Here is a 57,671-nt window from a genome sequence, read left to right as displayed (position 1 = left end):
ATTTTCCGCGCACCACCACGCAGGCGGGGTTGGGCTGGTTAAGCGCTTTTAATTAAACACAACGTATATCGATGAACGCTGCGGGCTACGGCTCGTGGTGCGGACTCTTGCGGTCGGAACCAGACCATAACAACAGCGAGAACGCTGGCTGTCAATGAATGCGCCTCAGGCGTACAAAAAAATAAAACCCTGTGAGGTCAAATAGATGTCTACCGCCCTGTTATTAACTGTTGCCGTAGCCAGCGTACTGATCCTGCTGCTGCTGGTGATTAAAGCCAAAGTTCATCCGTTTGTTGCTTTGCTGGTGGTTAGCCTGCTGGTCGCGATGGCAACCGGTATTCCGGCTGATAATATTATGCAGGTGATCGTTGCCGGTATGGGGGGGTTACTGGGATCAATCACCATTATTATCGTCTTGGGCGCGATGCTGGGAGCGATAATAGAGTCTTCCGGCGGGGCTGAAGCTTTGGCACTGCGCCTGAATTATCGCCTGGGTGAAAGACGTAGCGTTGCTGCGCTGACGATAGCGGCGTTTATCTTGGGCATTCCCGTCTTTTTCGAAGTCGGATTTATCATTGTTATCCCGCTGATTTATGGTTTTGCCAAAGTGGCACGCGTTTCACCGTTAAAATATGGACTGCCGATGGCCGGTGTGATGTTAACCGTGCATGTCGCTTTGCCCACTCATCCGGGTGCCGCAGCGGCGGCGGGGTTACTGCACAGCGATGTGGGCTGGCTGATGCTGGCAGGAATAGCGATTTCTGTTCCGGTTGGGGTGGTAGGTTATTTTATCGCTCAGATGATGAATCGCCGCCAGTATCAGCTGTCGCTCGCCGTACTGGAGCAGTTACAACTGGCAAAAACGGAAAACGTCCGCCATCAGCAGCAACCACCCGGGGCAGGGCTGATTTCATCACTGATCGTAGTGCCGATAGCTCTTATCGTGGTCGGCACACTGGCTCACAGTGCTTTGCCGCAGTCAAATGTGTTTCGCCAGGTGTTGACCTTAGTCGGTACGCCTGCAATTGCCTTGCTGATCGCCCTGGCGCTGGCTGCCTGGCTGTTAGGTATGCGCAGGGGTTGGAGTAAAAATAAGCTCAGTGAATTGCTGGACAGGGCCATACCGGGATCGGCTGGGGTGATCCTGGTTGCTGGTGCCGGGGGCGCGTTTGGAAAGGTACTGGTTGAATCCGGCGTTGGTAAAGCACTGGCTTTGTCACTGGAAAATATTCATCTGCCGCCGATCCCCGCCGCCTTTATCCTGTCTCTGGCACTGCGTGCTTCGCAGGGTTCCGCTACCGTGGCGATATTAACAACCAGCGGCCTGCTTACTGAAGCGGTCAACGGCCTGGGTGACTGGCAGCGGGTACTGATTACGCTATCCGCCTGTTTTGGCGGCCTGGGGCTGTCACATGTCAACGATGCGGGGTTTTGGGTGGTTACACGCTATCTTGGCTTGTCGGTTGCTGACGGACTCAGGACATGGACCGTGCTAACCACGGTGATGGCGCTAACCGGATTTGCACTAGTATGGCTTTTGTCTTTAGCGGGTTAGAGCAAGTACCAAAAACGAAGAATAACTTTTTTAGCAAAACTCTACTCTTCTTCTACACTTATGCGACAACATCGTCGTGTCTTTTACGTTAATTTGAGGGTATGAAATGAAGATTTTTCTCTGGATTGTTGCAATCGTTTTTATTGTAGGTCTGCTGACTATCACCGGCGTGTTTAAACTTATTTTCTAAAGCTGATGCGGGAAGCCTGTCACTGCATTTGTGGTTCTGTCCCGCATTACCTCTCTGCAAAGTCAACGGTTGCCCTTCAGGCAGTTCCCGATGCTAATGCGCTAAACGGCGCTGCCCGAAGAACTTATGCCATACTTGTTATATTACGGGTGTTGTAGTTTGGCGCTGTAACAGCGCTCGGTGACATTGTGAATATCTGTTTTCCCACAGGCTGACCTTATAGCAGGTGAGGGAACAGAAAGATCATTCACATTCATACATTTATGGCAGGCAGCGCAGATGGCACCGTGATGTTCTCCATATCTGTCACCGCGCATCGTGAAAATAAACCTGTGACAACCACATCTGCTACACCTTAGCATTTTCATCACCCTTGCTTATCCTGCGAACGATTTCTTCAGGAATATCCTAACAAATTATAAATGGAGATCTATAAATAAAATTAACTAAAAAAGCGAATGGCTTTATTCATACAACACGATGTTAATTAAAGTCTTTTGATTAATAATTGCCGATATAACGCGCTTTTTCGTGCGAGGTTGCATAAAAATCGTGAGTTTTAATGATCCAGATCAATTAATACAAGCTTGGTTTGATAGCTCAAAAAGAGCATAAATACGCTGTCCGCTGGAAACTTATTTCGATGGTTTAAAACCCGGTGGGACGAATTGTTCAGCTTTGATTTGTTTTACAAAATCATAACGATTTTTGACAGGAATGGCTAAGGAGCCTGACTAACCGATTGTTCAAGGCCTGTTAATCCACACTTTTATCATTCAGAAATAATATGACCCGAAACATATTGGCTATTTGAGTGTGCTGTTACACACATTCTCCAGAGAGCTGTTAAACCACAATGAAACTCAAACCCGTTCTGTACTTACTGATGCTGCTTGGCTGTCTGGGGCTGAAGAGTGCTCATGCGGCCACTCTCGCGCACGGTATTTCCGCTAGCTGGCATAGCTTCAGCCAGACGTGGAACGAACCGCAAACGTTCGACCCGTATATTCCTTCCATCATCTGGCATAATCGCTGGACTTACGACGCAGACAAAATCGACAAATATAATGAACGCCCTTGGGGAGCCGGTGGCGGCGTGTCGCATTTTGACAAAAAAGGCAACTGGAACGGTATCTATCTGATGGCATTTAAGGACTCCTTTAACAAATGGGAGCTAATCAGCGGTTACGGCTGGGAAAAAACCTGGCGTCCGTTAAGGGATCCCGATTTCCATCTTGGGCTGGGCTACACTGCGGGAGTGACCATGCGCGATAACTGGAGTTATATTCCCATTCCTGTACTGTTACCTTTAGCTTCAATAGGTTATGAATATGTAAGTTTTCAAATGACTTACATTCCAGGGACTTATAACAACGGTAACGTCTATTTCGCCTGGCTGCGCTGGCAGTTATGATGGCGGAGGCTGGCGAGAAGATAAGGTATGGTAAAAAAAAAACGATATTTATCACTTTTTCTACGTTGGTGACTGGACAAAAGCCTTCGCAATTGCTGTACTAACTGCTGACACAGTTTAGTGTCCATTTTTCATGTAAAGGTAATATTGATGTCTAAGATTAAAGGTAGCGTTAAGTGGTTTAATGAGTCCAAAGGATTCGGTTTCATTACTCCTGAAGATGGTAGCAAAGATGTTTTCGTACACTTCTCTGCCATCCAGAGCAACGGTTTCAAAACTCTGGCTGAAGGTCAGCGCGTAGAGTTCGAAATCACCAACGGTGCCAAAGGCCCATCTGCTGCTAACGTTGCCGCTATTTAAGTTATCAGACAGAATTTTTAAAACCCGCTGATGGCGGGTTTTTTTTGTCTGAGATCCGGCGACCAGAGCTGCTAACGGCTAAAAAACTGCACCAGCCAGATACCCGCCGTTACACCTGCAACCATTGAAGCAAGATATTCGTTTCGGGTGCGCGTAAGCCAGATCATCTTATTTATCCTGTTTGACCAAAAGATTGCCAGTTTACTGAGACAATATTTAGGAAACATTAAAATCAACTGAGAGCAGGCAGGGATGTGATGGCGCAAAGGTGACCCACGCAGACTGAAAGTTTGCCTTGCTCATCCTCGCTGCCAGGCTGTTAAGCCGCTAATCTGCGGGTCATGAGGTTGTCCGTGTGCGCCTTAACCCGCGTAGCGCTGAGTCAGCAGAACGCGGTGCCAGGAGGAATTCATGGTGAAAGTGGCTTTAGGCCAGTTCGCGGTTAAGCGCGAGTGGCAGGAAAATGCCGATATCTGCATCGGCTTGATGGATCAGGCGTATCAGCAAGGTGCTCGCTTACTGGTCTTGCCGGAGGCGGTGTCAGCTCGCGATACTGCCGACCCGGAATGGGGCATAAAGGCCGCGCAGCCTCTCGATGGGCCATTTCTGCTGTTGCTGTTGGCTACAAGCCTGCATAACACCCTGACGACCGTGTTCACCGTCCATGTGCCGGAGGGGGATGGCCGTGTTTTCAACGCGCTGATTGTTATTCGACAGGGCAGGATTATCGCTCGCTACGATAAGTTGCATCTTTATGATGCCTTTACCCTGCAGGAATCACGCAATGTTACTGCGGGCGATCGCATACCGCCGCTGGTGGATGTCGATGGGATCAACGTCGGACTGATGACCTGCTATGACATCCGTTTCCCGGAACTGGCACGGCGGCTGGCGTTGGACGGCGCCGACCTGCTGGTGCTGCCTTCTGCCTGGGTAAGAGGCCCGCTTAAAGAGATGCACTGGCAGGTTTCGGTCATCGCACGCGCGCTGGAAAATACTTGTTATGTCGCAGCAGTAGGGGAATGCGGTCCGCGTAACATAGGTAACAGCATGGTGGTTGATCCGCTCGGAGTCACTATTGCTCAGGCTGCGGAGGGGCCAGCGCTGGTGGTGGCTGAAATTGATGCGCAGCGAATTGCCGAAGTTCGCCGTGCTCTACCGGTTCTGGTTAACCGGCGTTTTGCGCCACCGCAGCTGTTATAAACATGTTATGTTACGGCAGCGGCTTGAATTGCCATCTGTAGCGGGTGTTAATACCCTGTGTTTTAAGGCCGCATTGACGGTCAGGTTGATAACAAAAGGTAGAAAATGGAAGGTATCAGTTTCGCTAAATTATTGATCGTGGGTGCGCTAATCGTCCTGTTATTTGGCACCAGGAAATTGCGTACTCTCGGTGCAGATCTGGGATCGGCGATTAAAGGCTTCAAAAAAGCGATGCAAGACGAAGACGGCTGCGCACGCAACACCGGCTCAGAAGAAAAAAATGCCGGGCAGGCAGCTCATAAAGAGTGATGTGCCAGATAAGAAAACGGATGACTGAAGCGTCATCCGTTTTCTTTACGCCAGCAGAGTTATTTTACTTCCAGCCCTTTTGCCTGCATATCGGCATGATATGACGAGCGCACAAACGGCCCGCAGGCCGCATGGGTGAAGCCCATTTCCACGGCCGCTGCTTTCATTTCGTCAAATTCGGCCGGACTGACGTAGCGCTGAACCGGCAAATGATGGCGGCTGGGCTGCAGATACTGGCCGAGAGTCAGCATGGTGACGCCGTGGCGGCGCAAATCGCGCATCACTTCAACGATCTCAGCATTGGTTTCACCCAGCCCAACCATCAGACCTGATTTGGTGGGGATTTCCGGGTGAGCTTCTTTAAAACGCTCCAGCAGTTTCAACGACCAGTCGTAATTCGCGCCTGGGCGCACCTGACGGTAGACGCGTGGAACGTTTTCCAGATTGTGATTAAACACATCCGGCGGCGTGGCATTGAGTATTTCCAGTGCGCGATCCATACGTCCACGGAAGTCCGGCACCAGCGTTTCGATTTTAATCGCCGGGCTTTTTTCCCGAATAGCGCTGATACAGTCAGCAAAGTGCTGAGCGCCGCCATCGCGCAGGTCATCACGGTCTACCGAGGTAATAACCACATAGCGCAGCGCCATATCGGCGATGGTCTGTGCCAGTTTACCCGGCTCGTTGGCGTCCGGAGCCGTCGGGCGACCGTGTGCCACGTCACAAAACGGGCAACGCCGGGTGCAAATGGCACCCAGGATCATAAAAGTGGCCGTACCGTGGTTAAAACACTCGGCAAGGTTAGGGCAGGAAGCCTCTTCGCAAACGGAGTGCAGACCATTTTTACGCATCGCAGCTTTAATGCCCTGGATGCGGCTGGAGTCGGCGGGCAGCTTGATTTTCATCCACTCCGGCTTACGTAAAACTTCCGTACGCTCGGTCACCACGGTTTTCACCGGGATCAACGCCATTTTGTCTGCATCGCGGTATTTAACACCGCGTTCCATCACGATCGGTTTACTCATATTCTTGCTGGTTCCAGGTTGGAATGCGACAGCCGCTGGTTTCAGAATGACGCAGCCGCAAAACACTCAATGAGTTGGTGATTTTCAACTTTATTTGATGAAGCGCGTAAATTATATCACCTCATCGCCGCAGATTCAGCCTGGCCGAACGAGAAAGCGTTGCAGAATTGTAAATCAGCTTCAGCGCTGCCGCAGATTACGGCAGTTGGGTGCTTGCGCTCCAGTCAATGTCGGTAATTGCCAGCTGTCGGGCAAAACGGTTGATCAAAACCGGCTGTACTTCAGTCAGTGTTACGCCGGGCTGCTGCTGCGCCAGCTGGGTCATCTCCAGGCCGGCATAGCCGCAGGGGTTTATACGCAGGAACGGAGTTAAATCCATATCGACGTTGAGCGCCAGACCATGAAACGAACAGCCCTGACGGATGCGCAGGCCCAGCGAGCAGATTTTTTTTTCATCCACATAGACGCCTGGCGCATCGGCGCGCGCGGTTGCGCTAACGGAAAAAGCAGCCAGCGTGTCGATGACCGTCTGTTCAATTGCTGAAACCAGCTGACGTACGCCCACTTTGCGCCGCTTCAGATTGACCATCACATACATCACCTGCTGCCCCGGGCCATGGTAGGTGACCTGGCCGCCCCTGTCGCTCTGCATCACCGGAATATCGCCGGGCATGAGCAGGTGTTCGCTTTTTCCCGCCTGTCCCTGGGTAAACACCGGAAGATGTTCCACCAGCCAGACTTCATCTGGCGTGTGATCGTTACGCTGGTCGGTAAACCGGTGCATGGCGAGGGAAACGGGCGCCCAGGGCTGCAGACCCAGCTGGCGGATAATCAGAGTATCTGGCGACAAAACGGTCAGTCCGGTTGGATAAAGAGGCCGGTAGTATATCGCTGGTGCATGGCAAGAGCCAGCTTGCCCCCGCTCATTGCTTACAGCACCATTCTAACAATTTCGATGTTACCCAGTTCTTCATAAAGGGTTTCCACCTGTTCGATATGCGTTGCGGTGATGGTGATGGATACGGAATGATAGTTGCCTTTGCTGCTGGGTTTAACCTCTGGAGAGTAATCACCCGGTGCGTGACGTTGCACGACTTCAACCACCTGACCGACCAGCTCAGGCTGTGCCAGTCCCATCACTTTATAGGTAAAAGACGTAGGGAATTCGAGCAGTTCTTTAAGATTGGTTTTCATTTAGACTCCGGTGACACCACTAATGGCTCCCGCCGCAGCGGGAGTTTACAGATATAAGACTGGGTAGATAACTGACAATATGCGGGTACTGGCAATGAATTTCAAGCGATGTACGTTGACAATGCGCCAGGAGCCGATCGCCGATCGGCCCTTTAAAGCGCAGCGGATTAACCAAACCAGTGATGGAACATCAGCTTGATGTAATCAACGATGCGACCGAAGAAACCGCCTTCCGGCATATCATTCAGGATCACCAGCGGATGCTGTTCGATGGTTTTGCCATCCAGCTGGAAGTTAATGGTGCCAACGACCTGATTTTTCTGTAGTGGTGCATGCAGTTCGGTGTTGCTCAGCGTATAGCTGGCTTTCAGATCCTTCATCCGGCCGCGAGGGATGGTCAGGTAAACGTCTTTTTCAACACCAAGCTGAACGCGGTCGCTGTTGCCAAACCATACCGGCTCTGAAGCAAACTCTTTACCTGCCTTAAGCGGCGCTACGGTTTCAAAGAAACGGAAGCCCCAGGTCAGCAGCTTTTTGCTTTCGGTTTCGCGCCCTTTATAAGTATGGCCACCCATCACTGTCGAGATCAGGCGCATCTGCTGGCCTTCAGTGGCAGAGGCGACAAGGTTATAGCCCGCAGACTCTGTATGGCCAGTTTTGATGCCGTCAACGTTAAGGCTGGTGTCCCAAAGCAGACCGTTGCGGTTCATCTGACGAATATTGTTAAAGGTGAACTCTTTCTCGTGATAGACCGCATATTCATCGGGCACGTCACGGATCAGTGCACGGCCGATCAGCGCCATATCGCGTGCAGAGCTGTACTGACCTTCGGCATCCAGACCGTGCACCGTCTGGAAATGCGTGTTTTGCAGGCCCAGAGCCTTAACGTAGTTGTTCATCAGCCCAACAAACGTTTCCTGGCTGCCGGCAACATAATCGGCCATTGCCACACAGGCATCATTGCCTGATTGCAATACTATTCCGCGCGTCAACTGAGAAACCGGCACGCGGTCGCCCGGTTTAAGAAACATCAGGGAAGAACCCTTGAATACCGGGTTACCGGTAGCCCAGGCATCTTTACCCACGGTAACCATATCATCCTGGTGGATTTTACCCGCCTTTATCGCCTGGCCGATGACATAGCTGGTCATCATTTTCGTCAGGCTTGCCGGGTCGCGGCGCGCATCGGCATTCTTTTCTGCCAGCACTTTCCCCGAATTGTAATCGATCAGCACATAGGCTTCCGCGTCAATATCTGGCACGCCCGGGATCATGGTTTTGATGTTGACATCGTCGGCATAGGCGACAACGTTGAGGCTGAGAGCAATCAGCATGCCTGCAGTCAGGCGTTTAAGCAGTCGGGACGAGTTCAGAGTGTTCATGTTAAGGACGATAACATCCATTGGCCAGGTTAATAAAAGTGACTCACTATAGCAAAATCATTCATTTCCAGCCTGCTTAAATCTGGCAGACTGGAAGAATTACATTGCGGCAGGTGCGACGGTGATAAACGATTGTTGCTGCGCTTCCTTCGCCAGCCGCTGCTGCAATGCTGCGGCCTGCTGACGAGAGCTAAAACGGCCCAGCTGTACGCGGTAAATGTTGCCACGGCTGTCGACCGCCCCGGTAACGCCAAAGCGCTTGCCCAGGCTGGTCGCCATTTGACGGGCGTTGTCTGGGTTGTTGAGTGCACCGACCTGTACCACATAGTGACCGCTGGCCGCTACTGCCGCTGTGGTAGCGGCAGCAGGCGCTTTGGCCGCAGCGGAACTGGCGGGCGCAGGTGCAGTGACTTCCGGCTCGCTGCCTTCAAGTACGCCGCTTTGTAACGGCTGCGCGGCACCGAGGAAGCCGCTGCTACGTACTGGTGCACCCATAGCGTGATCATTATTGCTCAGCGTTGCGTTGTCCACCGGACGCGCCTCCTGCTGCGGGCTGGAGCTTTGCGCCGGTTGTAACGAGGGCGCAGAAACCGCCGCCCCGCCGTCGTTGGCAGTCATACCACCGCCAATATCCGGGCGCGATGGCAGCGCGTAGCTCTGTTTCGCCACGGTAGTACCGATGGTGCCGGGGCCTGACAGTGAGCCGTCCGGCGCGACGCTGATATAGTCGATACGTACCCGGGTATGATTAGAGATATTGAGCCGGTCAGCCGCTGCCCGTGACAGATCGATAATGCGCCCCGGCGTATATGGCCCACGATCGTTGACGCGCACGACAATCATGCGGCCGTTGGCCAGATTGGTGACGCGCACGTAGCTGGGTAACGGCAGTGTCGGGTGCGCTGCGGTCATCGCATTGGCATCAAGCAGCTCACCCGTTGCGGTCTGGTTGCTCCCCCTCTCCTCACCGTACGAGGTGGCGATGCCTGTCTGGCTAAAGTTTGACGGGTCTTTAACAATTTTGTAGCTATTGCCGTTGACCTTATAGTCCTGAGCGGTCGCCGGATTAAACGGTTCATATTGCGGTTCAGCACCGCCGATCTCTACCACCGGGCCGTTGTAAGCAGGTTGCTGCTGTGCGACCGCCGCCCGCTGATCGTTGTCAGTTGTACAGGCAGTCAGCAATGCTGATGCCAGCGCGATACAAAGCCAATTCTTACGCATGTTTATGCCTCTTAAACGCTTTTTGACAACAATTTTCGATGGGTATGAATCGACATAATGATACCAAATCCGGCCATCAAAACGATAAGCGCGGACCCGCCGTAACTGACCAGCGGTAGCGGTACCCCAACCACCGGCAAGATGCCGCTAACCATGCCAATGTTCACAAAAACATAGACAAAGAAGATCAGCATCATCCCCCCCGCCATCACGCGACCGAAGGTGGTCTGCGCGCGTGCGGCCATGACCAGGCCGCGCAAAATCAGCATGACGTAGAGTATCAGCAGAACCACTACGCCGACCAATCCTAATTCTTCAGCCAGCACGGCAAAGATAAAGTCGGTATGGCGCTCGGGCAGAAACTCCAGTTGAGACTGAGTCCCGTGCAGCCAGCCTTTGCCAGGCAGCCCGCCGGAACCAATAGCAATCTTGGACTGGATAATATGATAACCGGCGCCAAGCGGGTCGCTTTCCGGGTTCAGCAGCATCATCACGCGGTCACGCTGATAGTCGTGCATCAGGAAGAACCATAAAACGGGGATAAATGCCGCCAGCAGCAGCACTGCCACCGCGATCAGTTTCCAGCTCATTCCCGACAGGAACAGGACAAACAGGCCGGAAGCGGCAATAAGAATGGATGTCCCCAGGTCAGGCTGTGCCGCAACCAGCAGTGTCGGCAGAAAGATCAGGATCAGCGCGATAGCGGTATTTTTCAGCGTTGGCGGGCAAATATCGCGGTTAATAAAGCGCGCCACCATCAGCGGCACGGCAATTTTGGCTATCTCCGATGGCTGAAACCGCACCACGCCAAGATCCAGCCAGCGCTGCGCGCCCTTACTGATTTGGCCAAAGGCGTCAACCGCAATCAGCAGCACAACACACAGGATGTACAAATAGGGCGCCCAGCCTTCATAAACGCGGGGCGGGATCTGCGCCATTACCAGCATCACGACAACACCCATGCAAATCTGAGCGAGTTTACGCTCCATCATGCCCGGATCCTGCCCGCTGGCACTCCACATCACTAGCGCACTGTAGACCAGCAGCGCGGCGATAATAAGGCAAAATAGCGGATCAATATGGATACGCGCCCAAAGTGTCTTTTTCTGATGGCTACTGCTCATAACCGGTTATTCACCCTCGTAGCCTGGTGGCGTTGGCGCCGCGACAGGCAGGTTGGTATTGTTGTCGCCAAGAATAATATGGTCGAGGATCTGGCGCATAATGGTGCCGACTGCCGGACCCGCTCCGCCGTTTTCCAGGATCATGGTTACCGCTACGCGCGGCTGGTCGTAGGGGGCAAAAGCGGTCATCAGTTTATGGTCACGCAGTCGCTCTGTGAGTTTGTGGGCGTTATAGGTCTCATTTGCTTTCAAACCAAACACTTGCGCCGTACCCGACTTGGCGGCTATTTTATACGGTGCATCAGCAAAGCTCTTGCGCGCGGTGCCGTTAGGGCGATTCGCCACGCCATACATTCCGTCTTTGGCCATTTCCCAGTAACCGCTATGTACGTCTGCAACCGGGGCGCTTGGCGGCTGACGCCACGGCACTTTACTCGCTCCCTGCACGGTGTCCATCATCAGGTGAGGGGTTTTAATCACGCCGTCGTTAATCAGGGTGATCAGCGCCTTATTCATCTGCACCGGGGTGGCAGTCCAGTACCCTTGCCCAATGCCAACCGGGATCGTATCTCCCTGATACCAGGGCTTCTTAAAGCGTTTCATTTTCCATTCACGCGTTGGCATATTACCGGGCGTTTCTTCCGTCAGATCGATGCCGGAAAGCTGCCCGTAACCAAACTTGCTCATCCATTCACTCAAGCGATCGATTCCCATATCGTAGGCGACCTGATAGAAGAACGTATCGGCAGATTCTTCCAGTGACTTTGTCACGTTAAGGCGACCGTGCCCCCAGTGTTTCCAGTCACGAAAGCGTTTTTCCGAACCGGGAAGTTGCCACCATCCCGGATCGAATAAGCTGGTGTTGCGCGTAATGACCCCGGCGGTGAGGGCAGAAACGGCAATATAGGGTTTCACCGTTGAGGCCGGAGGGTAAGCCCCCTGGGTCGTACGGTTAATCAGCGGGCGGTTTTCATCATTGATCAACAGGCTGTATTGCTTGCTTGAGATACCGCCGACGAAGGGATTAGGGTCGTAACTGGGCATAGAAACCATCGCCAGCACTTCGCCATTACGCGGGTCGGTTACCACCACGGCAGCACGGCTGCCCGCCAGCAGGGTTTCAATATACTGCTGCAGCTTGAGGTCGATCGTCAGATGGATGTCTCGACCGGCCTGCGGTTCTTGCTCATGTAGCTGGCGGATAACCCGCCCACGGTTGTTAACTTCCACCTCTTCGTAGCCGGTTTTGCCATGCAGCACATCTTCGTAATAACGCTCGATGCCTAGTTTGCCGATGTCATGGCTTGCCGCGTAATTAGGCCATTCTCCCACTTTATCGAGTCGCTCGACGTCGCGGTCGTTAATTTTCGACACGTAACCCAATACATGGGTCAGGGCGGAACCGTAAGGGTAAAAACGACGTTGGTAGCCCTTCACTTCCACGCCGGGGAAGCGATATTGGTTGACCGCAAAGCGGGCTACCTGAACTTCAGTCAGGCTGGTTTTCAGCGCAATTGAGGTGAAGCGGCGCGACCGTTTGCGCTCTTTTTGAAAAGTGTCCAGGTCTTCATCGGTCAGATCGACAACAGGCTTAAGCTGTTGCAGGGTTTCTTGCAGATTGTCGACTTTTTCCGGTACCAGTTCGAGCTGATAGATGGTGCGATTAAGCGCCAGCGGAATACCGTTGCGGTCAAAGATGATCCCCCGGCTGGGGGCCACCGGAACCAGCTTAATGCGGTTGGCATTAGATCGCGTACTGTAGTCGTCAAAGCGGATAATTTGCAGGTGGTAGAGATTGGCCACCAGAATACCGGAGAGCAGTAAAATGCCAACAAAGGCGATCAGCGCCCGGCGAACAAACAGCGTCTGCTCGGCAGTGTAGTCACGAAAGGAGTTACGTTGTAATTTCATCCGCTGCTTATGTCTGTCCGGTTGACCTTATCCGTTACTCTCGATGATAAGGGTGATTCGCAGTAATGCTCCATGCACGATATAAACTCTCTGCAACCAGCACGCGAACCAGCGGATGGGGCAGAGTTAGCGCTGAGAGTGACCAGCTTTGTTCCGCCGCTGCCTTGCAGGCGGGTGACAGTCCTTCCGGGCCGCCGATAAACAGGCTGACATCACGGCCATCCTGCTTCCAGCGTTCAAGCTGGTTGGCAAGCTGCGGCGTTTCCCACGGCTGGCCGGGTATATCCAGCGTGACGATGCGGTTACCTTTGCCGGCTGCTGCCAGCATCATTTCGCCTTCTTTCTCCAGGATGCGTTTAATATCTGCATTCTTACCGCGCTTCCCGGCGGGAATTTCAACCAGCTCGAAGGGCATATCCTTAGGAAAGCGACGCAGATATGCCATAAAGCCTGTTTGCACCCAGTCGGGCATTTTGCTGCCGACGGCAACCAGTTGCAGCTTCACGGCTTAACTCCAGAGCTTTTCCAGTTCGTACAGCTGACGGCTCTCTTCCTGCATCACATGAACGATCACTTCGCCCAAATCAACGACGACCCAGTCAGCTGCAGCACGGCCATCAACGCCAAACGGGCGCAAACCGGCAAGGCGAGCTTCCTGGACCACATGTTCAGCAATCGACACAACGTGACGCGTGGAAGTACCGGTGCAGATAACCATACAGTCGGTGATGCTGGATTTGCCGCGTACATCGAGAGTAACGATGTTCTGGCCTTTGAGATCGTCTATTTTATCAACAACGAAGTCTTGGAGTGCTTGACCTTGCAAAAGGTTCCCCCTTGGGATTTAAGTCTGCGGGGCTATCTCATATTCGCGGCGCGAGCTGAAATGATAACCGTAACATGGTGTATTAAAAGGGCAGATATCGCCCCAGAAAAATTAGCGACGCAGTATATCATGCCGTTGAGGGTTGCGATATAAACGCTCGCGATCGATATATGCGCTGACTGCAGGTGGCAGCAGGTCGGCATCCGATTCTCCCCGATGACGCCGCGCGCGGATTTCCGTGGCGGAAATAGCCACCAGCGGGGTTTGCGCCAGGAACACGTTGCCGGCCGGATTCTGCTGCAGATCCTCGGGAGAATACGTCCGATGGCTGTTCAGCCAGTGTTGCAACTCAGTGGTTTCCATCGCGCTGCGATATCCTGGCCGCTGGCAGACCAGCAGATGGCACAGCGACAGCAAATCCTGCCAACGGTACCACTGATGTAAGGTTAACAGGGAGTCCTGACCAATAATAAAGGCCAGCGGCTGATGCGCTCCGCGTTCGGCACGCACCGCAGCCAGCGTGTCGATAGTGTAAGAGGGCGTTTCACGCTTCATTTCACGCAGGTCAAGGTCAAACAGTGGATTACCGGCAATCGCCAGCCGAACCATCTCTGCCCTTTGTGCCGGCGTCGCTTCCGGCTGTGGACGGTGTGGCGGTACGTTGTTGGGTAGCAGAGTGACCTTTTGCAGGCCAGCTACGGCGGCCATCGCTTCTACCGGACGCAGATGACCGTAATGAATCGGATCAAACGTGCCGCCAAAAAGCGCGTGGAGTGCATTGCTGTCACGCATTACAGAAACTCGCCGGGAAAGTGGGGAGACATAATATCAGCGCCAGTGTTTCCAGCTCCGCCCAGACGGTCTGGCCATAATCCTGCTTCAACGTCAACTCTGTATGGGTCAGCAGTGTTATCGCCTGAGCCAGCTGTGCGGCGGTGAGGCGTTGCAGAGCCTCACTAAATAGCGCACGGCGGTTTTGCCACACGCGATGCTGATCGAACAGGGTGCGCGCTGGGGTATGCGCCATCTGTCGCTGTAACGTCAGCAGCAGCAGCAGGTCGCGTTGCAGGGTGCGCAGCAGGATCACCGGCTCGATGTCTTCAGCACGCATTTGGCGCAGAATATGCAGCGCACGTTTGCTTTTGCCCGCCAGCAAAGCATCCACCCAGTGGAACGGGGTGAAATGTGCTGCATCGTTTACCGCCTGCTCGACGCGTGGCAGCGTCAGCTTGCCGTCTGGCCACATTAGCGAAAGCCGTTCCAGCGCCTGAGAAAGCGCCAGCAGATTACCCTCGTAGCAGTAGCACAGCAGCTGATTTGCTGCATCATCCAGCGTCAGGTTCAGCTTCTTCGCCCGGATAGTGACCCAGCGTGGCAGCTGCCCGTGTTCCGATGTCTGACAGGGAACCACGACCGCATTGGCGCTAAGGGCTTTGTACCAGGCGCTGTTTTCCTGTGCTTTGGTCAGTCGGGCTGCGCGCAAAATCAGCAGGATATCGCTGTGCAGCAGGGTAGAAAGGGTGAGCAGCTGTTCACTCATCGCTGCATTCGGGCCATTTTCAGGCAGAGTGAGCAGCAACGTTTGGCGGCTGGCGAACAGGCTTAATGCCTGACAGGTAGAGAAAATCTCCTGCCAGTCGGTCCCGGTTTCCAGCGCCACGCTAACGTGCTCGGTAAACCCCTGCTGTTGGGCTGCTGCGCGAATAGCATCCTGTGCTTCCTGCAACAGCAAAGGTTCACTGCCGCTTAATAAATAGCAGGCGCGCAGCCCCTCACGAAGCTGCGCGCCAAGCTGTTCAGGGTAGATCCTGATCATCGGGTGTAAGAGTTGTCAGAGACGGTGTTCGCATCGACGGGTAAGCGATCGACGGCCGATGGCGTATGGTCAAGCGTATTGACTGCCGGGTTGGTTTCTGCCTCGTGAACGGTCAACAGCTGACGTAACAGCTTCTGTACCGCCTGCGTACGCATCTCATTCACGATAATATCCTGCTCGGAGTCTTTTGCCAGTGCGGCCTGCGGATTGTCGAAGAATGAACGATACGCGGTGGCGCTGATGGGATAGATCCCCTTGTTGGGCACCAGCACCTGAGCGCGCACCGTCATCATCATCGAGTATTCCGCCGTCTTGCCGTCCTGGAAAATCGAGGCGGTATCTCGACTGAGGGTTTCCCCCTGCAGGCGCAGCGAAGACATATCCGTACGTAATCCCGGCTTGTCGAGAATAGTCACGTTGTTTAGCCTCAGTTGCTCACGCACCTCGCGCGTCAGCGGGCCATAAGGGTCTGATGTATCTACAATTAGCGTTTTCATCTCCGACGGCACCGAGGTGGTGCCGCGCAGATGGTAACCGCATCCGGCGGTCAACAAGACCGCCATGCTAAGTAACAGAGAGACTATCGGATGTCGCACAATTCCTCCTGACATCAACCAACAACCAGGTTAAGCAGCTTGCCCGGCACATAAATCACTTTACGAATGGTGACGCCATCGAGATATTTGGCCACCAGATGTTCCTGCGCAGCGCGAGCCTGCACCTGTTCCTGTGTTGCGTCAGCGGCAACGGTTATTTTCCCGCGCACTTTACCGTTTACCTGCACCACGACCAGCAGAGAATCTTCCACCATTGCCGCTTCGTCAGCCTGTGGCCAGGGAGCGTTATCGATTTCTCCCGCGCCGCCCAGCGCCTGCCACAGCACAAAGCTGACGTGTGGGGTAAACGGATTAAGCATACGAACCACTGCAAGCAGGGCTTCCTGCATTAATGCCCGGTCCTGTGTGCTTTCCTGTGGCGCACGCGCCAGCTTGTTCATCAGCTCCATTATCGCCGCAATGGCGGTATTAAAGGTCTGACGGCGGCCGATATCATCGGATACTTTGCTGATGGTTTTATGCAGATCGCGACGCAGCGCTTTCTGGTCATCGTTAAGCGCATCAACGTCCAGGGCGGTGGCGGTGCCTTTTTCCGTATGCTCGAAGGCCAGTCTCCACACGCGCTTCAGGAAGCGGTTAGCTCCCTCAACGCCGGACTCCTGCCACTCAAGGGTCATTTCAGCAGGGGAAGCGAACATCATAAACAGACGCACGGTATCGGCACCATAGCGCTCTACCATCACCTGAGGGTCGATGCCGTTGTTTTTCGACTTCGACATTTTGCTCATGCCGGCATAAACCAGCTCGTGGCCATCGTTATCGGTGGCTTTGGTAATGCGCCCCTTTTCATCGCGTTCAACGCTGACGTCAGTCGGGGATACCCAGTTGCGTTCGCCGTTACTGCCGGTGAAATAGAACGCGTCAGCCAGTACCATGCCCTGACACAGCAGACGTTTAGCGGGTTCGTCAGAATTGACCAAGCCGGCATCACGCAGCAACTTGTGGAAAAAGCGGAAATAGAGCAGGTGCATGATAGCGTGTTCGATACCGCCCACGTATTGATCCACCGGCAGCCAGTAGTTAGCCGCCGCCGGGTTCAGCATACCTTTGTCATAATCCGGGCAGGTGTAACGTGCGTAGTACCAGGAAGACTCCATAAAAGTGTCGAAGGTATCGGTTTCACGCAGCGCAGGCTGGCCGTTAACGGTAGTTTCCGCCCACGCTGCATCGGCTTTAATCGGGCTGGTAATGCCATCCATTACCACATCTTCCGGCAGGACAACCGGTAACTGGTCTTCCGGCGTGGGCATCACCGTGCCATCTTCCAGCGTGACCATAGGGATTGGCGCTCCCCAGTAACGCTGGCGCGACACGCCCCAGTCGCGCAGGCGATAATTCACCTTACGCTCGCCGACGCCCCTATCCGCCAGCCTGGCGGCAATGGCGTCAAAGCCCGCTTCGTGCGATAAACCGTCAAATTCACCAGAGTTGAACAGCGTGCCTTTTTCCGTCATCGCCGATGCGCTCAGATCCGGCGCGCTGCCGTCAGCCGCGAGAATAACCGCTTTGATCGGCAGGCTGTATTTGCTGGCAAACTCCCAGTCACGCTGGTCGTGGCCCGGAACGGCCATAACGGCACCCGTGCCATATTCCATCAGCACAAAGTTTGCCACCCATACCGGCACTTTTTCGCCCGTCAGCGGATGTTCTGCAAACAGACCGGTCGCCATGCCTTTCTTCTCCATCGTTGCCATATCTGCCTCGGCAACTTTGGTATTACGGCATTCGGCAATAAAGTCCGCCAGCGCCGGATTGTTCATCGCCGCCTGAGCAGCCAGCGGATGACCCGCCGCAACTGCCAGGTAGGTGACCCCCATAAAGGTGTCGGGACGGGTGGTGTAAACGCTCAGCTTCTCTTCGCTGTCGATAACGTTGAACTCGATCTCCACGCCTTCAGAGCGGCCGATCCAGTTGCGCTGCATGGTTTTCACCTGCTCCGGCCAGCTTTCCAGCTTGTCGAGGTCGTTCAGCAGTTCGTCAGCATAGTCGGTGATTTTGACAAACCACTGTGGGATCTCTTTGCGCTCAACTTTGGAATCGCAGCGCCAGCAACAGCCGTCGATGACCTGCTCATTAGCCAGTACCGTCATGTCATGCGGGCACCAGTTCACCGCAGAGGTTTTTTTGTAGACCAGGCCTTTTTCATACAGTTTAGTGAAGAACCACTGTTCCCAGCGGTAATACTCCGGCTGGCAGGTTGCCAGCTCACGATTCCAGTCATAGCCGAAGCCCAGCAGTTTCAGCTGGTTCTTCATATAGTCAATGTTGGCATAGGTCCAGGGGGCCGGCGCGGTATTGTTTTTCACCGCTGCGCCTTCAGCCGGCAGACCGAAAGCATCCCAACCGATTGGCTGGAGTACGTTTTTACCCAGCATGCGCTGATAACGTGAGATCACGTCGCCAATGGTGTAGTTACGCACATGGCCCATATGTAGGCGACCAGAAGGATAGGGCAGCATGGAGAGGCAGTAGTACTTCTCTTTACCTTCTTCCTCGGTCACTTTGAACGTTTGCTTGTCGTCCCAGTGCTGCTGGACATGGGATTCTATCTCTTCCGGGCGATATTGCTCTTGCATGGTGGCCAGTGGTCCTTGGTATCAATTTTTTGTGTTCGTTCAGATCCGCATAGCATAGCCGATCCGTCCCCGGCGCAACAACAGGAAGCGGCCGGCCGAAAGGCATTTCTCTGTAAGCTGGAAGCGCGCTGGCAATTATGACGGCAAAATGACGGAAAATCTTTCGCAGGCACTAGAATGAGTCAATACACTTTCGTTATCAATAAAGGCGTGTCTATGAACAAGGTCGCTCAGTATTATCGTGAGCTGGTGTCTTCGCTGACGGCGCGCCTGGAGCGCGGTGAACGTGATATTGATGCTCTGGTAGAAAGTGCGCGTCAGCGTATGCTTAACCGTGGGGAATTAACCCGAAGTGAAATTGATGACGTGACGCATGCCGTGCGCCGCGATCTGGAAGAGTTTGCCCGTAGCTATGCAGAACAGCGCCACGAGCTGGGCGAAAGCGTATTTATGCGCGTAATCCGCCAGAGTTTGTGGAAAGAGCTGGCAGACATTACCGACAAGAGCCAGCTTGAGTGGCGCGAAGTGTTTCAGGATCTGAGTCATCACGGGGTCTATCACAGCGGTGAGGTGGTGGGGCTGGGAAATTTAGTCTGCGAACAGTGTCAGTTTACCCGGGCCATTTACACCCCGGAAGCGCTGACGCGTTGCCCGCATTGCGGCCACGATCGCTTTGCGCGTCAGCCGTTTGAACCTTAGTTTTCAGTCGCGCTCAAGCTCAGCCCAATATCTCGCGGTTTAACCGCCCAGCCTGTGCATAACTTCCGCACAGGCTGCTGTGAACGCCTTCCCTGGCTACTTTACCCGGCTGTGTAATAAGCCTTTATGGTGAATGGTGCTGCGGACTCACCTTGCTGCAGGCGGCATTAATGAAGGATTTTGGCCAGAAAGTCCTTTGCGCGTTCTGACTGCGGATTACTGAAGAAGTTATCCTTCGGTGAATCCTCAACGATCTTGCCCTCATCCATAAAGATAACCCGGTTAGCAACCTTGCGCGCAAAACCCATTTCGTGGGTCACCACCATCATGGTCATGCCTTCGTTAGCCAGCTCCACCATCACGTCCAGCACTTCGTTGATCATTTCCGGGTCGAGAGCAGACGTTGGCTCATCGAACAGCATGGCGACAGGATCCATACAGAGGGCGCGGGCAATAGCCACGCGTTGCTGCTGGCCGCCGGACAGCTGGCCGGGAAACTTGTTGGCATGGGCAGCAAGGCCAACGCGATCCAGCAGTTTCAGCCCCCTGGTGCGCGCTTCTTGCTTGTCACGCTTCAATACCTTCACCTGAGCCAGCGTCAGATTATCGACTATCGACAAATGCGGGAACAGTTCGAAATGCTGAAATACCATGCCTACTTGCGAACGTAGCTGTGCCAGATTGGTTTTTTTGTCGTTAACCGCCGTGCCGTTAACTTCAATAACACCCTGCTGAACCGGCTCCAGGCCGTTTACCGTTTTGATAAGCGTCGATTTTCCGGAGCCGGAAGGACCGCAAACCACCACAACTTCACCTTTTTTAACTTCGGTTGTGCAGTCGGTCAGCACCTGAAAGTGACCATACCACTTAGAAACATTTTTCAGGGTAATCATTTAAACAGTCCTTTTTTTCTTTAGATAGCTGACCAACAGCGACGCACTAAGGCTGATAACGAAGTAAACCGCACCGGCAAACAGCACCATCTCAATCTCAGTACCGTTATTCACGCCAATGGTATCGGCGGTACGGAAGAAGTCCGCGAGGCTCAGGACATAAACCAGTGACGTATCCTGGAACAGCACGATACCTTGCGTCAGCAGCAGCGGCACCATGGCCCGAAACGCCTGTGGCAGGACGATCAGCTGCATTGACTGCCACTGAGTCATCCCGAGCGCCAGCGCCGCATTGCCCTGGCCACGCGCAATACTGAGGATGCCGGCGCGAATAATTTCAGAGTAGTAGGCGGCTTCAAACAGTGAGAAAGCCACCATCGCCGAGATAAGACGGATATCGGTTTTAGGCGAAAGCCCCAGTACCTGCTGCAGGAAACCCGGTACCACCAGGTAGAACCACAGCAGTACCATCACCAGCGGCACCGAGCGGAACAGGTTGACGTATATTTTGGCGAACCAGCTTACGGGTTTGAATGAAGACAGGCGCATAACCGCCAGCAGAGTGCCCCAGATGATGCCGAAAACTATTGCCGTAAAGGTGATTTTCAGGGTTATCACCATACCGTTCCATAACCACGGCAGATTGGGGACGATAGTACTCCAGTCGAATTGGTACATTATTTTCCTCCCGTGCCGGGCAGTCGGACTTTACGTTCAACCAGCCCCATCAGCAGCATAATCACCGTGTTGATGGCAATATAGGCGAGGGTAATCGCGGTAAAGGATTCATAGGCATGAGCAGAGTAGTCCAGCAGCTTGCCCGCCTGAGCGGCCATATCAACCAGGCCGATAGTGGAAGCAATCGCCGAGTTCTTCACCAGGTTAAGCATTTCTGAGGTCATAGGCGGTACGATGACCCGATAAGCATTAGGTAGAAGGACGTAACGATAGGTTTGTGGCAGGGTCAGCCCCATCGCCAGGCCGGCATTTTTCTGCCCACTGGGCAGGGACTGGATGGCTGCACGCACCTGCTCGCAAACGCGGGCAGCAGTAAACAGACCCAGGCAAAGTACCGAACAGGTAAAAAACTGAATATTCGGGTCGATTTCAGATTTAAACCACATGCCAATATCTTCCGGCAGCAGTTCCGGTACCACCAAATACCAGATAAAGAATTGAACAATAAGCGGCACATTGCGGAACAGCTCAACGTAACAGGTGCCGAGAGACGAAAGCAGCCGTCCCGGTACCGTTCGTAAAATACCGAAAAACGAGCCAACGAACAGGGCGATGATCCAGGCGCAGACCGAGACGGCAATAGTCACCTGAAAGCCTGACCACAGCCACCCAAGGTAGGTTGTATTACCGAACGGGGCCTCTTGCAGAAATATTCCCCAGTTCCAATCGATAGACATAAAAACACTCCGGTAAAAAAAGGGTAGCGGCTGCTACCCTGAAGATTGATGAAAGGCTCCCATACCCTTTTTGCTTTGGGTATTTATGCGCACCGGGGAACGACCGGTTTGCATCTTCGCCAGGCTGTATGGCTTTAGCGATATCAGCCGAACTGTGTCTGTCCGAGCCTGGGTTCAACAATCATAGGGCGAGATACCGCCCCTTAACCCGCCATACTTAACGTGCAGAGGTGATGCAGGCATCTGAAGGATGCAGGCGCTTTGCCTCGCCAATTATTTTGGGCGTTATTATTATTAATTCATTGCCTTATCGTTCGGCGTTTTGAACAGCGATTTCATGTCATCTGACAGATCGAAGTCCATGGTCATATTTTTCGGTGGAACAGGCTGTTTGAACCATTTGTCAAACCACTTAGCCGCTTCACCCGAGGTTTGCGCCTGAACGATGGTGTCATCCATCAGCTTTTTGAATTCGTTATCGCCTTTGCGCAGCATACAGCCGTAGGCCTCATGGGACTGAGGCGTACCGAGGATTTCCCATTCAGACGGTTTTTTCGCTTTGGCGCGTTCTCCCGCTAACAGGGCGTCATCCATCATAAATGCGACAGCGCGGCCACTTTCCAGCGTACGGAAGGAGTCGCCATGATCTTTAGCACTGACGATGCGTATGCCCATTTTCTGTTCATCATTCAGTTTGTTCAGCAAAATCTCAGAGGTGGTGCCGGAAGTCACGACAACGGTTTTTCCTTTCAGATCCGCGAATTCTTTGATCACGCCGCCTTTTTTAACCAGCAAACGGGTACCGACCACAAAAATACTGTTTGAGAAGCTTGCCTGTTTCTGGCGTTCAATATTGTTGGTGGTGGAGCCGCATTCGAAGTCGTAGGTTCCGTTCTGTAACAGCGGAATACGGTTCTGTGAGGTAACAGGCAGCATTTTTACTTGAAGATCGGGCTTGTTCAGCTTCTTCTTGATAGCTGCGACGATGGCATCAGAGTAATCCTGAGAATAGCCGACAACTTTTTGCTGATTATGATAGTAGGAGAAGGGGACGGACGATTCGCGATGGCCGACCACGATCACGCCACTTTTAGCTATTTTTTCCAGAGTGTGAGTTTGCTGTTGCGCGTCGGCGGCGGCTGGTGCTTTAGCGTCCTCAGCATGAGCAATACCGGAGGCGATGCCTGCCAGGGCCAGGCAAAGCCCCAGTTTCCGAAATTTCATATTCAACTCCTTTGCAGTTTGGGCGCTCAACAGATCGACGCCGACGAAATATGTTTATTTTATACTCGATCACATGTTTGAAATTCGCACTGAAGTCGCTGTGAATCCCCATCAACATAACTGAATGTTAATGGTATGAAACAAAAAAGTTTCTTTTTTGCGAGCTAAGCCGCACCAATTTAGCGCAGCTCTGTTGGCGATGTTTTACCAGAGTGCGAGCGGCGAGCTTTTGTGATGCGTTAGCCATGTCTTCGCTGATTCAGCCCGAGCAGCGCCAGCTGTACGTTATTTTTAGCAAACATCGTGCCAACTGCATTTTTAACAGCTATGCAGCTCTGGTTATCAGTGAGAAGGGCAGTGCAGAAGTGGCACAGGGCTTAAGCCCTGTGCAGACAAAGTGGCGTTTAATGCGCTACGCGACCGCGTTTAATGCGTTGAGACAGGATCAGGATCGGCGCGAGCGCCAGACGACTAACAGCCCAGTGACGGCAAACAATAGGGTAACCATCCACATACCCCAGTTACCGAAACGTGCATACGGCGTCAGCCCGGTGGTGGGGGTCACTTTCGCCGCCAGTACTCCGGATTCGAATTGAGGGATGATCTGCGCAATGTCACCACGGGCGTTAACCACTGCCGTCACGCCATTGTTAGTGCTGCGCAATAACGGCCGCCCAAGTTCCAGCGCGCGCATCCGTGCCATTTGCAGATGTTGCCACGGGCCAATCGAATGGCCGAACCAGGCATCATTGGAGATCGTCAGCAGGAAGTTAGTCTCTGGACGGAAGTTATCGCGTACCTGCTCGCCCAGCACAATTTCATAGCAGATGGCGGCAGTAAGGTGATAACCGGCGACCTGAAGTTGAGGCTGGATGTATGACCCACGGCTGAATGATGACATAGGCAGGTCAAAGAAGGGAGCCAGTGGGCGCAGCAGCGCTTCTAAGGGCACGAACTCGCCAAAAGGTACCAGGTGGTTTTTCTGGTAACGACTGCTGCTGAAGTAGTTATATGGCTGTGCACCACCCAACACGATGATCGAGTTGTAATCGTGGTAACGGTTATTTTCGAGGCGAGAATCAACAATGCCGGTCACCAGGCTGCTGCCGGACGTGCGCAGCTGTTCATCAATTGTTTTCAGAAATGGCTGCTGGTTGGTTTCCAGATCGGGAACGGCAGATTCCGGCCAGATGATAATCGGCGTGTTACCCACATAAGGGCGGCTGAGCCGGGTGTAAGTTTTCAGGGTGTTAATGAGCTGATTGGGATCCCATTTCAGCGATTGCTCAATGTTGCCCTGCACCAAAGCCACGTCTACCGCTCGCTGCGGCTGTGGCTGGAACCAGTCAATGGTTCGCAGTGGCCAAGGCAGCAACAGTAGCGCCAGGGCGGCCACTGCGGCGGCAACGCGACGCAGCAGTACAGCATAAACTGTCAGCCCGGCAATGATCATCAGCAGGAAGGTGATCCCCTCCACCCCCAGCAGGGGGGCCAGGCCTTTCAGCGGCCCGCCGATCTGGCTGTAGCCAAACTGTAACCACGGGAATCCGGTCAGTACCCAGCCACGCAAAAATTCAGTGAGCTGCCAGAGTACCGGTGCCGCAAGCGTAAGCCGTAGCAGCGAAGTCTTCGGACACAGGCGGTTGAGTAACCCCGCAAACAACAGGGAATACAGCGACAGATAAGCCGCCAGCAGCACGACGAGAAAGACGTTAATCGTACCCGGCATGCCACCAAAAGTGGCGATACTGACATAGACCCAGTTGATTCCACTACCAAACAGGCCAAAACCCCACGTAAAGCCGATGGCGCAGGCTTGTCGGGTAGTGCGGTTCAGCGTCAGAGCCTGTAAGCCAAACAGTGAAACCACAGCGGCTGGCCAGAAGTCGTAAGGGGAGAAACTGAGGGTGCCGATGGCACCCGTAATCAGCGCCAAAAGCAGGCGAACCTGCTGACGCTGGCGGATAGAGGCGGTTGCCATAGCGTATTTTATTCTTCCAGAGTCGGTTGCGGCGAGTTTTCCGGTATTCTGACGTGAACCTGTATAATGCGTCGGCTATCTGCCATCGCCACTTTAAACTGGTAACCATCAATCTCAACACTTTCACCACGGGCGGGCAGATGGCCAAAGCCTTGCATCACCAGACCGCCGATGGTATCCACTTCGTCATCGCTGAAGTGTGTCGCAAAAACTTCGTTGAAGTCCTCGATGGGCGTCAGTGCACGAATAGTGTAAGTATGACGGCTTAACTGACGGATATCGCGATCCTCAATGTCGTCATATTCATCTTCAATCTCACCGACGATCAGTTCAAGAATATCTTCGATAGTGACCAGCCCGGAGACGCCGCCGAATTCATCAATCACAATGGCCATATGATAGCGCTGTGAACGGAACTCTTTCAGCATGCGGTCGACGCGCTTGCTTTCGGGGACTACCACGGCAGCGCGCAGCACTTTTTCGATACTGAAGGGTTCTGATTCGCTGCTCATAAACGGCAGCAGATCTTTAGCCATCAGGATGCCTTCAACATGATCCTTGTCTTCACTGATAACCGGGAAGCGCGAGTGGGCAGACTCAATGATCACCCCCAGACACTCTTCCAACGTCTGGTTGCGCTTTAGCGTGACCATCTGAGAGCGCGGGATCATAATGTCACGTACACGCTGATCGGCGATATCCATCACCCCTTCGAGCATGTCCCTGGTATCCGGATCGATCAGGTCATTCTGTTCCGAGTCGCGGATCAGCTCCAGCAGGTCGTCCCGGTTTTTTGGCTCGCCGTGGAAAAGCTGGTTGAGGAACAGGGTAAAAAATCCCTTTTTACTGGCGGGACTGTCGTTGTTTTGTGAATGGTCATCGCTCATGGCGTTTTTGAGTTTGTCTCTCTGCTAATGGGTTCGGCTGCCGCGACAGGGGCCAGGGCAGGCATTTTGGCTGGTGGCCCAGCCGGGTACGGATTATCCCTGCTAAGGCAGGGAAGCTATGCCGATCGTCTTTGCAGACGACTTACTCTTTCTCCGAAATGTACGGATCGGGATAACCAAGAGCAAGCATTATCTCGGTCTCCAGCGATTCCATCTCTTCAGCTTCGTCATCTACGATGTGATCATAGCCCAGCAGGTGCAGGCTGCCATGGATAACCATGTGCGCCCAGTGAGCCTCCAGGACTTTTTCCTGTTCGGCGGCTTCTTGCTCGACAACCTGGCGACAGATTATCAGGTCTCCCAGCAGCGGAAGCTCAATACCAGGCGGGGCTTCAAACGGGAAAGAGAGCACATTTGTCGGCTTATCTTTGCCGCGATAAGTGTGATTCAGTTGATGACTTTCTGCTTCATCCACCAGCCGGATAGTCACTTCGCTCTCCGGCTGGAACTGTGGCAGTACCGCTTCCAGCCAGCGCTGGAAGTCGCCTTCAGTTGGCAGACCCTGCTCGCTTTTGCAGGCTAGCTGCAGGTCCAGAATTACCTGAGTCATTTATTTTCCTGCGCTGTCAGGGCTTCACGTTTACGTTCAGCTGCCTGTGCATCCCACTGCTTTTGGTCTGTAGCCTCCCAGGCTTCATAGGCAACAACAATTCGTGCCACGACAGGATGGCGTACCACGTCTTCACTGTTGAAGAAGTTAAAGCTTAGATCCGGGACATCTGACAGCACTTCAATCGCGTGGCGTAGCCCGGACTTCAGGTTGCGCGGCAGGTCAATTTGCGTTATATCGCCTGTTACTACCGCTTTAGAGTTGAAGCCAATACGCGTCAGGAACATTTTCATCTGCTCAATGGTGGTGTTCTGACTTTCATCCAGGATGATAAACGCATCATTCAGCGTGCGGCCGCGCATATAGGCGAGCGGTGCAACTTCGATAACGTTACGCTCGATCAGCTTTTCAACCCGCTCAAAGCCGAGCATCTCGAACAGCGCGTCATACAACGGGCGCAAATAGGGGTCTACTTTCTGGCTGAGGTCGCCCGGCAGGAAGCCGAGTTTTTCACCGGCTTCAACAGCGGGACGAGTCAACAGAATACGCCGCACTTCCTGGCGCTCCAGCGCGTCCACCGCAGCGGCAACGGCCAGATAGGTTTTGCCGGTACCTGCCGGGCCAATGCCAAAGGTAATGTCATGGTCGAGGATATTCGCCAGATACTGTGCCTGGTTAGGCGTGCGTGGCTTAATCACGCCACGTTTGGTTTTGATATGTATTGCTTTACCAAACTCCGGCACGCTTTCGGCGGTCTGTTCCAGCACCCGGCTTTCTTTGATCGCCAGGTGAATGTGTTCCGGGTCAATATCCGGGATGTTGCCGCGTAACGGTGCCGTATCAACGTACAGATGGCGCAGAATATCCACGGCTGCATGCACGCAGAGCGCACGGCCCACCAGCTTAAAGGCGTTATCGCGGCGGTTAATCTCTATGCCCAGACGGCGCTCCAGCTGTTTGATATTGTCATCAAACGGGCCGCACAGGCTCATCAGCCGCGCATTGTCGATGGGTTCCAGAGTGATTTCACGAGTTTCAATATTCAAACTAATCCTTGGGGTCACACAGGGCCAGGTTGAGAAAAATAAATATCAGTCCGGGCTTAATGCCAGAGCCATGAGGAAGGTAAATCAGTCAGCGCAAAGCTGCAAACGTTTGGTGAGATATTTGGGCGCACCCTTCAGAAAGCAAGTGTCCTGTAATGAAATCATGCGGCGAGACATGAACACTCGCCGCATTTAACCGGTTGTCTGGCTTAATAAGCCCGTGTTGGACGCTTTCCCGCAGTGCGAACTATTCAGGTCAGGGTAGCCAGGTCGCCACGCCCAGCTCATCCTCTTTACGGGTACGTGCAATCACCGAAGCAGGAGTCTCCGTGGTGCGCAGATCCATCTGGTGTTCGCCACGCAGTAACACGCCGCGTAACGAGTTGGCGTAGACATCGGTGATTTCTACATCAACGAACTTACCGATATGCTCTGGCGCTCCTTCAAAGTTAACCACGCGGTTACATTCGGTACGGCCGGCGAGTTCCATCACGCTTTTACGTGACGTGCCTTCGACCAGGATACGCTGAACGGTACCGAGTTTACGGCGGCTCCAGGCCATAGCCTGCTGGCTGATGCGGTCTTGCAGAATGTAAAGGCGCTGCTTTTTCTCTTCTTCAGAAACGTCGTCCGGCAGATCGGCTGCCGGGGTTCCCGGACGGGCAGAATAGATAAAACTGTAGCTGGTATCAAAGTTGATTTCGCCTACCAGTTTCATCGTCTGCTCAAAATCCGCCTGGTTTTCACCGGGAAAACCAATGATAAAGTCAGAACTGATTTGAATATCCGGGCGCGCCGCTAAGAGTTTACGGATGATCGCTTTATATTCCAGCGCGGTGTGAGCACGTTTCATCAGGGTCAGAATGCGATCGGCACCACTTTGTACCGGCAGGTGCAAAAAACTGACCAGTTCTGGCGTATCACGATATACCTCGATGATATCGTCGGTGAATTCAATCGGGTGGCTGGTGGTAAAACGGATGCGGTCAATGCCGTCAATGGTGGCCACCAGACGCAGCAGTTCGGCAAAGGAACAGATACCGCCGTCGTAGGTTGCTCCGCGATAAGCGTTAACGTTCTGCCCGAGCAAATTGACCTCGCGCACGCCCTGTGCTGCCAGCTGGGCGACCTCAAAAAGAACGTCGTCTGCAGGGCGGCTAACCTCTTCACCGCGCGTGTAAGGCACCACGCAGAAGGTGCAGTATTTGTTGCAGCCTTCCATAATCGAGACAAACGCAGTCGGCCCATTGGCACGGGGTTCCGGCATACGATCGAATTTTTCAATTTCCGGGAAGCTGACGTCGACCACCGGGCTTTTGGTGCCGCGCACGCTATTAATCATCTCCGGCAGGCGGTGTAACGTTTGTGGACCAAACACGATATCCACACAGCTGGCGCGTTGTCGAATTTGAGCACCTTCCTGGGACGCCACACAGCCGCCAACGCCGATAATCACATCGGGGTTAGCCTCTTTCAGCTTTTTCCAGCGTCCGAGCAGGCCGAAAACTTTTTCCTGGGCCTTTTCACGAATTGAACAGGTGTTCAGCAGTAATACATCAGCGTCTTCTGCCTGTTCGGTCAGGGTATAACCATGGGTGCTGTTTAACAGGTCGGCCATTTTGGATGAGTCATACTCATTCATCTGACAGCCCCAGGTTTTGATATGCAGTTTTTTTGTCATTGGCTTGCCATTTGTCATGCAGAACGAAGTGCAGGGCGCGTATTGTAGTCTTGCGCATCCTGTTAAATAGATGTAGCGGTGCTCAGAATATTACTGAGAAATCCGGTACACTTAATAACAATCAGGATAACAGAATTCGGCCGCTGAGGTGTAGCTGCACAATGCGTCTGATGCAGCCGATGAGGGAAAAATGATGGAAATAAAGCAAAAGGTCGATGTCGCTATTGTTGGTGGCGGTATGGTGGGTGCTGCGCTAGCCAGTGGTCTGGCGCAGCATGGTTTTCGGGTGGCGGTGCTGGAACAGCAAATACCGGCTGAATTTGATCCGTCCGCCGATCCTGATGTGCGTATTTCAGCGATAGGTGCGGCTTCGGTTGCCCTGCTAAGACAGCTGGATGTCTGGCCACAGGTGCTCAGTATGCGCTGCACGCCCTATCGTAAACTGGAGACCTGGGAGTGGCAAACGGCCCAGGTAAGCTTTGATGCCGGGTCGCTCGGCTTACCCGAACTGGGCTACATGGTCGAGAACAGCGTGCTGCAACGTGCGCTCTGGCAACGTTTGCAGCAGCAGGATGTGAACCTGCTTTGCCCGGCCCGCTTGCGGGATTTGCAGCAGGTAAATGGTGGCTGGCAGATAACGCTGGATAATGGCGAGATACTGCAGGCACGGCTGGTGGTTGGGGCTGACGGGGCTAATTCACAGGTGCGCCAGCTGGCAGGTATTGGCATTCGCGGCTGGAACTATGCGCAATCCTGCATGTTGATCAGCGTACGCTGTGAACATTCGACGGGTGATACCACCTGGCAGCAGTTTACGCCGCAGGGGCCACGCGCCTTTCTGCCGCTGTTTGACCGCTGGGCTTCGCTGGTGTGGTACGACACGCCAGCGCGTATTCGCCAACTGCAGGCGATGAGTATGCCGCAGTTACAAAAAGAGATTCAGGCGCATTTCCCGGCGCGGGTTGGCAAAGTGACGCCGGTGGTTGCCGGTTCGTTCCCGCTGGTACGTCGCCACGCTACGCGTTACACCTTACCGGGGCTGGCGCTGGTCGGCGATGCGGCACATACCATTAATCCGTTAGCCGGGCAAGGGGTAAACCTGGGGTATCGTGATGTTGATACGCTGATCTCAGTGCTGAGTGAGTCACGCCAGCGAGCGGAGGATTGGTCTTCCGCAGCCGTGTTGCAGCGTTATCAACGCAAACGTCTGACGGATAACTTACTGATGCAAAGTGGGATGGATCTGTTTTATTTTGCTTTCAGCAATCAGCTGGCACCGTTAAAGGTGGTGCGCAACCTGGGGCTGATTGTCGCGGAGCATTCGGGCGTGTTAAAACGCCAGGCATTGCGTTACGCGTTAGGTTTATGACGTTACCGACGGGCAAACCGGCTTAGCGGCTCTGCCCTCAGGTTGCTTTCACCCGTGCTACTGACGTAAAAAAGCCCGCAGAAGCGGGCTTTTTTACTTTTTGGCTGGGGTGCAGGGATTCGAACCCCGGAATGCTGGTATCAGAAACCAGAGCCTTACCACTTGGCGACACCCCAATTTTTTATGCGACTGGTGGACCAGGCGTCTTTTTCTATGCGACTCGTAAAACCAGCCGTCTTAATGTGGCTGGGGTGCAGGGATTCGAACCCCGGAATGCTGGTATCAGAAACCAGAGCCTTACCACTTGGCGACACCCCAATAAAATTGGTGGCTACTACGGGAATCGAACCTGTGACCCCAGCATTATGAGTGCTGTGCTCTAACCAGCTGAGCTAAGTAGCCTGAATTTTACTGCTTACTACATGTTGTTCTAAAAAATGGCTGGGGTACCTGGATTCGAACCAGGGAATGCCGGCATCAAAAGCCGGTGCCTTACCGCTTGGCGATACCCCATCCGTGCAAGCTTTTGAAATGGTGCGGGAGGCGAGACTTGAACTCGCACACCTTGCGGCGCCAGAACCTAAATCTGGTGCGTCTACCAATTTCGCCACTCCCGCGCAAAAAAAAAGATGGTGGCTACTACGGGAATCGAACCTGTGACCCCAGCATTATGAGTGCTGTGCTCTAACCAGCTGAGCTAAGTAGCCTTCTTTTTTGCGCCACCTTCATCGGCGTTGCGGGGCGCATTATGCTAAGTTGGCCTAAATGCGTCAACTAGTTTTTTACCGTTTTTAACCACATTCGTTCCGTTTGACTGCCTTATAACCATCATGATGATAAAAGCAACGGATTCCGGGGCTGGTCAACGCAACAGGGAATAAAAACGGGCAGCGAAGCCCGTTTCAGTTGACTCATCCGTCATCTATTAATAAGCGGACTGGTGCACGCCTACAGCACGTCCTGACGGGTCGTCCATGTTTTTGAACGCTGCGTCCCATTCAATGGCTTTCGCCGAAGAACAGGCGACTGACGGGCCGCCCGGTACGCATTCTGCTGCGCTGGGGAGCGGGAACAGTTCTGCGAAGATTGCGCGGTACAGATACGCTTCTTTCGATGTTGGCGTGTTGAAAGGGAAACGGAAGTGCGCCGTCTCCAGCTGTTGGTCGCTAACCTGTGCGGCGGCCATTTCTTTCAGGGTATCTATCCAGCTGTAACCAACGCCGTCAGAGAATTGCTCTTTCTGACGCCAGGCCACGCTTTCTGGCAAGTAAGAGGCGAAACACTCACGCAGGATGTGTTTTTCCATTTTGCCATTGCTGCCACACAGTTTGTCCTGTGGGTTGATACGCATTGCCACATCCAGGAATTTTTTATCAAGAAAGGGTACGCGTGCTTCAACACCCCAGGCAGACATCGCTTTGTTAGCGCGCGCGCAGTCAAACATATGCAGGGCGTGAAGCTTGCGCACGTTCTCTTCATGGAATTCACGGGCGTTCGGCGCCTTGTGGAAATAGAGATAGCCACCAAAGACTTCGTCAGCACCTTCGCCAGACAAAACCATCTTGATACCCATCGCCTTGATTTTGCGTGACATTAAATACATCGGCGTGGAGGCGCGAATGGTGGTCACATCATAGGTTTCAATGTGGTAAATCACATCACGGATGGCATCCAGTCCCTCCTGTACGGTGAAATGAATTTCGTGATGTACCGTACCCAGATGTTCTGCCACCGCTTTTGCGGCTTTCAGGTCCGGCGATCCTTCCAGGCCCACGGCGAATGAATGCAGCTGTGGCCACCAGGCTTCGCTTTTATCTTCATCTTCTACCCGCTTTGCCGCATAACGTTTAGCGATCGCGGAGATAATAGAAGAATCCAGCCCGCCTGACAGTAGAACGCCATATGGAACATCTGACATCAGGTGGCTTTTGACTGACTCTTCCAGTGCATTTTTCAGCGCGTGAGCGTCCGTGGTGTTCTGTTCGACAGCAGAGTAGTCAAACCAGTCACGCTGCCAGTAGCGGCGGATCTCACCGTCGGTGCTGGACAGGTAGCTGCCGGCCGGGAATTCTTTAATGCTGCGGCAAACCGGCACCAGCGCCTTCATTTCTGAAGCCACAAACAGGTTACCGTGCTCGTCATTGCCCATATAAAGCGGGATGATGCCGATAGGGTCGCGGCCAATCAGGTAGGTGTTTTTCACGCTGTCATACAGGATAAAGGCGAACATTCCCTGGAGATCATCAAGGAATTCGATGCCTTTTTCCTGGTACAGCGCCAGAATAACTTCACAGTCAGAATGCGTCTGGAACGCGTAGCGGTCGCTTAATTCAGCGCGCAGAGCCTGATGGTTATAAATTTCACCGTTCACCGCGAGAACGTGGGTATGCGCTGCGTTATAAAGCGGCTGTGCGCCGTTGTTAATGTCGACGATAGACAGTCGTTCGTGGGCAAGGATCGCGTGCTCGTCAGCATAAACACCGGACCAGTCCGGGCCGCGATGGCGCATCAGGCGCGACATCTCAAGGGCTTTCTTACGAAGTTCAGCAGGATCGCTTTTCAGATCGAGTACACCAAAAATAGAACACATATACAGCTCCCTTACGACTTAGCTTGCGGTGAAGATATCGGGGTTAAGCGACAGCGATCGCGTCATGACTATGAACATGCGTTAAGACGGCAGGTGATGCAAGTAATTTAGCTATTTGATAAAAAATAGCCCATTGACCGGGCTGAATAGATAACGGATATGCAATTTTAAGGGGGTTTTATTGATTAATCGTCAATTACAGGGCGGTTGTGGATGAAATCTGTACGCAGGGCAGGTTGCGATGCCCGGCGAACCGGCCAGGGGCTAGAAAATATCGATATCAGCAACAGAAGGGTAAACCCAGGTTGGGCGATAAGGCATGGCATCAATATCGCTGAGGGTGGAAACGCCAGACAGCACCAGCACCGTTTCCAGCCCGGCCTGGAACCCGGCCAGGATATCAGTACGCAGGTTATCGCCGACGATGACCGTTTCTTCAGAGTGAGCCTGCATCTTATTGAGGGCGGCACGCATTATCCACGGGCTGGGCTTGCCGACGTAAAATGGCTGGCGGCCGGAAATTTTTTCAATGCCGGCGCACAGGGCGCCGCAGGCCGGGGAGAAACCGTGGCCGTGACTGTCGGGATTGGTGGCGATAAAGCGCGCCCCGTTGGCGACAAACCAGGCGGCCTTGTGCATCATATCCCAGTTGAAGGATCGCGTTTCGCCGACGATGACGAAATCAGGATTGATATCGGTAATGGTAAATCCGGCTTTGTATAGCTCGTGGATCAGCGCCCCCTCACCGATGACAAACGCTTTTTTGCCTTCCTGGCGCGTGAGAAAGTCGGCGGTTGCCATCGCGGAGGTATAGAACACGCTGTCAGGAAGTTCAATGCCGGCGGCGGCAAAACGGTTGGCAAGATCCATCGCGGTTTGCGAAGGGTAGTTAGTCAGCACCACCAGCGGCATATCATTGCCCAAAATGCGCTGTAAAAACTCGCGTGCGCCGGGTACAGCCGTATTATCGTGCATCAGCACGCCGTCTATATCGCAGATTATATTCTTAATGGTCATATGTTCAGCGTTCATCCGTTAAATGGCCTTCCAACAGGCGTTGCAGCAGAACACCGTTCAGCATTGCCCGTTTGGCCAGGGCAAAAGCGCCGATGGCCGAGCGGTGATCAATCTCTGAACGTACCACCGGAAGGTTTTTGCGAAAGGCTTTCAGTGCCTGGGTATTAATGCAGCCTTCAATGGCCGGGAGCAGCACTTTATCTGCTGCGATGAGGTCACCGGCAATCACTACTTTTTGCGGGTTGAAAAGGTTGATGGCAATGGCAATCGCTTTGCCGAGATGGCGGCCAACATACTCAACCACTTCGCTGGCCAGTGCATCCCCACGGTTAGCCGCCCGGCAGATGGACTGAATCTGGCATTGATCCAGAGTAAGACTGGACGGGTAACCTTGAGTCAGAAGATGGCGCACGCGGTTTTCAATGGCGTTATTAGCGGCAATGGTTTCAAGACAGCCAAAATTACCGCAGTGGCAGCGTTCGCCTAACGGGTCAACCTGAATATGGCCGATCTCACCCACATTACCGTTACTGCCGAGGAAGATATGGCCATTGGCGATGATACCGGCACCGGTTCCACGGTGGACGCGCACCAAAATCGAGTCTGCGCAGTCGCGCGATGCACCAAAATAGTGCTCGGCCAGAGCCAGGCTACGGATATCGTGACCGACGAAACTTGCCACGCGAAAACGTTTTTCCAGATGGGCTACCAGCGGCCAGTGTTCGACGCTAATATGCGGCATATAGCGAATGATGCCGTTAATTGGATCTACCAGACCCGGCAACGTCACCGAGATAGCAATCAGTTCGAGCAGCTTACGCTGATGCAGTGCGCAAAAGTCGGTAATCGCTTTAAACAGCGCATATTCAAGGGTTTCCTGGGTGCGCTGCGGCAGGGGGTAAAGCGCTTCAGCCAGCGATTTACCGCTGAGATCAAACAGCGTGACCGTAGCATCATTACGCCCAAGACGCACTCCGACGGTATTAAAACCGCGCGTTTCGCTGATAATGGAGATTGCCCGCCGCCCTCCGGTAGAAGCCTGCTGAGCAACCTCACGGATCAGCCCGCGTTCGATAAGTTGGCGGGTGATTTTGGTGACGCTGGCAGGCGCAAGCTGGCTAAGTTCAGAGATTTGAATCCGTGAAATAGGGCCTTGCTGGTCAATAAGCCGATATACGGCCGCGCTGTTAAGCTGTTTAACAAGATCAACATTTCCAATTTGAGCCTGGCCGCCGGTGGTCATTAAATATCTACTCGCTTAAGACCTCGTTACCATTAACGATGGTCCGGGTGATTTTGTAGTCGCGGGTGAACACGGTAATATTAGCCACTTTTCCGGCTTCAATAGACCCCAATGTTTTATCCACTCCAATTGCTCGTGCCGGGTATAATGTGGCCATGCGGACGGCTTCATCAAGGGGGATGCCAACATGTTCGACGCTGTTAGCCACAGCTTCAATCATTGTCAGTGCAGAACCGCTGAGAGTGCCGTTTTCGTCAACGCATAGCCCGTTCCGATAGTATATTGTTTTGCCGGCAAAAATGAACCGATCAATAGATGCACCGGCGGGTGCGGTGGCATCGGTTACCAGTATCAGCTTGTCGCCTTTGATGCGTTTAGCATTACGAATATTGGCGTAATGGACGTGCAATCCATCCGCGATGATGCCACACCAAACGTCGGGCGAATCAAACAGTGCGCCGATCAGACCGGGCGCACGACCGCTGGTGGTTGGCATGGCATTATAAAGATGCGTAGAAAAAGTGACGCCGGCCGCCATTCCGCTCAAGGCTTCCTCGTAGGTGCCGTTTGTGTGGCCTGCCGAGATGACGATCCCTGCATCATGTAACTGACGTATGACGGCGGCGTCGACTTTCTCGGGCGCAAGGGTAATTTTGCTTATCACATCGGCATTGGCACAAAGGAAATCCACCAGCTGCTGGCTGGGAGCGCGGATCAGATCCGGGTTATGGGTACCTTTCTTTAACGGATTGAGCCAAGGCCCTTCCAGATGCAGGCCCAGCGCCTGATTGGCATTCTGCGCCAGCCATGAGCGCATCACCTCTACTGCCCGCTTGATTAATTCATCACTACTGGTGATCAGCGTCGGCAGGAAGCTGGTGCAGCCAGATTTCTCGTTGGCTTTTTGCATGATCTTCAGCGTTTCAACGCTGATTGCTGCCATATCGTCGTTGAACTGAACGCCGCCACAGCCATTAAGCTGTAAATCAATAAAGCCAGGGGCAATAATCGCATTACCCACTTCACGAGTCTCAATACCGGCCGGTAGAGAATCCTGTGGACAAATACGTTCGATCAGGCCATTAGCAATCACTACCGCATGCCGCTCGAGGATGTGATGACCGGTAAAAATGCGACCCTGGGTTAAAGCGTACATAATTATTCTCCTGACTCCACTCATATCCTTTCCTGCCCGACGGTGGCCTGTTGCGGCAGGAACAGATCTGCTATATCGCTCAAATTGGCGAGCAATTACAGATCTTTAATATTTTCTGCTTCCATTTCGCTGAAGTACTTCACGGTTTTCATCTTCAGCTCCATAGTGGCCGGTTCGTCGCAGACCACGACGGCCCTGGCATGCAGCTGCAAACAGCTGATTGTCCACATATGATTCACATTGCCCTCTACCGCAGCCTGAAGCGCCAGCGCTTTCAGATGACCGGTAACCAAAATCATCACTTCTTCGGCATCCAGCAGAGTACCAACGCCCACGGTGAGGGCATATTTAGGCACCTGGTTGACATCGCCAGCAAAGAAGCGCGAATTAGCGATGCGTGTATCGTGAGTCAGCGTTTTAATGCGCGTGCGCGAAGCCAGCGATGAGGCCGGTTCGTTAAAGGCAATATGGCCATCATTGCCGACCCCGCCCATAAACAGGTGTATTTTGCCGTAGGAACGAATCTTCTCTTCATACCGGCGACATTCTGCGTCAATATCTGGCGCATTGCCATTGAGAAGATTGATATTTTCACCTGAAATATCAACATGATAAAAAAAGTTGCGATGCATAAAGCTATGATAACTTTCCGGATGCTCCTGCGGCAGCCCGACATATTCGTCCATGTTGAAAGTCACTACATGCTTAAAGCTAACCTGGCCCGATTTATGCATATAAATAAGATGCTTGTAGGCTTCCAGGGGCGTGCCTCCGGTGGGTAGCCCCAGCACGAATGGACGGTCGGCCGTGGGGTTGAACGCATTGATGCGGTTAACAATATGTCGTGCTGCCCATTTGCCGACCTGTCCTGGTGTTGACAGAGGAATAAGTCTCATGCTGCACCTCGTATTTAGAGAGTGGTAAGGGGTTAAAACCGCGCCCTGACTATCGTTAGATAAGCGTAACGTTATAGCCGTAACAAGAGAGGAGCGATCGTCTGTTTGATTTTTTTTGGATCATAAAATAAGTTAGCCTTATTTACCAGTGTTACGCAGGTGACATTGTTTAATTCAGGTGACTTTAATCACATATATGGTGGGTTAATTTGCTATGCAAATTTATTGTTTTTACACTCGCCCTAAGAATTTTTTGATTTAAACTGATTTTGCACAGACGGTGAGTTACACAGATTTTTGTCGCCTTATTGAAGGGGACTTTGCGGGGTAAAAGGTGAATATACTAGGATTCTTTCAACGATTAGGACGGTCATTACAGCTGCCGATAGCCGTGCTGCCAGTGGCCGCGCTGATGTTGCGTTTTGGTCAGCCTGACTTACTTAATATGCCATTTATTGCTCAGGGCGGCGGAGCCATTTTCGACAATCTCCCGCTTATCTTTGCTGTTGGGGTGGCGTCAACCTGGTCTAAAGATAACGCCGGAGCAGCCGCGCTGGCGGGTGCAGTGGGCTACTTCATCATGACGAAAGCTATGGTGACCATTAGCCCTACGGTGAATATGGGCGTTCTGGCAGGGATCGTTACCGGGCTGATTGCCGGTATGACTTATAATCGCTGGGCCGATATCAAGCTGCCTGACTTTCTCAGCTTCTTTGGCGGGAAACGCTTTGTTCCCATTGCCACCGGCTTCTTTTGTCTGGTGCTGGCAGCGGTATTTGGCTACGTATGGCCTCCGGTGCAGGCTGTTATTCATGCCGGCGGAGAGTGGATAGTCTCTGAAGGCGCGCTCGGTGCCGGTATTTTTGGGCTGGTTAACCGTCTTCTGATCCCTACCGGCCTGCATCAGGTGCTGAATACCATTGCGTGGTTCCAGATTGGGGAATTCACCAGTGCTGCCGGTGCGGTGGTTCACGGTGATATCCACCGCTTCTATGCCGGTGACGGCACGGCGGGGATGTTTATGTCCGGCTTCTTCCCAATCATGATGTTCGGCCTGCCGGGGGCGGCGCTGGCGATGTATCTGGCGGCACCAAAGGCGCGACGTCCGATGGTGGGCGGGATGCTGCTTTCCGTTGCGGTGACCGCATTTCTGACCGGGGTGACCGAACCGCTGGAATTCCTGTTTATGTTCCTGGCTCCGGTGCTGTATCTGATCCATGCCCTGTTGACCGGTATCAGCCTGTTTGTGGCGACCGCGCTGGGCATCCATGCCGGCTTCTCGTTCTCGGCAGGCGCTATCGACTATGTATTAATGTTCAAACTGCCGGCGGCAAGCCATAACGTCTGGCTGCTGCTGGTGATGGGTGCCGTTGCATTTGTGGTTTACTTCGTCCTGTTTAGCGCGGTTATCCGCATGTTTAACCTGAAAACGCCGGGGCGTGAAGATGCCGTTGAGCAACAGGGTGCCAACAGCAATACAGAGGAAGGACTGACTCAGCTTTCGCGTCAATATATCGGGGCGATAGGAGGTTCAGATAACCTGAACGCAATTGATGCCTGCATCACTCGTCTGCGTCTGTCGGTGAAAGATGCCGCACTGGTCGACGATGCAGCCTGCAAACGTTTAGGGGCTTCAGGAGTGGTGAAACTGAATAAGCAGACGATTCAGGTGATTGTTGGCGCGAAAGCCGAATCGATTGCCGAAGAGATGAAGAAACAGATCGCCAGGGGGCCGGTGGCCGCGACGACCAGTGCCGTTACTGCGCCTGCAGCGCCGCAGGCAGTACCGAATAGCGCCAAGGGTATTGTCGCCATGCTGGTGGCTCCGGTCAGCGGAACTGTCGTGGCTATCGAACAGGTGCCCGATGAAGCCTTTGCCAGCAAAGCGGTCGGTGATGGGCTGGCTATCCAGCCAACCAGCAGCACCGTTGTTGCTCCGGCAGCCGGAACGCTGGTGAAAATCTTCAATACTAACCATGCTTTCTGCCTGGAAACCGAAAAAGGGGTGGAAGTGGTGGTGCATATGGGGCTGGATACCGTCGTGCTGGAGGGGAAAGGCTTTACCCGTCTGGTTGAAGAGGGCGCACAGGTGGTGGGCGGCCAACCGATACTGGAAATGGATCTTGCTTTCCTGAATGCACATGCTCGCTCGATGGTCAGTCCGGTAGTGGTCAGCAATATTGAAGATTTCGCCGGTTTAACGCTGTTGGCGGGTGAAACCGTCGTTGCCGGTGAAACGCGGTTATACGAAATTAACGGCTAAGCCAGGCGGCTAAGGCGACTGTTTCAGGGCGGTGAGAGACTCGCCGCCTTTTTTATGCCATTCGCGCAACAAACGGTTGTTTCACCACTCTGCTTTGTGGATCATACTCCGTTATTTCATATACCCTTCATACTTCAAGGCGCAGTTGCGTTGGCTGCTCGCATTCACCCGCATCAATTACTCTGGTAAGCTGATTGGGGTCCACGAGTCTGCCGCGTTACCCGGCACAAGTCTGGGCTTTGCCCCTTCCGGGCCAGCACCGGTGCTGTTCAAAAAGGCGTAGCGTTTTGTTCTGCAACTCGAATTATTTTTGGGTATAGCTAATTTATGCCATGCATTATTGAGGAAATTAAGATGAGTGAGGCTGAAGCCCGCCCAACTAACTTTATTCGTCAGATTATCGATGAAGACCTGGCGAACGGTAAGCACAACAAGGTGCATACCCGCTTTCCGCCTGAGCCTAACGGCTATCTGCACATTGGCCATGCGAAATCGATTTGCCTGAATTTTGGCATCGCACAAGACTATCAGGGGCTATGTAATCTGCGTTTCGACGACACCAACCCGGTGAAAGAAGACTTGGAATTCGTTGAGTCAATCAAACGTGATGTGCAGTGGCTCGGCTTCCAGTGGAGCGGCGAAGTACGATACTCATCTGACTATTTCGAGCAATTGCACCATTATGCCGTTGAACTGATCGGTAAAGGCCTGGCTTATGTCGACGAACTGTCGCCCGAACAGATCCGCGAATACCGTGGCAGCCTGACATCAGCGGGTAAAAACAGCCCATACCGCGACCGCAGCGTGGCAGAGAACCTTGAGCTGTTCGCGAAAATGCGTAACGGTGAGTTCGCCGAAGGCACCGCCTGTCTGCGCGCCAAAATCGATATGGCGTCCAGTTTTATCGTGCTGCGCGATCCGGTTATCTACCGTATCAAGTTTGCCAACCACCACCAGACCGGTAATAAGTGGTGCATCTACCCGATGTATGACTTCACCCACTGCATATCCGATGCGCTGGAAGGCATTACGCATTCGCTGTGTACCCTGGAGTTTCAGGATAACCGTCGTTTGTACGACTGGGTGCTGGACAACATCACTATTCCGGTACATCCGCGCCAGTATGAGTTTTCACGCCTGAATCTTGAATACGCCATCATGTCCAAGCGTAAGCTGAACCTGCTGGTGTCTGAGAAGGTGGTTGAGGGCTGGGACGATCCGCGTATGCTCACCGTTTCCGGTCTGCGCCGTCGTGGTTACACCGCAGAATCTGTGCGTGAGTTCTGCCGCCGCATTGGCGTGACCAAACAGGACAATATCGTGGAGATGGCGGCGCTGGAAAGCTGCATTCGTGACGACCTCAATGAAAACGCACCGCGTGCCATGGCGGTACTGGATGCGGTCAAAGTGGTGATTGAAAATCTGCCTGCTCATCATGAAGAGATGATCAGCATGCCTAATCATCCTGGCAGGCCCGAAATGGGCACGCGTGAAGTGCCTTTCAGCCGCGAAATTTACATTGACCGCGCCGACTTCCGTGAAGAAGCAAACAAGCACTATAAGCGTCTGGTACTGGGTAAAGAGGTGCGCTTACGTAATGCTTACGTGATTAAAGCCGAGCGCATCGCCAAGGATGAAGCGGGCAATATTACCTGCCTGTTCTGCTCTTGCGATATCGATACTCTGAGCAAAGACCCGGCCGATGGCCGCAAAGTGAAGGGCGTGATCCACTGGGTTTCAGCCGAGCACGCGTTGCCGGCCGAATTCCGCCTGTACGATCGTCTGTTCAGCGTGCCCAACCCGGCGGCGGAGGAGGATTTTCTCTCTACCATTAACCCGGACTCACTGGTTATTCGTCAGGGCTTTGTTGAACCGGGAATGCAGCAGGCGCAGGCGTCTGCTCCTTACCAGTTCGAGCGCGAAGGCTATTTCTGTGCCGACAGCGTTTATTCCAGCCCGGCTAAGCTGGTGTTTAACCGTACCGTTGGGCTGCGTGACACCTGGGCTAAAAACGGCGAATAAGCCGGGTGTTATGCATAAGAAGGGCGATGAGTCGCCCTTTTTTTTCGACCGTTGCTGACGGTTTGCGCGTTAATTGCTGCGGTTGTTTTTCACCGTTCCTGATGTAAGGACATAACATGTCCGAATTAACTGAACAAGCCAGTAACAGCGTTATCGTGCTGCATCAGATTATCGCCGACGTATTTAATGGCGACGGCAGCAAAATCCCGCAGCTGCTTGGCCATTTTGCGCCAGAATTCACTATGGTGACGCCCACCGGGAAAAGGCTGCCTCTGGATGAGGTTGCCGCGCTGTTTGCGCGTTTGGCCGGGGAACGAAAGGGAGTCGTTATCACCATTGAACGGTGCCAGCTTATTGCGCAGTTTGACCAGCAGGCGGTAATCCAGTATCACGAGCTGCAGCAACAGGGCGATAATTGCACCGCTCGTATTTCATTAGCGGTGATTGACTGCGCCCGCAATCCACCGCGCTGGCGCTATTTACAAGAAACGATGGTTGTTAATTAATTACTGTACTAGTTCGATAGTGTGATTGCAGGTAAACTATGCGGCGTTAATGCCGTTTAGCCAGTGGAATATCCCGGCGAGGGCGTTTTATTCTGTTTTTAGCTAAGGATCTGCTATGGCTGCACCTGCTTCTGCTGCTCTACCCTCCACGCTGTGGGGAACCTTAATTATCGGCGGCACCATTATTGGTGCCGGCATGTTCTCACTGCCGGTGGTGATGTCCGGTGCCTGGTTTCTCTGGTCATCAATGATGCTGATCGTCACCTGGTTTTGCATGCTGCTATCCGGGCTGCTCTATCTTGAAGCCAGCCTGCACTATCCCGCCGGAGCCAGTTTCAATACCGTCACTCGCGATTTGCTGGGGCGCGGCTGGAATGTGTTCAACGGCCTGTCGGTGATTTTTGTGTTGGGTATTCTGACCTACGCCTATATCTCGGCCAGCGGTGCAATTATTCAGCACAGTCTGAATCAACTGAATGTCGGGATATCGGCACGCGTGGCCGGGCTGCTATTCGCACTGCTGGTCGCGCTGTTTATCTGGCTGGGGACTGCGGTGGTGAGCCGTATGACGCTTATTTTTCTTGGTGCGAAGGTGGTCACTTTTCTGATGATCTTCGGCGGGCTGCTATGGCATATCCAGCCGGCCAATTTATTGGACAGCAACGCAGGTGACAGTCACTATCTGCGCTATTTGTGGATAGTAGTGCCATTTTGCCTCGCCTCTTTTGGTTACCACGGCAATATTGCCGGGCTGATTGGCTTTTATGGCAAAGATGGCGGTCGCATCAGCCGCTGTCTGGTTTACGGTACGCTGCTGGCGTTGGTTATCTATTTTGTCTGGATTATTGGCACGATGGGGAATATTCCGCGTGCTGAATTTAAGGCGATCGCCGCGCAGGGAGGGAATATTGATGTGCTGGTCTCGGCCCTGTCCGGGGTGTTACAGAGCCGTAACCTGAATCTGCTGCTGGATATTTTCTCTAATTTCGCCGTCGCCTGTTCATTTCTCGGTGTCAGCCTGGGCTTCTTTGATTATCTTGCCGACTTGTTCAGGCTGGATAATTCGGCGATCGGGCGGCTGAAAACCACCGTGCTGACGTTTATTCTGCCCTTAACGGCTGCGCTGATCTGGCCAAATGGTTTTCTGCTGGCAATCGGCTATGCCGGTCTGGCGGCAACCGTCTGGGCGGTGATCACTCCGGCGCTGCTGGCCTGGCAGGCGCGGCAGCGCTTCGCGACATCGGCATGGCGGGTAAGGGGAGGGATACTGCCTGTGGTGCTGGTGCTGATGTTCGGCGCCATGAATGCGCTGGTTTCAATACTCTCTTACGGTGGCTGGCTGCCGGTATATACTCAGTAGCAGGCAAAAAAAACGGTGGCGCAGAGGCCACCGTTCCATCGTCTTACCCGTCAGACTTAAAGCCATGAGCGTTGCCACGTTCCTGCAACGCGCAGTATTCAGGGTATCAGGTGCAAATTATTTGTCGTGGAGCGTCTCATTTTCACGGCAGTCGCCCAGAGCACAGTGGCCATAGAGATACAGGCTGTGGTTACTCAGTTTGATGCCGTGACGCGTGGCAATTTCACGCTGACGGGATTCAATGGATTCGTCGCTAAATTCAATCACTTTGCCACAGTCCAGGCAGATCAGATGATCATGATGGTGCTGCTGCGTCAATTCGAAAACGGACTTTCCGCCTTCAAAGTTGTGGCGGGTAACGATCCCCGCGTCGTCGAACTGGTTCAGTACGCGGTAAACCGTGGCCAGACCAATCTCTTCGCCCATATCGATCAGGCGCTTGTATAAATCTTCCGCACTGACGTGATGGCCTTCGGGTTCCTGAAGCACTTCCAGAATTTTCAGTCGGGGAAGCGTGACTTTCAGGCCGGCCTTCTTTAATGCGGTGTTGTTGTCAGTCATGCGGATTTTGTCCTGTTACTTTGCTCGTCACTTAGTGGCTGTAAGGCCCTGAACATCGGTCGACGCTGAAGCGCAATGAGAGTCAGTATAGAACTGATACGTCGAAATGAAAACTAAAGGGGGAACCGTAAACCACAGCTGGAGGTAAGAACAACACGCTTAACAGCCGTGGGATTTCGCGCCCGGGTGGTGCTATGTTAACATTTCGATCTGCCACATCCGTTCGCTCTTTGACCGACCGTGGTGGTCAAAGAGGCGAAGGGCGCTTAGAGAGCCGATAACCGATGGGGTTATTGTACCGTTTTGCAGGTAAAAGGTACAAACATCTATCTATTACTTGTATCGCTAAAACCATTGATTTGGTGCGGGATGGCTCTCACACCGGGTTGCGAATTCAGGCCTCAATGATTTCTTTCAGCTGAAGTTCATCGAAAATCTGTTTTACCCACTTATCAACGCGTTGGTTGGTGAGTTCTGGCTGCCTGTCTTCATCAATGGCAAGGCCGAGGAAGTGATTATCGTCCGCGAGACCTTTTGAGGCTTCGTACGTGTAACCTTCGGTGGACCAGTGACCGACGATCACCGCACCGTTAGGCTCGATGATATCGCGTATGGTTCCCAGAGCATCACAGAAGTATTCAGAATAATCTTCCTGGTCACCACAGCCGAACAGGGCAACCAGCTTACCGTTAAAGTCGATCTCAGCAAGGGTTGGGAAGAAGTCATCCCAATCGCACTGGGCTTCGCCGTAGTACCAGGTGGGAATGCCCAGCAGCAAAATATCAAAGGCTTCAAGATCTTCTTTGCTGCATTTGGCAATATCATGAACTTCTGCAACGTCTTTTCCAAGCTGCTTCTGGATCATCTTTGCAATGTTTTCTGTATTACCTGTGTCGCTGCCAAAGAAAATGCCGACAAGTGCCATGAGCTTAATAACCTCTTGAATCTTAATGATATGGAGACTGCTGTATAACGAGCAGATAGCGGTAATGATATCAGACTGCCGTGAGTGGATAAATGTGTAATATGGCGACATTTGTTGCTGAGTGCTAAGTCCACTATTGTTCAGCTTTGATGGCGTTGCAGCTGCTTAAGCAGCATTTCTTCGATCAGTTCGCTGCGACTCATATTACGTTCTTCAGCCAGCTGATTAAGCACCTCGACCGCGTCGCAGTTCATTTTCAGTTCGATACGCTTCAGCCCGCGCACTTTATCGCGTTTGAGCTGATTGCGTTTATTGATACGCAGTTGTTGATCTCGCGTCAGCGGATTCGTTTTGGGTCGTCCCGGGCGACGTTCATCTGCAAACAGATCGAGCGTTGTGCGGTCCGTGTTCTCTTTTGCCATAGAATCGTAATACTGAAAGGCTGGATTTCTGATGAACAGGCTCGTGCTGCCGCCTAAAAATCAGCAGCGGCAAAATGTTAGCGCGCCATCATAACCCAGCAAAAGTGGTGACGACAATCATTTCACCGCAGCAGGAAATAATTGTTTTTACAGCGCAAAAAAACGACGTATTGCGCGCAATACGGCATCAGGTTTTTCCGCGTGGACCCAGTGCCCGGCACCGGCGACCACATGTGCACGCGCCTGCGGGAACTGCGCCAGCAGCTCGTCACGATACTCATCGGCCAGATAAGGCGACAATTCGCCACGAATAAACAGCACCGGATGGAGCCAGGCAGGCTGTGGTTGCCAGCCGATAAGGCGATCGTAGCATTGCCAAAGCACCGGTACATTGAAGCGCCACTCACCTTGATGGAACGATTTAAGCAGAAACTGAATAACGCCATCGTCTGCGATGCTTTCGCGCATCAGCGCGGCGGCATCGCTGCGCCCAGTCAGCCCGGCGGCCGTCACTGCCTGCAGGGCGCTGAATATTTGGTCATGATGACGGGTGCGGTACGCCACGGGCGCAATGTCGATCGCCACGATGCCCGCCAGGCGCTCCGGAGCCAGCGCGGTCAGCGCCATGGCGATTTTACCGCCCATCGAATGGCCGACCACATCGAAACGTTCGACCTGCAGGCCGTCGAGCGTATCAAGGACATCCTGTGCCATCAGCGCATAATTCATCTCGCCCGACCAGTCGGAACCGCCATGATTGCGCACATCAATTTGAATCAGACGGCGATCGTCCTTCAACCCACGCGCCAGCACGCCCAGGTTATCCATGCTGCCAAACAGGCCGTGGATCAGCACCAGCGGCAGAGGGTTGGTCACAGATTGCTCAGATTGCACGCGGAAATTCAAATTCATAGCGAAGTTCTTACTGTGGAGACGGAGGCTTAAGGTATCATGAATTCCACAATTTCTGCTGTTAACCAGATGGCGGTCATGGACTTTTTTACGGCATATTCTGACTTTTGCCGTTAAACGGGCCTCGCGCTACACTCTGGCAGTATTTAACTTTATAGTCCTGATGTTGAAACAGGTTGGGCTGGAGGTCTCGTTAGCGCGATGACGCTCACGTTCGGCTCTGGCCATCCGGGTTCAGCTAAGCAATAACCGTATTGGATAAAGATGAAAACGATAGAAGTCGACGAAGAGCTATACCGTTATATTGCCAGCCACACTCAGCATATTGGTGAAAGCGCATCGGATATTTTGCGCCGGATGCTGAAGTTTACGGCGGGCCAGGATGCCTCGACTGCAACCGGAACGTCTGCCGCTTCAGCTACAGCGCATTCGCAAAATCCGGTGCGTGTCATGCGCGAGCTACTGTTGTCTGATGAGTATGCCGGGCAAAAAAGAGCCGTAAATCGCTTCATGCTGATTTTATCGACTTTGTACAGTCTGGATGCCAAAGCGTTTGGTGCAGCGACAGATTCACTGCATGGGCGTACCCGCGTCTATTTCGCGGGTAATCAGCAAAAGCTGCTGGAGAGTGGTACCCATACCAAGCCGCAGCACGTTCCCGGCACGCCGTACTGGGTGATCACTAACACCAATACCCATCGTAAACGCAGCATGGTGGAACACATCATGCTGTCAATGCAGTTCCCGGCGGAACTGACTGAGAAAGTTTGCGGTACCCTCTAACTTTAGCGTCAGGGAGAAGCGCCAATGGCCAATCACCCCCGTGCCGGGCAAGCCGCCCGGCAGAGCGATTTGATTAATGTTGCACAGTTAACCTCGCAGTATTATGTCTTGCAGCCTCAAGTGGGCAACGCAGAGCATGCGGTAAAATTTGGTACTTCCGGGCATCGCGGTAGCGCGGGTCGTCATAGCTTCAATGAAACGCATATTCTGGCGATTGCGCAGGCGATTGCAGAAGAGCGCAAAAAGAACGGTGTAACCGGCCCTTGTTACGTGGGCAAGGATACCCATGCGCTGTCAGAACCGGCGATTATCTCGGTGCTGGAAGTGCTTGCGGCTAACGGTGTGGATGCGATCGTGCAGCAGGATAACGGCTACACGCCAACGCCGGCGATCTCAAATGCTATCCTTGAACACAATAAAAACGGTGGCCCGCTGGCCGACGGCATTGTTATCACGCCGTCCCACAACCCGCCGGAAGATGGCGGGATCAAATATAATCCGCCCAACGGTGGCCCGGCCGATACCAACGTCACTAAAGTGGTGGAAGACCGCGCCAACGCGCTGATCAAAGACGGCCTGAAAGAGGTGAAGCGCGTGACGCTGGCTCAGGCGTGGGCCAGTGGCCATCTGCAGGAAAAAGATCTCATCCAGCCCTACATCGAAGGTTTAGCGCAAATCATTGATATCGCGGCAATTCAGAAAGCCGGGTTGAAGATTGGCGTCGATCCGCTGGGCGGTGCCGGCATCGCTTACTGGCAGCGTATTGCTGATTTTTACCAGCTTGACCTGACCCTCGTTAATGATGCCGTTGACCAGACTTTCCGCTTTATGCATCTGGATCACGATGGCGTGATCCGCATGGACTGCTCATCGGAATCCGCCATGGCTGGCCTGCTGGCGCTGCGCGATGAGTTCGATTTGGCGTTTGCCAACGATCCGGATTATGACCGCCACGGTATCGTCACGCCAGCTGGCCTGATGAATCCAAACCACTATCTTGCGGTAGCGATTCAGTATCTGTTCCAGCATCGCCCGCAGTGGGGCAAAGAGGTTGCCGTTGGTAAAACGCTGGTCTCCAGCGCGATGATTGACCGCGTGGTGGACGATCTGGGGCGTAAGCTGGTGGAAGTGCCGGTGGGTTTCAAATGGTTTGTCGATGGTCTGTTTGACGGCAGTTTAGGCTTTGGTGGCGAAGAGAGTGCCGGTGCTTCATTCCTGCGCTTCGACGGCACGCCGTGGTCTACTGATAAAGACGGGATCATCCTGTGCCTGCTGGCAGCGGAGATCACCGCCGTGACCGGCAAGAACCCGCAGCAGCATTATGATGAGCTGGCCGCGCGCTTTGGCGCACCCAGCTACAACCGCCTGCAGGCGCCGGCTACCTCGGCACAGAAAGCCGCCTTGTCAAAACTGTCACCGGATATGGTCAGCGCCGACACGCTGGCGGGTGATGCGATCACCGCCCGCCTGACGGCGGCTCCGGGGAACGGTGCGGCTATCGGCGGTCTGAAAGTGATGACCAAAAACGGCTGGTTTGCTGCGCGTCCGTCCGGCACGGAAGATGCCTACAAAATTTACTGCGAGAGTTTCCTCGGCGCTGAGCACCGCGAGAAAATAGAGAAAGAAGCGGTGGAGATTGTCAGTGCGGTTCTGAATAACGCCTGATTTGACGGGCGGTGAAAAAAGGCGTTCACCCACAGTGAACGCCCTTTTTTTATGGCATAAAACGATATCCGACGCCGGTTTCAGTGAGAAGATGCTGCGGCTGAGCCGGGTCATGTTCCAGCTTTTGCCGCAGGTGGCCCATATAAATACGCAGGTAATGGTGATGTTCAACCGCATTGGGTCCCCAAACCTGCATCAGGAGCTGACGTTGCGTCATCACCTTGCCGGGATGATTCAGCAGGCTCACCAGCAGACGAAACTCAATTGGGGTCAGGTGCAGATCCTGTCCGTTGCGGGTGACGCGGCGTGCGGCGATATCCACGCTAACGCTGCCGAAATTGACCTGAGCCTGAACGCTTTCGCTATTCTGCGGACGATGGCGCAGGGCAACGCGAACTCGTGCCAGTAACTCACCCACACCGAACGGCTTAGTCAGAAAGTCATCTGCACCGGCATCAAGCGCCGTGATCTTGTCACGCTCGTCGCTGCGCGCCGAGAGGACAATCACCGGCATAGTGCTCCACTGGCGAATTTCACGAATAAACTGGCAGCCATCGCCGTCAGGCAGTCCAAGATCGAGGATCACCAGCTGCGGTTTGCGCGTTGCCGCTTCAATCAGGCCACGCTTCAGAGTTTCTGCATCGACAACGCGGAAATCTTCGCCCTCCAGCGCAACGCGCAGAAAACGGCGGATCTCTTTTTCATCTTCAACAATCAAAATGGTGGTCACAATACCTCGGCAGTCGGTCAACTTTCATAGTGGCATTACGCTTACCTGGGCTAATTTAGCAAAAAAGGCCGGATGGCGTCTGTGATTATTACCAGCAGGCAGATTGTTAAAAAAAAAGGATCGGGTGGGGTTCGTTAAACGGTTATTCGTTAACGAAAAAGTCACGTTATTTCGGATTTGGCGCGATAAGCGGTTTTTTTAGCAAAAGTGGTCCGATCATCAGATAGACAACCCTTTAATGATGAGTATTTTGTTGAGTTTATACATAGCCACTGCTGTTATCAGTTCGCGAGGATGCATGGGGCTTTATCATCATTATTCATTTGGGTGCATTTTCCTAAGCCTGGTGCATATTGTCGGTATTACCGCTTTCCCACTCATGCTGTTGGGTTCTGACCGTGCTGGTTTTTACAGCTTTCTGCGCTCTGTCTGGGTCAAAACCAGCGATCGGCTCGTGTGGTTGGCGCAGGTCAGAGACGCCGGCTGCAGCCAGGACTAAATCAAATCCTGTCATCAGGCTGACTTCATCCCCGGTGAAAGCGGATCATCCTGCCCGGTGGCGGGATTTTTTTTGCCCGCGACCCAGGGTTTTACGCTACACTTAAATGTGTACAGGTTTTTAGAGGTTGTATAACTATGGATAAGAAAATTCCGGTGGGGATCAGTGCCTGTCTGTTGGGCGAGCGCGTGCGCTTCGATGGTGGGCATAAACGCTGCGAATTTGCCGCGCAGCAGCTGGCACCTTTTTTGCGCTATGAACCGATATGCCCGGAGATGGCGATTGGACTGCCAACCCCACGCCCGGCACTGCGGCTGACCGAAGCAGCCCAGGGCGATATTTCGCTCAGTTTCAGCAACGGCAGCGACTTACCCGTCACGGAAAAAATGCAGGCGTTTTCCGAGAAAAAAATCAGCCAGTTGCACCATCTTTGCGGCTATATCGTCTGCGCTAAATCCCCCAGCTGCGGGATGGAAAGGGTGCGCATCTATCAACCGGACAACAATAATAACCGTAAGGCCGGAACCGGGGTATTTACCCGCGAACTGATGGCGCAGATGCCCTGGCTGCCGGTCGAGGAGGATGGCCGCCTCCACGATCCGCTGCTGCGCGAGAACTTTGTCGCACGCGTCTATGCCCTGCACGAATTTAATCAGCTATGGCGCAGTGGGCTGACGCGCGCCAGGCTGATGGCGTTTCACACCCGATATAAACTGTTACTGCTGGCTCATTCCCAGCCTGCCTACCGACAGATAGGCCCTTTTGTCGCCGGGATTGGCCAATGGGCGTCGCTGGAAGCGTTTGCCCGTGAGTACCGGCTGAGGCTGATGGATCTGATGCAGCACCCGTCAACGCGCAGTAACCATACCAATGTGCTGATGCACGTTCAGGGTTATTTCCGCCGCGAACTGACTTCCGCGCAGCGTCAGGAACTGGCAGGAGTGATTGATGACTACCGCCAGGAGCTGTTACCGCTGCTGGCACCGATAACCCTGCTGAAACACTATATGACGCAATTCCCGCACCCGTGGCTGGCCGGGCAGCGCTATTTCGCGCCGTACCCGGAAGTGCTGCGTTTACGTTACGGACACTGATCTCAGGGAGCTTTATGACAACTCATCTGGTCTGGCTGCGCAACGATTTGCGCATTAATGATAACCATGCCCTGTATGCTGCCTGCCGTTCTGAACAGGCGAACGTCATCGCGCTGTTTATTGCCACTCCGGGGCAGTGGCGCACACACCTTATGGCACCGAAGCAGGCAGAATTTATCTGGCAAAGTTTACAGGATGTGCAGCAATCGCTGGCGGCAAGGGGGATAGTGCTGCACGTTGCGCAGTGCGATGACTTTAGCGCCAGCGTCACGCTGTTGCAGGAATTTTGCCGCGAGCATCGCGTCAATCGCCTGTTTTATAACTATCAGTATGAAGTTAACGAGCGGCAGCGTGATGCCGCAGTAGAGCGCACGCTCCAGCATGACAATGTGGTCGTACAAGGCTTTGACGACAGCCTGCTATTGCCGCCCGGCAGCGTACTGACCGGTAATCGTGAGATGTACAAAGTCTTCACGCCGTTCAGTAAAGCCTTCGTTAAACGTTTGCAGCAGGGGCTGCCGGAGTGCCTGCCAGCCCCCGCCGTGCGGCCGGGTGGGGCTGTCGAAGCACGGGCGGGTTCGCTGGTTGCTTTTGATTATCCGCGTGAAGATATCGATGCCGGCCTGTTCCCGAGCGGCGAAAAAGCGGCGATTGCTCGTTTGCGTGAGTTCTGTCAGCAGGCCGTGGCTGATTACCCGGACAAGCGCAATTTACCGGCCTGTGACGGAACCAGCCGCCTGTCGGTTTACCTCGCTACAGGGGTATTATCACCGCGCCAGTGCCTGCATCGCCTGCTGAAACAGCATCCGGGCGCGCTGGAAGACAGCAGGGTCTTTGTCTGGCTTAACGAACTTATCTGGCGCGAATTCTATCGCCATTTGTTGGTGGCATTTCCCGCACTGTGTCGCCATCAGCCTTTTATGCGCTGGACGAAGAGCGTCAAATGGCGCGTTGACTCACAACAGCTCACCGCCTGGCAACAGGGTATAACCGGCTATCCGATTGTCGATGCGGCGATGCGTCAGCTCAACAGCCTGGGCTGGATGCATAACCGTCTGCGCATGATTACCGCCAGTTTTCTGGTGAAAGACCTGTTGATCGACTGGCGTGAAGGCGAGCGCTATTTTATGTCGCAGCTGATCGATGGTGACCTGGCGGCGAATAACGGCGGCTGGCAGTGGGCGGCGTCCACCGGAACCGATGCCGCCCCTTACTTCCGCATTTTCAATCCCACCACTCAGGGAGAGCGGTTCGACAAAGACGGCGAGTTTATCCGCCATTGGTTACCTGAGTTGCGCCACGTTCCGCCGGAATATATCCATCAGCCGCACCAGTGGGCGCGAAAAAACCGGCAAACGCTCGATTATCCGCAGCCGTTAGTGGATCATAAGCTGGCACGCCAGCAAACGCTGGATGCCTTCGAGGCGGCAAAAACACAACGGGACTGATTATGCGCAATACTGAACTCGAGCAGCGGGTTAACCAGCTGCTTAACAGTGCGGACTTTAGCGACTACGCGCCTAACGGGCTGCAGGTTGAAGGGCGCAGCGAGATAAAAAAAGTGATTACCGGCGTTACCGCCTGTCAGGCACTGCTGGATGAAGCCGTGCGTCTGCAGGCCGATGCGGTGCTGGTTCATCACGGCTATTTCTGGAAAAACGAAGCGCCCGCGATTAAGGGCATGAAGCGTCAGCGTTTGAAAACCCTGCTGGCGAACGATATTAACCTGTTCGGTTGGCATCTGCCGCTGGATGCGCACCCGCAGTTAGGCAATAACGCCATGCTGGCAAAGCTGTTTGGCATTGAGGTAAAGGGCGGGGTACTGCCGCTGGTTCCCTGGGGGGAATTGACGCCGCTGAGCGCCGCCGAACTGACCCGGCGTATTAGCCAGACGCTGGGGCGTGAGCCGCTACACTGTGGCGATAATGCACCGGCGGTGATTAAACGCGTGGCATGGTGCAGCGGCGGTGGCCAGGGCTTTATTGACGCGGCGGCCGCTTTCGGCGTGGATGCGTTTATCACCGGCGAAGTCTCTGAACAGACGATACACAGCGCGCGTGAACAGGGGCTTCACTTCTTCGCTGCCGGGCATCACGCCACCGAGCGAGGCGGCATTAAAGCGCTGGGTGATTGGCTGGCCACGCACCACGGGTTGGACGTCACTTTTATTGATATCGCTAACCCTGCCTGATCCTGCCTTCACCCATATCATCCGCCACCCGTCGGGCCACGGCCTGTCGGGTGGTTGACAGCCCCACAACAATTACGCATAACTACCTGATTAACTTATTCCTGATTGAGGAGACCTCTTTTGCAACGAGCACGCTGTTACCTGCTGGGTGAACGCGCGGTAGTCCTCGAGTTAGAACCTCCGCTATCGCTGGTCAGTCAGCAGCGCATCTGGGGGTTGATGCATTGCCTGAAGGATTGCCGCCAAACCCTCGAAATTGTCCCCGGAATGAACAACATTACCGTTCTGTTACGCGATCCTCAACGGGATGTGCACCAGGCAATTGAGTGGTTACAGCAGCGCTGGGAAGAGAGTGAAGCGCTGGATCTGGCGTCACGCCAGGTTGACATTCCTGTGGTCTATGGCGGTCGGTCAGGCCCGGATCTGGACGCGGTGGCGCATCATAGCGGCATGAGTGCTGCTCAGGTCGTGGCCTGTCACGCATCGGCAGAATACGTGGTGTACTTTATTGGTTTCCAGCCGGGTTTCCCGTATCTCGGCGGACTGGATGAACGGCTGCATACGCCGCGCCGCGCTGAACCGCGCGTGCTGGTGCCTGCAGGTTCAGTAGGTATTGGCGGCAGTCAGACCGGGATTTACCCCGTGGCGGCACCCGGCGGCTGGCAGTTGATTGGTCAGACACCGATCGCGCTGTTCACCCCGCAACAACATCCTCCGGTGCTGCTGCGCCCCGGCGATCGCGTGCGTTTTGTGCCGCAGAAGGAGGGCATATGCTGAACATTATCCGCGCCGGGATCGGCAGCAGTGTCCAGGACGCGGGCCGCCCGGGCTGGCGTCAATATGGCGTCAGCCTGTGTGGCGTACTCGATCATCCGGCCATGCAAACCGCCAATATGCTGGTGGGCAACGCCGCAGACAGTGCGGTACTGGAAATCACGCTGGGCGGCTTTTGCGCCGAGTTTGAGCGTGATGGCTGGATCGCGCTGGCAGGGGCTGGCTGCCACGCCGAACTGGATGGCCAGGCGGTGTGGACCGGCTGGCGCTGTGCGGTGAAAAAGGGGCAGCGGCTAACGCTGGGTTCGCCCCGGCGCGGCATGCGCAGTTATCTGGCGGTCGACGGCGGCTACAGGATCGAGGAAGTGATGGGGTCTGCCAGCACCGATTTGAAAGCCGGGTTTGGTGGATTCGCCGGTCGCCAGTTACAGGATGGTGACCGCATACCGCTCGGCAGGCCCAATCGCCAGTTTCATCAGACTGCTGGCGTGCGCCAGCTGCTGTGGGGCAACCGGGTGCGCGCCATGCCAGGCCCTGAATACCATGAATTCGGCGCAGAGAGCCGGGAAGCATTCTGGCGTACGGCCTGGCGGCTTAATCCACAAAGCAATCGTATGGGATACCGTTTGCAGGGACGTCAACTGCGGCGTGATACCTCGCGCGATTTGCTGTCGCATGGCCTGATACCCGGCGTGGTGCAGGTGCCGCCGGGCGGTCAGCCCATTGTCCTGATGGCGGATGCGCAGACGACCGGTGGATATCCGCGTATTGCCTGCGTGATTGAAGCCGATCTCTGGCATCTGGCGCAGCTGCGTCTCGGCGAATCGGTGCACTTTGTCTGTTGCACGCTGGAGCAGGCATTGCAGGCGCAACGTGAACAGCAGCGCGTTCTGGAACAAATGGCCAGGGGGTTAGCCGATGAAAGTCGATCTTAATGCCGATCTGGGTGAAGGATGTGCGCACGACCGCACGCTGTTGCAGCTGGTTTCGTCCGCCAATATCGCCTGTGGTTTTCACGCCGGTGATGCCCAAACCATGTTGCAATCGGTGCGTTGGGCGCTGGAGTTTAACGTGGCGATAGGCGCGCATCCCGGTTTTGCCGACCGCGAAAACTTTGGCCGCACCCCCCTGCAGCTGCCGCCGGAAACTCTCTACGCGCAGGTGGTTTATCAGGTTGGTGCGCTGAAAGCGCTGGCAGAAGGTGAGGGGGGAAAACTGGCACACGTTAAGCCGCACGGCGCGCTGTATAACCAGGCGGCAAAAGACCCGGTGCTGGCTGAGGCTATCGCTCGTGCGGTAACGGCGATTGACCCGGCGCTGATACTGGTCGGGCTGGCCAACAGTGAGTTAATTTGCGCCGGAAAACGCCACGGGTTAACCACACGCCAGGAAGTGTTTGCCGACCGTGCTTACCAGAACGACGGCTCGCTGGTTGCACGCGGTCAACCTGGTGCGCTGGTCGAAAACGATGAACAGGCCATCAGACAGACGCTGTTGATGATCCAAAAAGGCCAGGTGCAGAGCCTGAGCGGGGACTGGGTAAAGGTGCAGGCGGACAGTATCTGCCTGCATGGCGATAGCGCACACGCAGTCGATTTTGCCCGTCAACTGCGCAAGGTGTTCAGCCTGCAAGGTATCGACGTCAGCAGCAGCTGAACCTGCCTGTTTTCACGCCCGACAGGCGTTGGTTTTTTTTCGACGAAGGAGTCACAATGGACGCTGCCGTTAATCTCTGGCCGCTGATGGGCATTGCCATCATCGTGGTCGGTTTCCTGTTACGTTTTAATCCGGTGATGGTGGTGGTGGTAGCCGGTATCGTCACCGGACTGGCCGCACGCATGCCGGTGGGTGATATTCTGGAGAAGCTCGGCTCCGGCTTCCTTAACACGCGCAATCTGCCGTTTATCCTGCTGCTGCCGCTGGCGATCGTTGGCCTGCTGGAGCGTCATGGTCTTAAAGAGCGGGCGCAGGCGTGGATTGCGCGCATCCGCAGCGCCACCGCCGGGCGATTATTGATCGTCTATCTGCTGGCGCGCGAACTTACGGCGGCGATGGGGTTAACCAGCCTGGGCGGGCATCCGCAAATGGTTCGCCCGCTGTTGGCCCCAATGGCAGAAGGCGCGGCTGGCAATCGCTACGGTGATCTGCCCGATGCGGTGCGCTACCGGCTACGGGCAATGGCCGCAGCGACGGACAATGTCGGCCTGTTCTTCGGTGAAGATATCTTTGTGGCGTTCGGCGCCATCATCTTTATGCATAACTTTATGCAGGAGTCCGCCGGCATTCAAACCGAGCCGTTACAGATTGCCCTGTGGGGCATTCCAACCGCCGTCTGTGCTTTTCTGATCCATGCGGTGCGTCTGCATCGCATGGACAAAAGCCTCGCTACCGAGCTGCATGATCTGAATGTCATCGCCCTGAAACAAAAGAGGAAGCGATAGTATGTTTCAGCAAGCTTATCTTTTCTGGCTGGCCGGCACCGTCCTGCTGGCGGTGGCGCTGCTGTCATGGCGTGACAAAAGCAATCCTCGCCGCGTGACCACCGGATTGTTCTGGGCGCTGTACGGCCTGGTGTTTTTTATTGGCGACTGGGTAACGGCCTTGATGGATGCGCGCACGCTGCATATCAGCGTCGGCATTGGCGTGGTGGTGATGGCGCTGATTGCCGGCTGCGGGGGCGTCAGGCCCGGCAGCTATGCTCAACGTTCTGAGCAGCAGCGGCAACAGAGCGCGGTTCGCCTCGGCAACCGGCTGTTCTTACCGGCGCTGATGATCCCTGTCGTCACCGTGGCTGGCGTGCTGGCGTTTAATCATATTCCCGGCCTGCAACTGACGGTTTTCGGTGAGGGGAGCCATGCGACGCTGGTCACCCTGTTCTCTATGACGCTGGGCTGCCTGCTGGCCTGGCTGGTGGCGCTGAAAATGACCAGAGAAACCCCCACGCAGTCACTTCAGGAGTCCCGCCGCCTGCTGGACTCGATTGGCTGGGCATTTATTCTGCCGCAAATTCTGGCCACGCTGGGGCTGCTGTTTACCAACGCGGGCGTGGGTAGCGCTATTGCCCACTTAACCGGGAGCTACCTTGCGGTAGATAACCGTTTTATCGCCGTGGTGCTGTATGCCGTCGGCATGGCGCTGTTAACCATGATTATGGGCAATGCCTTTGCCGCTTTCCCGATTGTCACCGCCGGCATCGGCATTCCCATTCTGGTGCTGCAGCATCATGGTAACCCGGCGGTGATGGCGGCGATCGGCATGTTCTGCGGCTATTGCGGCTCGCTGATGACGCCGATGGCGGCGAATTTCAACATTGTGCCGGCCAGGCTGCTGGAGCTGCCGGACAGGAATGCGGTGATCAAGGCTCAGATCCCCACCGGTGTGCTACTGTTAACTGCCAATATCTTCCTGTTGTATTTCATGATGTTTTTATGAGGGAACCATGAAAAAGGTACTGATTACCGCCTTCGAGCCGTTCGACGGCGAAAGGCTCAATCCCTCGTGGGAAGCCGTCAGCCAGCTGCATAACCGGCT

57 protein-coding genes and 6 tRNA genes (2 of these 63 running past the window's edge) are annotated in these 57,671 nt (G+C 54.0%); 25 read left to right on the top strand and 38 right to left on the bottom strand.

Going from position 1 to position 57,671, the window contains the following annotated elements; translation table 11 throughout:
- The 7 genes from EPYR_RS12580 to tatE form a co-directional block, all read left to right on the top strand.
- Positions 1-56: the end of an HPr family phosphocarrier protein gene (locus tag EPYR_RS12580; RefSeq protein ID WP_012668773.1), read on the top strand. 721 nt of this gene lie to the left of the window's left edge; only the last 56 of its 777 coding nucleotides appear in the window; the start codon falls outside the window, past its left edge; the stop codon is at positions 54-56.
- Positions 57-205: 149 nt separating this feature from the next.
- Positions 206-1,555: a GntP family transporter gene (locus tag EPYR_RS12575; protein ID WP_012668772.1), complete on the top strand. Its 1,350-nt coding sequence runs from the start codon at positions 206-208 to the stop codon at positions 1,553-1,555.
- Positions 1,556-1,661: 106 nt separating this feature from the next.
- Complete coding sequence (locus EPYR_RS21640; protein WP_446026677.1) at positions 1,662-1,745, top strand: small membrane protein YohP; 84 nt, start codon at positions 1,662-1,664, stop codon at positions 1,743-1,745.
- Between the two features lie 856 nt (positions 1,746-2,601).
- Positions 2,602-3,159, top strand: a complete 558-nt coding sequence (gene pagP, locus EPYR_RS12570) for a lipid IV(A) palmitoyltransferase PagP (protein ID WP_012668771.1) — start codon at positions 2,602-2,604, stop codon at positions 3,157-3,159.
- Between the two features lie 150 nt (positions 3,160-3,309).
- Complete coding sequence (cspE, locus tag EPYR_RS12565; protein WP_004156612.1) at positions 3,310-3,519, top strand: transcription antiterminator/RNA stability regulator CspE; 210 nt, start codon at positions 3,310-3,312, stop codon at positions 3,517-3,519.
- A 411-nt stretch (positions 3,520-3,930) separates the two neighbouring features.
- Entirely contained in the window at positions 3,931-4,722 is a 792-nt protein-coding gene (locus EPYR_RS12560) for a deaminated glutathione amidase (RefSeq protein ID WP_012668770.1), read from the top strand.
- A 105-nt stretch (positions 4,723-4,827) separates the two neighbouring features.
- Positions 4,828-5,031, top strand: a complete 204-nt coding sequence (gene tatE, locus EPYR_RS12555) for a twin-arginine translocase subunit TatE (protein ID WP_012668769.1) — start codon at positions 4,828-4,830, stop codon at positions 5,029-5,031.
- 59 nt (positions 5,032-5,090) lie between these two features.
- On the opposite strand, the gene lipA is transcribed toward tatE, so the two are convergent.
- From lipA to leuS, 13 genes are all read right to left on the bottom strand, one after another.
- Positions 5,091-6,056, bottom strand: a complete 966-nt coding sequence (gene lipA, locus EPYR_RS12550; protein ID WP_012668768.1) for a lipoyl synthase — start codon at positions 6,054-6,056, stop codon at positions 5,091-5,093.
- Positions 6,057-6,252: 196 nt separating this feature from the next.
- On the bottom strand, positions 6,253-6,906 hold the full coding sequence (gene lipB / locus EPYR_RS12545) for a lipoyl(octanoyl) transferase LipB (RefSeq protein ID WP_012668767.1): 654 nt from the start codon (positions 6,904-6,906) through the stop codon (positions 6,253-6,255).
- Between the two features lie 80 nt (positions 6,907-6,986).
- Positions 6,987-7,250, bottom strand: coding sequence for a DUF493 family protein YbeD (ybeD, locus tag EPYR_RS12540; protein WP_012668766.1), 264 nt, complete (start codon positions 7,248-7,250; stop codon positions 6,987-6,989).
- A gap of 167 nt (positions 7,251-7,417) precedes the next feature.
- Positions 7,418-8,632: a D-alanyl-D-alanine carboxypeptidase DacA gene (dacA, locus tag EPYR_RS12535; RefSeq protein WP_012668765.1), complete on the bottom strand. Its 1,215-nt coding sequence runs from the start codon at positions 8,630-8,632 to the stop codon at positions 7,418-7,420.
- 99 nt (positions 8,633-8,731) lie between these two features.
- Entirely contained in the window at positions 8,732-9,856 is a 1,125-nt protein-coding gene (rlpA, locus tag EPYR_RS12530; RefSeq protein ID WP_012668764.1) for an endolytic peptidoglycan transglycosylase RlpA, read from the bottom strand.
- Positions 9,857-9,867: 11 nt separating this feature from the next.
- A complete protein-coding gene (gene mrdB, locus EPYR_RS12525) occupies positions 9,868-10,980 on the bottom strand; it encodes a peptidoglycan glycosyltransferase MrdB (protein WP_012668763.1) in 1,113 nt (370 codons plus the stop codon).
- A gap of 6 nt (positions 10,981-10,986) precedes the next feature.
- A complete protein-coding gene (mrdA, locus tag EPYR_RS12520; protein WP_012668762.1) occupies positions 10,987-12,891 on the bottom strand; it encodes a peptidoglycan DD-transpeptidase MrdA in 1,905 nt (634 codons plus the stop codon).
- A gap of 34 nt (positions 12,892-12,925) precedes the next feature.
- The gene (rlmH, locus tag EPYR_RS12515; RefSeq protein ID WP_012668761.1) at positions 12,926-13,396 is read right to left on the bottom strand and encodes a 23S rRNA (pseudouridine(1915)-N(3))-methyltransferase RlmH; all 471 of its coding nucleotides are present in this window, start codon (positions 13,394-13,396) and stop codon (positions 12,926-12,928) included.
- Positions 13,397-13,399: 3 nt separating this feature from the next.
- Entirely contained in the window at positions 13,400-13,717 is a 318-nt protein-coding gene (gene rsfS / locus EPYR_RS12510; protein WP_012668760.1) for a ribosome silencing factor, read from the bottom strand.
- 111 nt (positions 13,718-13,828) lie between these two features.
- Positions 13,829-14,509: a nicotinate-nucleotide adenylyltransferase gene (gene nadD / locus EPYR_RS12505; RefSeq protein WP_012668759.1), complete on the bottom strand. Its 681-nt coding sequence runs from the start codon at positions 14,507-14,509 to the stop codon at positions 13,829-13,831.
- Entirely contained in the window at positions 14,502-15,533 is a 1,032-nt protein-coding gene (gene holA, locus EPYR_RS12500) for a DNA polymerase III subunit delta (RefSeq protein ID WP_012668758.1), read from the bottom strand. Before holA ends, nadD begins: the two co-directional genes overlap by 8 nt.
- Positions 15,530-16,129: an LPS assembly lipoprotein LptE gene (gene lptE, locus EPYR_RS12495; protein WP_012668757.1), complete on the bottom strand. Its 600-nt coding sequence runs from the start codon at positions 16,127-16,129 to the stop codon at positions 15,530-15,532. Before lptE ends, holA begins: the two co-directional genes overlap by 4 nt.
- A 14-nt stretch (positions 16,130-16,143) precedes the next feature.
- Positions 16,144-18,726, bottom strand: a complete 2,583-nt coding sequence (gene leuS / locus EPYR_RS12490) for a leucine--tRNA ligase (RefSeq protein ID WP_012668756.1) — start codon at positions 18,724-18,726, stop codon at positions 16,144-16,146.
- A gap of 216 nt (positions 18,727-18,942) precedes the next feature.
- On the opposite strand from leuS, the gene EPYR_RS12485 reads away from it, so the two are divergent.
- Positions 18,943-19,425 carry a zinc ribbon-containing protein gene (locus tag EPYR_RS12485; protein ID WP_041474126.1) on the top strand — a complete coding sequence of 161 codons (483 nt, stop codon included), beginning with the start codon at positions 18,943-18,945 and terminating at the stop codon, positions 19,423-19,425.
- Positions 19,426-19,592: 167 nt separating this feature from the next.
- On the opposite strand, the gene EPYR_RS12480 is transcribed toward EPYR_RS12485, so the two are convergent.
- The 9 genes from EPYR_RS12480 to miaB all read right to left on the bottom strand — a co-directional run bounded on the left by EPYR_RS12480 (position 19,593) and on the right by miaB (position 29,162).
- The gene (locus EPYR_RS12480; RefSeq protein WP_012668754.1) at positions 19,593-20,318 is read right to left on the bottom strand and encodes an amino acid ABC transporter ATP-binding protein; all 726 of its coding nucleotides are present in this window, start codon (positions 20,316-20,318) and stop codon (positions 19,593-19,595) included.
- Positions 20,319-20,996, bottom strand: a complete 678-nt coding sequence (gene gltK, locus EPYR_RS12475) for a glutamate/aspartate ABC transporter permease GltK (RefSeq protein WP_012668753.1) — start codon at positions 20,994-20,996, stop codon at positions 20,319-20,321.
- On the bottom strand, positions 20,996-21,733 hold the full coding sequence (locus EPYR_RS12470) for an amino acid ABC transporter permease (protein WP_012668752.1): 738 nt from the start codon (positions 21,731-21,733) through the stop codon (positions 20,996-20,998). Before EPYR_RS12470 ends, gltK begins: the two co-directional genes overlap by 1 nt.
- A gap of 294 nt (positions 21,734-22,027) precedes the next feature.
- Complete coding sequence (locus tag EPYR_RS12465; protein ID WP_012668751.1) at positions 22,028-22,957, bottom strand: amino acid ABC transporter substrate-binding protein; 930 nt, start codon at positions 22,955-22,957, stop codon at positions 22,028-22,030.
- Positions 22,958-23,402: 445 nt separating this feature from the next.
- Positions 23,403-24,938 carry an apolipoprotein N-acyltransferase gene (lnt, locus tag EPYR_RS12460; protein ID WP_012668750.1) on the bottom strand — a complete coding sequence of 512 codons (1,536 nt, stop codon included), beginning with the start codon at positions 24,936-24,938 and terminating at the stop codon, positions 23,403-23,405.
- Positions 24,939-24,946: 8 nt separating this feature from the next.
- The gene (corC, locus tag EPYR_RS12455) at positions 24,947-25,825 is read right to left on the bottom strand and encodes a CNNM family magnesium/cobalt transport protein CorC (protein ID WP_012668749.1); all 879 of its coding nucleotides are present in this window, start codon (positions 25,823-25,825) and stop codon (positions 24,947-24,949) included.
- A gap of 142 nt (positions 25,826-25,967) precedes the next feature.
- Entirely contained in the window at positions 25,968-26,435 is a 468-nt protein-coding gene (gene ybeY / locus EPYR_RS12450) for an rRNA maturation RNase YbeY (protein WP_012668748.1), read from the bottom strand.
- Complete coding sequence (locus tag EPYR_RS12445; RefSeq protein ID WP_041474020.1) at positions 26,432-27,481, bottom strand: PhoH family protein; 1,050 nt, start codon at positions 27,479-27,481, stop codon at positions 26,432-26,434. Before EPYR_RS12445 ends, ybeY begins: the two co-directional genes overlap by 4 nt.
- A 256-nt stretch (positions 27,482-27,737) precedes the next feature.
- On the bottom strand, positions 27,738-29,162 hold the full coding sequence (miaB, locus tag EPYR_RS12440; RefSeq protein WP_041474019.1) for a tRNA (N6-isopentenyl adenosine(37)-C2)-methylthiotransferase MiaB: 1,425 nt from the start codon (positions 29,160-29,162) through the stop codon (positions 27,738-27,740).
- A gap of 190 nt (positions 29,163-29,352) precedes the next feature.
- Between miaB and ubiF the strand changes: the two genes are divergently transcribed.
- Positions 29,353-30,531, top strand: coding sequence for a 3-demethoxyubiquinol 3-hydroxylase (ubiF, locus tag EPYR_RS12435; RefSeq protein ID WP_014539216.1), 1,179 nt, complete (start codon positions 29,353-29,355; stop codon positions 30,529-30,531).
- A 101-nt stretch (positions 30,532-30,632) separates the two neighbouring features.
- Here the strand turns inward: ubiF and EPYR_RS12430 are convergent.
- The 11 genes from EPYR_RS12430 to nagB all read right to left on the bottom strand — a co-directional run bounded on the left by EPYR_RS12430 (position 30,633) and on the right by nagB (position 37,433).
- Positions 30,633-30,707, bottom strand: a tRNA-Gln gene (locus tag EPYR_RS12430).
- A gap of 67 nt (positions 30,708-30,774) precedes the next feature.
- Positions 30,775-30,849: transfer RNA gene (locus EPYR_RS12425), tRNA-Gln, on the bottom strand.
- Positions 30,850-30,856: 7 nt separating this feature from the next.
- Positions 30,857-30,933, bottom strand: a tRNA-Met gene (locus EPYR_RS12420).
- 36 nt (positions 30,934-30,969) lie between these two features.
- Positions 30,970-31,044, bottom strand: a tRNA-Gln gene (locus tag EPYR_RS12415).
- Positions 31,045-31,063: 19 nt separating this feature from the next.
- Positions 31,064-31,148 (bottom strand) — tRNA-Leu (locus EPYR_RS12410).
- A 13-nt stretch (positions 31,149-31,161) separates the two neighbouring features.
- Positions 31,162-31,238: transfer RNA gene (locus tag EPYR_RS12405), tRNA-Met, on the bottom strand.
- A 218-nt stretch (positions 31,239-31,456) separates the two neighbouring features.
- Complete coding sequence (gene asnB / locus EPYR_RS12400; RefSeq protein ID WP_012668744.1) at positions 31,457-33,121, bottom strand: asparagine synthase B; 1,665 nt, start codon at positions 33,119-33,121, stop codon at positions 31,457-31,459.
- 264 nt (positions 33,122-33,385) lie between these two features.
- On the bottom strand, positions 33,386-34,138 hold the full coding sequence (locus EPYR_RS12395) for an HAD-IIA family hydrolase (protein WP_012668743.1): 753 nt from the start codon (positions 34,136-34,138) through the stop codon (positions 33,386-33,388).
- Positions 34,139-34,142: 4 nt separating this feature from the next.
- Positions 34,143-35,381, bottom strand: coding sequence for a DNA-binding transcriptional regulator NagC (nagC, locus tag EPYR_RS12390; RefSeq protein ID WP_012668742.1), 1,239 nt, complete (start codon positions 35,379-35,381; stop codon positions 34,143-34,145).
- A 7-nt stretch (positions 35,382-35,388) separates the two neighbouring features.
- The gene (nagA, locus tag EPYR_RS12385; protein WP_012668741.1) at positions 35,389-36,537 is read right to left on the bottom strand and encodes an N-acetylglucosamine-6-phosphate deacetylase; all 1,149 of its coding nucleotides are present in this window, start codon (positions 36,535-36,537) and stop codon (positions 35,389-35,391) included.
- 95 nt (positions 36,538-36,632) lie between these two features.
- Complete coding sequence (gene nagB, locus EPYR_RS12380; protein ID WP_012668740.1) at positions 36,633-37,433, bottom strand: glucosamine-6-phosphate deaminase; 801 nt, start codon at positions 37,431-37,433, stop codon at positions 36,633-36,635.
- Positions 37,434-37,767: 334 nt separating this feature from the next.
- Here nagB and nagE point away from each other — a divergent pair, with 334 nt between their 5' ends.
- The 4 genes from nagE to mtr all read left to right on the top strand — a co-directional run bounded on the left by nagE (position 37,768) and on the right by mtr (position 43,584).
- A complete protein-coding gene (gene nagE / locus EPYR_RS12375) occupies positions 37,768-39,696 on the top strand; it encodes a PTS N-acetyl glucosamine transporter subunit IIABC (protein WP_014539214.1) in 1,929 nt (642 codons plus the stop codon).
- Between the two features lie 354 nt (positions 39,697-40,050).
- The gene (gene glnS, locus EPYR_RS12370; protein WP_012668738.1) at positions 40,051-41,718 is read left to right on the top strand and encodes a glutamine--tRNA ligase; all 1,668 of its coding nucleotides are present in this window, start codon (positions 40,051-40,053) and stop codon (positions 41,716-41,718) included.
- Positions 41,719-41,834: 116 nt separating this feature from the next.
- Positions 41,835-42,224, top strand: coding sequence for a hypothetical protein (locus EPYR_RS12365; protein WP_012668737.1), 390 nt, complete (start codon positions 41,835-41,837; stop codon positions 42,222-42,224).
- 115 nt (positions 42,225-42,339) lie between these two features.
- On the top strand, positions 42,340-43,584 hold the full coding sequence (gene mtr, locus EPYR_RS12360) for a tryptophan permease (RefSeq protein ID WP_012668736.1): 1,245 nt from the start codon (positions 42,340-42,342) through the stop codon (positions 43,582-43,584).
- 117 nt (positions 43,585-43,701) lie between these two features.
- Here mtr and fur read toward each other — a convergent pair whose 3' ends face one another.
- From fur to ybfF, 4 genes are all read right to left on the bottom strand, one after another.
- The gene (gene fur / locus EPYR_RS12355; RefSeq protein ID WP_012668735.1) at positions 43,702-44,145 is read right to left on the bottom strand and encodes a ferric iron uptake transcriptional regulator; all 444 of its coding nucleotides are present in this window, start codon (positions 44,143-44,145) and stop codon (positions 43,702-43,704) included.
- Between the two features lie 394 nt (positions 44,146-44,539).
- Positions 44,540-45,070, bottom strand: coding sequence for a flavodoxin FldA (fldA, locus tag EPYR_RS12350; RefSeq protein ID WP_004156654.1), 531 nt, complete (start codon positions 45,068-45,070; stop codon positions 44,540-44,542).
- A gap of 140 nt (positions 45,071-45,210) precedes the next feature.
- Positions 45,211-45,492 carry a LexA regulated protein gene (gene ybfE / locus EPYR_RS12345; RefSeq protein ID WP_012668733.1) on the bottom strand — a complete coding sequence of 94 codons (282 nt, stop codon included), beginning with the start codon at positions 45,490-45,492 and terminating at the stop codon, positions 45,211-45,213.
- Between the two features lie 147 nt (positions 45,493-45,639).
- Complete coding sequence (ybfF, locus tag EPYR_RS12340; RefSeq protein ID WP_012668732.1) at positions 45,640-46,404, bottom strand: esterase; 765 nt, start codon at positions 46,402-46,404, stop codon at positions 45,640-45,642.
- A gap of 264 nt (positions 46,405-46,668) precedes the next feature.
- Here ybfF and seqA point away from each other — a divergent pair, with 264 nt between their 5' ends.
- Together seqA and pgm are read left to right on the top strand one after the other, a co-directional pair.
- On the top strand, positions 46,669-47,187 hold the full coding sequence (gene seqA, locus EPYR_RS20770) for a replication initiation negative regulator SeqA (RefSeq protein ID WP_012668731.1): 519 nt from the start codon (positions 46,669-46,671) through the stop codon (positions 47,185-47,187).
- 24 nt (positions 47,188-47,211) lie between these two features.
- Positions 47,212-48,852 (top strand): phosphoglucomutase (alpha-D-glucose-1,6-bisphosphate-dependent), encoded by a 1,641-nt coding sequence (pgm, locus tag EPYR_RS12330; RefSeq protein WP_012668730.1) that lies wholly within the window; start codon positions 47,212-47,214, stop codon positions 48,850-48,852.
- Positions 48,853-48,901: 49 nt separating this feature from the next.
- Here pgm and kdpE read toward each other — a convergent pair whose 3' ends face one another.
- Complete coding sequence (gene kdpE / locus EPYR_RS12325) at positions 48,902-49,582, bottom strand: two-component system response regulator KdpE (protein WP_012668729.1); 681 nt, start codon at positions 49,580-49,582, stop codon at positions 48,902-48,904.
- A gap of 238 nt (positions 49,583-49,820) precedes the next feature.
- On the opposite strand from kdpE, the gene EPYR_RS12320 reads away from it, so the two are divergent.
- The 10 genes from EPYR_RS12320 to pcp form a co-directional block, all read left to right on the top strand.
- Positions 49,821-50,081, top strand: a complete 261-nt coding sequence (locus EPYR_RS12320; RefSeq protein ID WP_404829656.1) for a DUF2517 family protein — start codon at positions 49,821-49,823, stop codon at positions 50,079-50,081.
- Positions 50,082-50,218: 137 nt separating this feature from the next.
- Positions 50,219-51,175: a YbgA family protein gene (locus EPYR_RS12315; RefSeq protein WP_012668727.1), complete on the top strand. Its 957-nt coding sequence runs from the start codon at positions 50,219-50,221 to the stop codon at positions 51,173-51,175.
- Positions 51,176-51,189: 14 nt separating this feature from the next.
- Entirely contained in the window at positions 51,190-52,623 is a 1,434-nt protein-coding gene (gene phrB, locus EPYR_RS12310) for a deoxyribodipyrimidine photo-lyase (RefSeq protein WP_012668726.1), read from the top strand.
- 2 nt (positions 52,624-52,625) lie between these two features.
- On the top strand, positions 52,626-53,366 hold the full coding sequence (locus EPYR_RS12305; protein WP_012668725.1) for a type 2 GTP cyclohydrolase I: 741 nt from the start codon (positions 52,626-52,628) through the stop codon (positions 53,364-53,366).
- A 120-nt stretch (positions 53,367-53,486) separates the two neighbouring features.
- On the top strand, positions 53,487-54,143 hold the full coding sequence (gene pxpB / locus EPYR_RS12300; protein ID WP_012668724.1) for a 5-oxoprolinase subunit PxpB: 657 nt from the start codon (positions 53,487-53,489) through the stop codon (positions 54,141-54,143).
- Positions 54,137-55,075, top strand: a complete 939-nt coding sequence (gene pxpC / locus EPYR_RS12295; protein ID WP_012668723.1) for a 5-oxoprolinase subunit PxpC — start codon at positions 54,137-54,139, stop codon at positions 55,073-55,075. The genes pxpB and pxpC overlap by 7 nt, the downstream gene beginning before the upstream one ends.
- Entirely contained in the window at positions 55,059-55,796 is a 738-nt protein-coding gene (pxpA, locus tag EPYR_RS12290; RefSeq protein ID WP_012668722.1) for a 5-oxoprolinase subunit PxpA, read from the top strand. The genes pxpC and pxpA overlap by 17 nt, the downstream gene beginning before the upstream one ends.
- A 56-nt stretch (positions 55,797-55,852) precedes the next feature.
- On the top strand, positions 55,853-56,581 hold the full coding sequence (locus tag EPYR_RS12285; protein WP_012668721.1) for a DUF969 domain-containing protein: 729 nt from the start codon (positions 55,853-55,855) through the stop codon (positions 56,579-56,581).
- A gap of 1 nt (position 56,582) precedes the next feature.
- Positions 56,583-57,572: a DUF979 domain-containing protein gene (locus tag EPYR_RS12280; protein ID WP_012668720.1), complete on the top strand. Its 990-nt coding sequence runs from the start codon at positions 56,583-56,585 to the stop codon at positions 57,570-57,572.
- A gap of 7 nt (positions 57,573-57,579) precedes the next feature.
- A protein-coding gene (pcp, locus tag EPYR_RS12275) for a pyroglutamyl-peptidase I (RefSeq protein WP_012668719.1) crosses the window boundary here: on the top strand, positions 57,580-57,671 show its 5' portion. It continues 550 nt past the right edge of the window; 92 of the gene's 642 nt are visible here — the first part of the coding sequence; the start codon lies at positions 57,580-57,582; the stop codon falls past the right edge of the window.

Source organism: Erwinia pyrifoliae DSM 12163, from assembly GCF_000026985.1.
Taxonomy (GTDB): domain Bacteria; phylum Pseudomonadota; class Gammaproteobacteria; order Enterobacterales; family Enterobacteriaceae; genus Erwinia; species Erwinia pyrifoliae.
Note: the sequence above shows the minus strand (reverse complement) of the source record. Positions and strands in the feature narration are given on the sequence as shown.

Coding starts and splice junctions, on each gene's coding strand:
- tatE (WP_012668769.1), top strand. CDS start 4,828: ATGGAAGGTATCAGTTTCGCTAAATTATTGATCGTGGGTGCGCTAATC.
- asnB (WP_012668744.1), bottom strand. CDS start 33,121: ATGTGTTCTATTTTTGGTGTACTCGATCTGAAAAGCGATCCTGCTGAA.
- nagA (WP_012668741.1), bottom strand. CDS start 36,537: ATGTACGCTTTAACCCAGGGTCGCATTTTTACCGGTCATCACATCCTC.
- lnt (WP_012668750.1), bottom strand. CDS start 24,938: ATGGCAACCGCCTCTATCCGCCAGCGTCAGCAGGTTCGCCTGCTTTTG.
- EPYR_RS12480 (WP_012668754.1), bottom strand. CDS start 20,318: ATGATTACCCTGAAAAATGTTTCTAAGTGGTATGGTCACTTTCAGGTG.
- nagC (WP_012668742.1), bottom strand. CDS start 35,381: ATGACCACCGGCGGCCAGGCTCAAATTGGAAATGTTGATCTTGTTAAA.
- dacA (WP_012668765.1), bottom strand. CDS start 8,632: ATGAACACTCTGAACTCGTCCCGACTGCTTAAACGCCTGACTGCAGGC.
- phrB (WP_012668726.1), top strand. CDS start 51,190: ATGACAACTCATCTGGTCTGGCTGCGCAACGATTTGCGCATTAATGAT.
- lipA (WP_012668768.1), bottom strand. CDS start 6,056: ATGAGTAAACCGATCGTGATGGAACGCGGTGTTAAATACCGCGATGCA.
- pagP (WP_012668771.1), top strand. CDS start 2,602: ATGAAACTCAAACCCGTTCTGTACTTACTGATGCTGCTTGGCTGTCTG.
- ybeY (WP_012668748.1), bottom strand. CDS start 26,435: ATGACTCAGGTAATTCTGGACCTGCAGCTAGCCTGCAAAAGCGAGCAG.
- mrdA (WP_012668762.1), bottom strand. CDS start 12,891: ATGAAATTACAACGTAACTCCTTTCGTGACTACACTGCCGAGCAGACG.
- pxpC (WP_012668723.1), top strand. CDS start 54,137: ATGCTGAACATTATCCGCGCCGGGATCGGCAGCAGTGTCCAGGACGCG.
- rlpA (WP_012668764.1), bottom strand. CDS start 9,856: ATGCGTAAGAATTGGCTTTGTATCGCGCTGGCATCAGCATTGCTGACT.
- cspE (WP_004156612.1), top strand. CDS start 3,310: ATGTCTAAGATTAAAGGTAGCGTTAAGTGGTTTAATGAGTCCAAAGGA.
- ybfE (WP_012668733.1), bottom strand. CDS start 45,492: ATGGCAAAAGAGAACACGGACCGCACAACGCTCGATCTGTTTGCAGAT.
- mtr (WP_012668736.1), top strand. CDS start 42,340: ATGGCTGCACCTGCTTCTGCTGCTCTACCCTCCACGCTGTGGGGAACC.
- EPYR_RS21640 (WP_446026677.1), top strand. CDS start 1,662: ATGAAGATTTTTCTCTGGATTGTTGCAATCGTTTTTATTGTAGGTCTG.
- ybeD (WP_012668766.1), bottom strand. CDS start 7,250: ATGAAAACCAATCTTAAAGAACTGCTCGAATTCCCTACGTCTTTTACC.
- EPYR_RS12560 (WP_012668770.1), top strand. CDS start 3,931: ATGGTGAAAGTGGCTTTAGGCCAGTTCGCGGTTAAGCGCGAGTGGCAG.
- EPYR_RS12305 (WP_012668725.1), top strand. CDS start 52,626: ATGCGCAATACTGAACTCGAGCAGCGGGTTAACCAGCTGCTTAACAGT.
- nagB (WP_012668740.1), bottom strand. CDS start 37,433: ATGAGACTTATTCCTCTGTCAACACCAGGACAGGTCGGCAAATGGGCA.
- fur (WP_012668735.1), bottom strand. CDS start 44,145: ATGACTGACAACAACACCGCATTAAAGAAGGCCGGCCTGAAAGTCACG.
- miaB (WP_041474019.1), bottom strand. CDS start 29,162: ATGACAAAAAAACTGCATATCAAAACCTGGGGCTGTCAGATGAATGAG.
- seqA (WP_012668731.1), top strand. CDS start 46,669: ATGAAAACGATAGAAGTCGACGAAGAGCTATACCGTTATATTGCCAGC.
- EPYR_RS12575 (WP_012668772.1), top strand. CDS start 206: ATGTCTACCGCCCTGTTATTAACTGTTGCCGTAGCCAGCGTACTGATC.
- pxpA (WP_012668722.1), top strand. CDS start 55,059: ATGAAAGTCGATCTTAATGCCGATCTGGGTGAAGGATGTGCGCACGAC.
- EPYR_RS12485 (WP_041474126.1), top strand. CDS start 18,943: ATGAACAAGGTCGCTCAGTATTATCGTGAGCTGGTGTCTTCGCTGACG.
- mrdB (WP_012668763.1), bottom strand. CDS start 10,980: ATGAGCAGTAGCCATCAGAAAAAGACACTTTGGGCGCGTATCCATATT.
- EPYR_RS12470 (WP_012668752.1), bottom strand. CDS start 21,733: ATGTCTATCGATTGGAACTGGGGAATATTTCTGCAAGAGGCCCCGTTC.
- ybfF (WP_012668732.1), bottom strand. CDS start 46,404: ATGAATTTGAATTTCCGCGTGCAATCTGAGCAATCTGTGACCAACCCT.
- EPYR_RS12465 (WP_012668751.1), bottom strand. CDS start 22,957: ATGAAATTTCGGAAACTGGGGCTTTGCCTGGCCCTGGCAGGCATCGCC.
- EPYR_RS12285 (WP_012668721.1), top strand. CDS start 55,853: ATGGACGCTGCCGTTAATCTCTGGCCGCTGATGGGCATTGCCATCATC.
- EPYR_RS12280 (WP_012668720.1), top strand. CDS start 56,583: ATGTTTCAGCAAGCTTATCTTTTCTGGCTGGCCGGCACCGTCCTGCTG.
- pgm (WP_012668730.1), top strand. CDS start 47,212: ATGGCCAATCACCCCCGTGCCGGGCAAGCCGCCCGGCAGAGCGATTTG.
- corC (WP_012668749.1), bottom strand. CDS start 25,825: ATGAGCGATGACCATTCACAAAACAACGACAGTCCCGCCAGTAAAAAG.
- leuS (WP_012668756.1), bottom strand. CDS start 18,726: ATGCAAGAGCAATATCGCCCGGAAGAGATAGAATCCCATGTCCAGCAG.
- EPYR_RS12320 (WP_404829656.1), top strand. CDS start 49,821: ATGATGAGTATTTTGTTGAGTTTATACATAGCCACTGCTGTTATCAGT.
- glnS (WP_012668738.1), top strand. CDS start 40,051: ATGAGTGAGGCTGAAGCCCGCCCAACTAACTTTATTCGTCAGATTATC.
- nadD (WP_012668759.1), bottom strand. CDS start 14,509: ATGCGTGACAGCAATGCACTCCACGCGCTTTTTGGCGGCACGTTTGAT.
- ubiF (WP_014539216.1), top strand. CDS start 29,353: ATGATGGAAATAAAGCAAAAGGTCGATGTCGCTATTGTTGGTGGCGGT.
- EPYR_RS12395 (WP_012668743.1), bottom strand. CDS start 34,138: ATGACCATTAAGAATATAATCTGCGATATAGACGGCGTGCTGATGCAC.
- gltK (WP_012668753.1), bottom strand. CDS start 20,996: ATGTACCAATTCGACTGGAGTACTATCGTCCCCAATCTGCCGTGGTTA.
- fldA (WP_004156654.1), bottom strand. CDS start 45,070: ATGGCACTTGTCGGCATTTTCTTTGGCAGCGACACAGGTAATACAGAA.
- EPYR_RS12365 (WP_012668737.1), top strand. CDS start 41,835: ATGTCCGAATTAACTGAACAAGCCAGTAACAGCGTTATCGTGCTGCAT.
- holA (WP_012668758.1), bottom strand. CDS start 15,533: ATGATCAGGATCTACCCTGAACAGCTTGGCGCGCAGCTTCGTGAGGGG.
- EPYR_RS12315 (WP_012668727.1), top strand. CDS start 50,219: ATGGATAAGAAAATTCCGGTGGGGATCAGTGCCTGTCTGTTGGGCGAG.